The 56,244-nt window shown below is 52.4% G+C and carries 63 protein-coding genes, 3 rRNA genes and 2 pseudogenes (2 of these 68 only partly in view); 49 read left to right on the top strand and 19 right to left on the bottom strand.

Translation table 11 applies throughout. The annotated features are described in order from the left end of the window. The 5 genes from B8987_RS15825 to B8987_RS19740 form a co-directional block, all read left to right on the top strand. Nucleotides 1-641: the 3' portion of an NCS1 family nucleobase:cation symporter-1 gene (locus B8987_RS15825; RefSeq protein ID WP_084661696.1), read on the top strand. Its footprint begins 793 nt before the window's first position; only the last 641 of its 1,434 coding nucleotides appear in the window; its start codon lies beyond the left edge, outside the window; the stop codon is at nt 639-641. A 359-nt stretch (nt 642-1,000) separates the two neighbouring features. Continuing rightward, nucleotides 1,001-2,518 (top strand): 16S ribosomal RNA (locus tag B8987_RS15820). 86 nt (nt 2,519-2,604) lie between these two features. Further along, nucleotides 2,605-5,504 (top strand): 23S ribosomal RNA (locus B8987_RS15815). A gap of 37 nt (nt 5,505-5,541) precedes the next feature. Continuing rightward, nucleotides 5,542-5,656 (top strand): 5S ribosomal RNA (rrf, locus tag B8987_RS20275). Together the 16S, 23S and 5S rRNA genes form the textbook arrangement of a ribosomal RNA operon. Beyond that, the gene (locus tag B8987_RS19740) at nt 5,648-5,818 is read left to right on the top strand and encodes a hypothetical protein (protein ID WP_157782310.1); all 171 of its coding nucleotides are present in this window, start codon (nt 5,648-5,650) and stop codon (nt 5,816-5,818) included. Before rrf ends, B8987_RS19740 begins: the two co-directional genes overlap by 9 nt. Here the strand turns inward: B8987_RS19740 and B8987_RS15810 are convergent. The 3 genes from B8987_RS15810 to B8987_RS15805 all read right to left on the bottom strand — a co-directional run bounded on the left by B8987_RS15810 (nt 5,815) and on the right by B8987_RS15805 (nt 7,893). Continuing rightward, complete coding sequence (locus tag B8987_RS15810) at nt 5,815-6,615, bottom strand: helix-turn-helix domain-containing protein (RefSeq protein WP_020373539.1); 801 nt, start codon at nt 6,613-6,615, stop codon at nt 5,815-5,817. The genes B8987_RS19740 and B8987_RS15810 overlap by 4 nt on opposite strands. 113 nt (nt 6,616-6,728) lie before the next feature. Continuing rightward, complete coding sequence (locus B8987_RS19735) at nt 6,729-6,899, bottom strand: hypothetical protein (RefSeq protein WP_020373538.1); 171 nt, start codon at nt 6,897-6,899, stop codon at nt 6,729-6,731. A gap of 376 nt (nt 6,900-7,275) precedes the next feature. After that, nucleotides 7,276-7,893 (bottom strand): helix-turn-helix domain-containing protein, encoded by a 618-nt coding sequence (locus B8987_RS15805; protein WP_139793571.1) that lies wholly within the window; start codon nt 7,891-7,893, stop codon nt 7,276-7,278. Between the two features lie 131 nt (nt 7,894-8,024). Here B8987_RS15805 and B8987_RS15800 point away from each other — a divergent pair, with 131 nt between their 5' ends. From B8987_RS15800 to repC, 4 genes are all read left to right on the top strand, one after another. Continuing rightward, nucleotides 8,025-8,201: a helix-turn-helix domain-containing protein gene (locus B8987_RS15800; RefSeq protein ID WP_020373536.1), complete on the top strand. Its 177-nt coding sequence runs from the start codon at nt 8,025-8,027 to the stop codon at nt 8,199-8,201. Nucleotides 8,202-8,300: 99 nt separating this feature from the next. Beyond that, on the top strand, nt 8,301-8,528 hold the full coding sequence (locus B8987_RS15795) for a hypothetical protein (protein ID WP_020373534.1): 228 nt from the start codon (nt 8,301-8,303) through the stop codon (nt 8,526-8,528). A gap of 378 nt (nt 8,529-8,906) precedes the next feature. Next, on the top strand, nt 8,907-9,824 hold the full coding sequence (locus B8987_RS15785) for an AAA family ATPase (protein WP_020373532.1): 918 nt from the start codon (nt 8,907-8,909) through the stop codon (nt 9,822-9,824). Continuing rightward, on the top strand, nt 9,824-10,675 hold the full coding sequence (repC, locus tag B8987_RS15780; protein ID WP_020373531.1) for a replication protein C, IncQ-type: 852 nt from the start codon (nt 9,824-9,826) through the stop codon (nt 10,673-10,675). Before B8987_RS15785 ends, repC begins: the two co-directional genes overlap by 1 nt. A gap of 389 nt (nt 10,676-11,064) precedes the next feature. Here the strand turns inward: repC and B8987_RS15775 are convergent, their stop codons facing one another. Beyond that, nucleotides 11,065-11,331 carry a hypothetical protein gene (locus B8987_RS15775; RefSeq protein ID WP_020373530.1) on the bottom strand — a complete coding sequence of 89 codons (267 nt, stop codon included), beginning with the start codon at nt 11,329-11,331 and terminating at the stop codon, nt 11,065-11,067. Between the two features lie 304 nt (nt 11,332-11,635). On the opposite strand from B8987_RS15775, the gene B8987_RS15770 reads away from it, so the two are divergent. The 22 genes from B8987_RS15770 (at nt 11,636) to B8987_RS15670 (ending at nt 27,660) form a co-directional block, all read left to right on the top strand. Next, nucleotides 11,636-11,923, top strand: a complete 288-nt coding sequence (locus B8987_RS15770; protein WP_020373529.1) for a hypothetical protein — start codon at nt 11,636-11,638, stop codon at nt 11,921-11,923. 73 nt (nt 11,924-11,996) lie between these two features. After that, on the top strand, nt 11,997-12,179 hold the full coding sequence (locus B8987_RS15765; protein ID WP_020373528.1) for a hypothetical protein: 183 nt from the start codon (nt 11,997-11,999) through the stop codon (nt 12,177-12,179). Beyond that, on the top strand, nt 12,179-13,138 hold the full coding sequence (locus B8987_RS15760; protein WP_020373527.1) for a ParM/StbA family protein: 960 nt from the start codon (nt 12,179-12,181) through the stop codon (nt 13,136-13,138). Before B8987_RS15765 ends, B8987_RS15760 begins: the two co-directional genes overlap by 1 nt. 76 nt (nt 13,139-13,214) lie before the next feature. Further along, nucleotides 13,215-13,529, top strand: a complete 315-nt coding sequence (locus B8987_RS15755) for a hypothetical protein (RefSeq protein ID WP_020373526.1) — start codon at nt 13,215-13,217, stop codon at nt 13,527-13,529. A gap of 289 nt (nt 13,530-13,818) precedes the next feature. Continuing rightward, on the top strand, nt 13,819-14,100 hold the full coding sequence (locus B8987_RS15750) for a ribbon-helix-helix protein, CopG family (RefSeq protein WP_020373524.1): 282 nt from the start codon (nt 13,819-13,821) through the stop codon (nt 14,098-14,100). Next, nucleotides 14,097-14,225, top strand: a complete 129-nt coding sequence (locus tag B8987_RS20155) for a hypothetical protein (protein WP_020373523.1) — start codon at nt 14,097-14,099, stop codon at nt 14,223-14,225. Before B8987_RS15750 ends, B8987_RS20155 begins: the two co-directional genes overlap by 4 nt. Before the next feature lie 138 nt (nt 14,226-14,363). Further along, on the top strand, nt 14,364-17,006 hold the full coding sequence (mobF, locus tag B8987_RS15745; RefSeq protein ID WP_020373522.1) for a MobF family relaxase: 2,643 nt from the start codon (nt 14,364-14,366) through the stop codon (nt 17,004-17,006). A gap of 336 nt (nt 17,007-17,342) precedes the next feature. After that, entirely contained in the window at nt 17,343-17,948 is a 606-nt protein-coding gene (locus tag B8987_RS15740) for a hypothetical protein (RefSeq protein ID WP_020373521.1), read from the top strand. A gap of 15 nt (nt 17,949-17,963) precedes the next feature. Then, entirely contained in the window at nt 17,964-18,401 is a 438-nt protein-coding gene (locus tag B8987_RS15735) for a hypothetical protein (protein WP_020373520.1), read from the top strand. Nucleotides 18,402-18,412: 11 nt separating this feature from the next. Continuing rightward, nucleotides 18,413-18,862, top strand: a complete 450-nt coding sequence (locus tag B8987_RS15730) for a hypothetical protein (RefSeq protein WP_020373519.1) — start codon at nt 18,413-18,415, stop codon at nt 18,860-18,862. Beyond that, nucleotides 18,859-19,893: a toprim domain-containing protein gene (locus B8987_RS15725; protein ID WP_020373518.1), complete on the top strand. Its 1,035-nt coding sequence runs from the start codon at nt 18,859-18,861 to the stop codon at nt 19,891-19,893. The genes B8987_RS15730 and B8987_RS15725 overlap by 4 nt, the downstream gene beginning before the upstream one ends. Further along, entirely contained in the window at nt 19,874-20,143 is a 270-nt protein-coding gene (locus B8987_RS15720; RefSeq protein ID WP_020373517.1) for a hypothetical protein, read from the top strand. Before B8987_RS15725 ends, B8987_RS15720 begins: the two co-directional genes overlap by 20 nt. Nucleotides 20,144-20,145: 2 nt before the next feature. After that, nucleotides 20,146-20,325, top strand: coding sequence for a hypothetical protein (locus B8987_RS15715; RefSeq protein ID WP_020373516.1), 180 nt, complete (start codon nt 20,146-20,148; stop codon nt 20,323-20,325). Nucleotides 20,326-20,329: 4 nt separating this feature from the next. Beyond that, a complete protein-coding gene (locus B8987_RS15710) occupies nt 20,330-20,848 on the top strand; it encodes a hypothetical protein (RefSeq protein WP_020373515.1) in 519 nt (172 codons plus the stop codon). Next, nucleotides 20,838-22,511 carry a type IV secretory system conjugative DNA transfer family protein gene (locus tag B8987_RS15705; RefSeq protein WP_020373514.1) on the top strand — a complete coding sequence of 558 codons (1,674 nt, stop codon included), beginning with the start codon at nt 20,838-20,840 and terminating at the stop codon, nt 22,509-22,511. Before B8987_RS15710 ends, B8987_RS15705 begins: the two co-directional genes overlap by 11 nt. Further along, nucleotides 22,508-23,197 carry a sigma factor-like helix-turn-helix DNA-binding protein gene (locus B8987_RS15700; protein ID WP_020373513.1) on the top strand — a complete coding sequence of 230 codons (690 nt, stop codon included), beginning with the start codon at nt 22,508-22,510 and terminating at the stop codon, nt 23,195-23,197. Before B8987_RS15705 ends, B8987_RS15700 begins: the two co-directional genes overlap by 4 nt. 90 nt (nt 23,198-23,287) lie before the next feature. Continuing rightward, nucleotides 23,288-23,479, top strand: coding sequence for a hypothetical protein (locus tag B8987_RS15695; protein WP_020373511.1), 192 nt, complete (start codon nt 23,288-23,290; stop codon nt 23,477-23,479). Further along, nucleotides 23,463-24,239: a hypothetical protein gene (locus B8987_RS15690; protein WP_020373510.1), complete on the top strand. Its 777-nt coding sequence runs from the start codon at nt 23,463-23,465 to the stop codon at nt 24,237-24,239. The genes B8987_RS15695 and B8987_RS15690 overlap by 17 nt, the downstream gene beginning before the upstream one ends. Further along, entirely contained in the window at nt 24,232-24,873 is a 642-nt protein-coding gene (locus B8987_RS15685) for a hypothetical protein (RefSeq protein WP_020373509.1), read from the top strand. Before B8987_RS15690 ends, B8987_RS15685 begins: the two co-directional genes overlap by 8 nt. 177 nt (nt 24,874-25,050) lie before the next feature. Beyond that, nucleotides 25,051-25,242, top strand: coding sequence for a hypothetical protein (locus tag B8987_RS15680; protein ID WP_020373508.1), 192 nt, complete (start codon nt 25,051-25,053; stop codon nt 25,240-25,242). Nucleotides 25,243-25,309: 67 nt separating this feature from the next. Further along, nucleotides 25,310-25,579, top strand: coding sequence for a hypothetical protein (locus B8987_RS15675; RefSeq protein ID WP_020373507.1), 270 nt, complete (start codon nt 25,310-25,312; stop codon nt 25,577-25,579). A 26-nt stretch (nt 25,580-25,605) separates the two neighbouring features. Continuing rightward, nucleotides 25,606-27,660 carry a type IA DNA topoisomerase gene (locus B8987_RS15670; RefSeq protein WP_020373506.1) on the top strand — a complete coding sequence of 685 codons (2,055 nt, stop codon included), beginning with the start codon at nt 25,606-25,608 and terminating at the stop codon, nt 27,658-27,660. A 24-nt stretch (nt 27,661-27,684) separates the two neighbouring features. On the opposite strand, the gene B8987_RS15665 is transcribed toward B8987_RS15670, so the two are convergent. The 4 genes from B8987_RS15665 to B8987_RS15650 all read right to left on the bottom strand — a co-directional run bounded on the left by B8987_RS15665 (nt 27,685) and on the right by B8987_RS15650 (nt 29,588). Continuing rightward, entirely contained in the window at nt 27,685-27,972 is a 288-nt protein-coding gene (locus tag B8987_RS15665; RefSeq protein WP_020373505.1) for a hypothetical protein, read from the bottom strand. Nucleotides 27,973-28,206: 234 nt separating this feature from the next. Continuing rightward, on the bottom strand, nt 28,207-28,584 hold the full coding sequence (locus tag B8987_RS15660; RefSeq protein ID WP_040767011.1) for a hypothetical protein: 378 nt from the start codon (nt 28,582-28,584) through the stop codon (nt 28,207-28,209). Nucleotide 28,585: 1 nt separating this feature from the next. Next, complete coding sequence (locus tag B8987_RS15655; protein ID WP_020373503.1) at nt 28,586-29,263, bottom strand: hypothetical protein; 678 nt, start codon at nt 29,261-29,263, stop codon at nt 28,586-28,588. A gap of 145 nt (nt 29,264-29,408) precedes the next feature. Next, the gene (locus B8987_RS15650; protein ID WP_020373502.1) at nt 29,409-29,588 is read right to left on the bottom strand and encodes a hypothetical protein; all 180 of its coding nucleotides are present in this window, start codon (nt 29,586-29,588) and stop codon (nt 29,409-29,411) included. 83 nt (nt 29,589-29,671) lie between these two features. Here B8987_RS15650 and B8987_RS19730 point away from each other — a divergent pair, with 83 nt between their 5' ends. Together B8987_RS19730 and B8987_RS15645 are read left to right on the top strand one after the other, a co-directional pair. Then, nucleotides 29,672-29,836, top strand: a complete 165-nt coding sequence (locus B8987_RS19730) for a hypothetical protein (RefSeq protein ID WP_020373501.1) — start codon at nt 29,672-29,674, stop codon at nt 29,834-29,836. A 14-nt stretch (nt 29,837-29,850) separates the two neighbouring features. Continuing rightward, entirely contained in the window at nt 29,851-31,059 is a 1,209-nt protein-coding gene (locus tag B8987_RS15645; RefSeq protein ID WP_020373500.1) for a tyrosine-type recombinase/integrase, read from the top strand. Between the two features lie 142 nt (nt 31,060-31,201). Here the strand turns inward: B8987_RS15645 and B8987_RS15640 are convergent, their stop codons facing one another. Together B8987_RS15640 and B8987_RS15635 are read right to left on the bottom strand one after the other, a co-directional pair. After that, nucleotides 31,202-32,083: a DMT family transporter gene (locus B8987_RS15640; protein WP_020373499.1), complete on the bottom strand. Its 882-nt coding sequence runs from the start codon at nt 32,081-32,083 to the stop codon at nt 31,202-31,204. Between the two features lie 35 nt (nt 32,084-32,118). Further along, nucleotides 32,119-32,697, bottom strand: a complete 579-nt coding sequence (locus B8987_RS15635) for a CGNR zinc finger domain-containing protein (protein ID WP_020373498.1) — start codon at nt 32,695-32,697, stop codon at nt 32,119-32,121. Between the two features lie 193 nt (nt 32,698-32,890). Between B8987_RS15635 and B8987_RS15630 the strand changes: the two genes are divergently transcribed. After that, entirely contained in the window at nt 32,891-33,781 is an 891-nt protein-coding gene (locus B8987_RS15630) for a DMT family transporter (protein ID WP_084661695.1), read from the top strand. A gap of 581 nt (nt 33,782-34,362) precedes the next feature. Here B8987_RS15630 and B8987_RS15625 read toward each other — a convergent pair. After that, nucleotides 34,363-34,635: pseudogene (locus B8987_RS15625) on the bottom strand (transposase); the annotation flags it as partial. 114 nt (nt 34,636-34,749) lie between these two features. On the opposite strand from B8987_RS15625, the gene B8987_RS15620 reads away from it, so the two are divergent. The 3 genes from B8987_RS15620 (at nt 34,750) to B8987_RS20060 (ending at nt 36,163) form a co-directional block, all read left to right on the top strand. Then, entirely contained in the window at nt 34,750-35,058 is a 309-nt protein-coding gene (locus B8987_RS15620; RefSeq protein ID WP_084661694.1) for a transposase, read from the top strand. 152 nt (nt 35,059-35,210) lie between these two features. Then, on the top strand, nt 35,211-35,738 hold the full coding sequence (locus B8987_RS15615) for a DDE-type integrase/transposase/recombinase (protein ID WP_084661693.1): 528 nt from the start codon (nt 35,211-35,213) through the stop codon (nt 35,736-35,738). Beyond that, nucleotides 35,714-36,163: an integrase core domain-containing protein gene (locus tag B8987_RS20060; protein WP_242940677.1), complete on the top strand. Its 450-nt coding sequence runs from the start codon at nt 35,714-35,716 to the stop codon at nt 36,161-36,163. The genes B8987_RS15615 and B8987_RS20060 overlap by 25 nt, the downstream gene beginning before the upstream one ends. 88 nt (nt 36,164-36,251) lie before the next feature. Here B8987_RS20060 and B8987_RS15605 read toward each other — a convergent pair. Further along, nucleotides 36,252-37,211 (bottom strand): annotated as a pseudogene (locus B8987_RS15605) (IS256 family transposase); the annotation flags it as partial. Nucleotides 37,212-37,750: 539 nt separating this feature from the next. On the opposite strand from B8987_RS15605, the gene B8987_RS15595 reads away from it, so the two are divergent. From B8987_RS15595 to B8987_RS15575, 5 genes are all read left to right on the top strand, one after another. Beyond that, nucleotides 37,751-38,434 carry an ArsR/SmtB family transcription factor gene (locus B8987_RS15595; RefSeq protein WP_020374134.1) on the top strand — a complete coding sequence of 228 codons (684 nt, stop codon included), beginning with the start codon at nt 37,751-37,753 and terminating at the stop codon, nt 38,432-38,434. Nucleotides 38,435-38,452: 18 nt separating this feature from the next. Next, nucleotides 38,453-39,580: a cysteine desulfurase family protein gene (locus B8987_RS15590; protein WP_020374133.1), complete on the top strand. Its 1,128-nt coding sequence runs from the start codon at nt 38,453-38,455 to the stop codon at nt 39,578-39,580. 47 nt (nt 39,581-39,627) lie between these two features. Then, nucleotides 39,628-40,329: a class I SAM-dependent methyltransferase gene (locus B8987_RS15585; protein WP_020374132.1), complete on the top strand. Its 702-nt coding sequence runs from the start codon at nt 39,628-39,630 to the stop codon at nt 40,327-40,329. A gap of 525 nt (nt 40,330-40,854) precedes the next feature. Beyond that, on the top strand, nt 40,855-42,102 hold the full coding sequence (locus B8987_RS15580; protein WP_139793570.1) for an MFS transporter: 1,248 nt from the start codon (nt 40,855-40,857) through the stop codon (nt 42,100-42,102). 246 nt (nt 42,103-42,348) lie between these two features. Then, nucleotides 42,349-42,636 carry a transposase gene (locus B8987_RS15575; RefSeq protein ID WP_020374130.1) on the top strand — a complete coding sequence of 96 codons (288 nt, stop codon included), beginning with the start codon at nt 42,349-42,351 and terminating at the stop codon, nt 42,634-42,636. Nucleotides 42,637-43,010: 374 nt separating this feature from the next. Here B8987_RS15575 and B8987_RS19725 read toward each other — a convergent pair whose 3' ends face one another. Next, complete coding sequence (locus B8987_RS19725) at nt 43,011-43,184, bottom strand: IS3 family transposase (protein ID WP_020374129.1); 174 nt, start codon at nt 43,182-43,184, stop codon at nt 43,011-43,013. Between B8987_RS19725 and B8987_RS15570 the strand changes: the two genes are divergently transcribed. After that, complete coding sequence (locus tag B8987_RS15570; RefSeq protein WP_020374128.1) at nt 43,184-44,455, top strand: MFS transporter; 1,272 nt, start codon at nt 43,184-43,186, stop codon at nt 44,453-44,455. The genes B8987_RS19725 and B8987_RS15570 overlap by 1 nt on opposite strands. A 315-nt stretch (nt 44,456-44,770) precedes the next feature. Here the strand turns inward: B8987_RS15570 and B8987_RS15565 are convergent, their stop codons facing one another. Then, entirely contained in the window at nt 44,771-45,385 is a 615-nt protein-coding gene (locus B8987_RS15565) for a hypothetical protein (RefSeq protein ID WP_020374126.1), read from the bottom strand. A 535-nt stretch (nt 45,386-45,920) separates the two neighbouring features. Here B8987_RS15565 and B8987_RS15560 point away from each other — a divergent pair. From B8987_RS15560 to B8987_RS15540, 4 genes are all read left to right on the top strand, one after another. Continuing rightward, a complete protein-coding gene (locus B8987_RS15560; protein ID WP_084661691.1) occupies nt 45,921-46,322 on the top strand; it encodes a hypothetical protein in 402 nt (133 codons plus the stop codon). A 507-nt stretch (nt 46,323-46,829) separates the two neighbouring features. Then, nucleotides 46,830-47,099, top strand: a complete 270-nt coding sequence (locus B8987_RS15550) for a hypothetical protein (RefSeq protein ID WP_139793569.1) — start codon at nt 46,830-46,832, stop codon at nt 47,097-47,099. A gap of 101 nt (nt 47,100-47,200) precedes the next feature. Continuing rightward, nucleotides 47,201-48,391 (top strand): transposase, encoded by a 1,191-nt coding sequence (locus B8987_RS15545; protein ID WP_020375712.1) that lies wholly within the window; start codon nt 47,201-47,203, stop codon nt 48,389-48,391. Nucleotides 48,392-48,544: 153 nt separating this feature from the next. After that, nucleotides 48,545-49,801 (top strand): APC family permease, encoded by a 1,257-nt coding sequence (locus B8987_RS15540; protein WP_139793568.1) that lies wholly within the window; start codon nt 48,545-48,547, stop codon nt 49,799-49,801. Nucleotides 49,802-49,827: 26 nt separating this feature from the next. On the opposite strand, the gene B8987_RS15535 is transcribed toward B8987_RS15540, so the two are convergent. The 3 genes from B8987_RS15535 to B8987_RS15525 all read right to left on the bottom strand — a co-directional run bounded on the left by B8987_RS15535 (nt 49,828) and on the right by B8987_RS15525 (nt 53,689). After that, the gene (locus tag B8987_RS15535) at nt 49,828-51,126 is read right to left on the bottom strand and encodes an MFS transporter (protein WP_084661687.1); all 1,299 of its coding nucleotides are present in this window, start codon (nt 51,124-51,126) and stop codon (nt 49,828-49,830) included. A gap of 166 nt (nt 51,127-51,292) precedes the next feature. Next, on the bottom strand, nt 51,293-52,042 hold the full coding sequence (locus B8987_RS15530) for an HAD-IA family hydrolase (protein WP_020374093.1): 750 nt from the start codon (nt 52,040-52,042) through the stop codon (nt 51,293-51,295). Nucleotides 52,043-52,048: 6 nt separating this feature from the next. Next, complete coding sequence (locus tag B8987_RS15525; RefSeq protein WP_139793567.1) at nt 52,049-53,689, bottom strand: formate--tetrahydrofolate ligase; 1,641 nt, start codon at nt 53,687-53,689, stop codon at nt 52,049-52,051. Between the two features lie 201 nt (nt 53,690-53,890). Here B8987_RS15525 and B8987_RS19445 point away from each other — a divergent pair, with 201 nt between their 5' ends. Continuing rightward, on the top strand, nt 53,891-54,274 hold the full coding sequence (locus B8987_RS19445) for a hypothetical protein (RefSeq protein WP_028963589.1): 384 nt from the start codon (nt 53,891-53,893) through the stop codon (nt 54,272-54,274). Here the strand turns inward: B8987_RS19445 and B8987_RS15520 are convergent. Both B8987_RS15520 and B8987_RS19720 read right to left on the bottom strand, forming a co-directional pair. Then, entirely contained in the window at nt 54,192-55,268 is a 1,077-nt protein-coding gene (locus B8987_RS15520) for a 2-hydroxyacid dehydrogenase (protein WP_020374091.1), read from the bottom strand. The two genes, B8987_RS19445 and B8987_RS15520, sit on opposite strands and share 83 nt — an antisense overlap. Before the next feature lie 76 nt (nt 55,269-55,344). Beyond that, nucleotides 55,345-55,575: a hypothetical protein gene (locus B8987_RS19720; RefSeq protein WP_020374090.1), complete on the bottom strand. Its 231-nt coding sequence runs from the start codon at nt 55,573-55,575 to the stop codon at nt 55,345-55,347. Nucleotides 55,576-55,623: 48 nt separating this feature from the next. On the opposite strand from B8987_RS19720, the gene B8987_RS15510 reads away from it, so the two are divergent. Next, a protein-coding gene (locus B8987_RS15510) for a helix-turn-helix domain-containing protein (RefSeq protein ID WP_157782343.1) crosses the window boundary here: on the top strand, nt 55,624-56,244 show its 5' portion. It continues 243 nt past the right edge of the window; only the first 621 of its 864 coding nucleotides appear in the window; its start codon is at nt 55,624-55,626; its stop codon lies beyond the right edge, outside the window.

The raw sequence follows: 56,244 nt of genomic DNA, 5'->3' as shown, positions 1-56,244 counted from the left end.
TCCCGTTAACCATGACCATATTTTCGGGCATTGGTGTTCTTGTCACCTCGGCGACGATTGTGGTGTTTCATCATGCCATTTCCGATCCCATTACCCTTTTAGGACATTTTCACAATGTAGTGATTTTGCTCATTTCATTGGGTGCTGTGGTCGTGGCAACGTTATCCGTGAATGTTGCGGCAAACATCGTATCACCTGCTTATGATTTCATTCAATTATTTCCTCGGCATTTGACATTTGCACGGGGCGGTCTTATCACCGGCATTTTGGGAATACTTATGGCTCCATGGCTACTCATCTCGAACCCGCATATTTATATTTTCACGTGGTTAAATGTGTATTCGGGATTTCTTGGACCGATTGCCGCTATTCTTATTGCAGATTATTGGGTGTTCCGCCACAGAAAACTTGATGTGAAGGAGCTTTATGAGAAGCGCAGTCAATATTTTTATGAAAGAGGATATAATCCTCGAGCGATTTGGGCTTTAGTTGCAGGCATTGTCGTTTCTCTGATTGGTAAGGTCGTACCGTCGTTGAGTTGGCTTTTTAATTATTCATGGTTTGTCGGATTTATCGTGGCCTTTATCGTTTACTTAATATTGATGTATAGTCATTATGGTTCGTCTATGACATCGAATTAAGCAGTTATCATGTGCGTGATCCCGCGACCATTGGTCGTGGGATTTTTATGTGAAATCCTTACTGATAGGTATGAAGACAAGCAAATTTGGACATGTTGAAAAGCGAGTATCACCTATAAATTTTGAGCAATTTGGCGCATGTGCTTAACATGTGCATATAAATAGCTCTATCCATCAGAATCGGCTTGTTTTGGTGATTTTTTAGGTATAGACAGTATGGCTGATGCGGTGTTATTATATCAAAGCTGTCCGACAGGGCAGCACGGCCACGAGGTCAAGACCTCGGGCAGTCGGTCCTTGAAAACTATATCGTCATGTTGAAGTGAAAGTTATCGAATCACGTCAGAAGACAGAAATGAGTCATGGAGAGTTTGATCCTGGCTCAGGACGAACGCTGGCGGCGTGCGTAATACATGCAAGTCGAGCGGACCTTCGGGTCAGCGGCGGACGGGTGAGGAACACGTGAGTGATCGGGCTGTGAGTGGGGGATATCGGGCCGAAAGGCGCGGCAATCCCGCATACGTTCCGGGGAACCGGAAGAAAGCTTGGCAACAGGCGCTCACAGGGGAGCTCGCGGCCCATTAGCTAGTTGGGGGGGTAATGGCCTCCCAAGGCGACGATGGGTAGCCGGCCTGAGAGGGTGAACGGCCACACTGGGACTGAGACACGGCCCAGACTCCTACGGGAGGCAGCAGTAGGGAATCTTCCACAATGGGCGCAAGCCTGATGGAGCAACGCCGCGTGAGTGAAGACGGCCTTCGGGTTGTAAAGCTCTGTCTGTCGGGACGAAGACCGGCCCGGAAGGGCCGGGGAGCCGGTACCGACGGAGGAAGCCCCTGCAAACTACGTGCCAGCAGCCGCGGTAAGACGTAGGGGGCAAGCGTTGTCCGGAATTACTGGGCGTAAAGGGCGTGTAGGCGGTGCGATACGTAGCGGTTTTAAGCCTCCGGCTCACCCGGAGGAGGGCGGCTAAACGGTCGCGCTAGAGGGCAGGAGAGGTGCGTGGAATTCCTGGTGGAGCGGTGAAATGCGTAGAGATCAGGAAGAACACCCGTGGCGAAGGCGGCGCACTGGCCTGGCCCTGACGCTGAGGCGCGACAGCGTGGGGAGCGAACGGGATTAGATACCCCGGTAGTCCACGCCGTAAACGATGGGTACTAGGTGTCGCCCGGGTCCACCGGGCGGTGCCGGAGCTAACGCACTAAGTACCCCGCCTGGGGAGTACGGCCGCAAGGTTGAAACTCAAAGGAATTGACGGGGGCCCGCACAAGCAGTGGAGCATGTGGTTTAATTCGACGCAACGCGCAGAACCTTACCAGGACTGGACACGCTCGTGAGCGCCGCGAAAGCGGCGGGCCCTTCGGGGAGCGAGCGCAGGTGCTGCATGGTTGTCGTCAGCTCGTGTCGTGAGATGTTGGGTTAAGTCCCGCAACGAGCGCAACCCTTGTCGTGTGTTGCCAGCGGTGCGGCCGGGCACTCACACGAGACTGCCGGTGACAAACCGGAGGAAGGTGGGGATGACGTCAAATCCGCATGGCCTTGATGTTCTGGGCTACACACGTGCTACAATGGTCCCGACAACGGGATGCGACGGCGCGAGCCGGAGCCAATCCTTCAAACGGGATCTCAGTTCGGATTGCAGGCTGCAACTCGCCTGCATGAAGCCGGAATTGCTAGTAATCGCCCATCAGCATGGGGCGGTGAATTCGTTCCCGGGCCTTGTACACACCGCCCGTCACACCACGAGAGTCGGCCACACCCGAAGCCGGGCGATCCAACCGCAGATGCGGAGGGTCCCGTCGACGGTGGGGTCGGTGATTGGGGTGAAGTCGTAACAAGGTAGCCGTATCGGAAGGTGCGGCTGGATCACCTCCTTTCTAGGGAGCTTCACATGACGATATGGTTTCCGAGGACCGACGGCGGCGCAGAGCGCCGCGGCCGGCGGACCTTGACAACTTTACAGGAGAAAGAGACAACCAGCACACGGGGGATGCCTCGGGTGCGGATGGGGCGAAGAAGGTCGTGGCACGCCACGAAAGGCCTCGGGGAGCGGCGTCGCACGCAACGATCCGAGGGTCACCGAATGGGGAAACCCCCAGACCGGCAGGTCTGGACGGTTCGCCACAGGGCGAAACCGAGTCCAAAGCGGGGAACTGAAACATCTCAGTACCTGCGTCGAGAAAGCGTCAGCGAATCCCGTAGTAGCGGCGAGCGAACCGGGACGAGTCCAAACGTTCGAGGCGTGACCGGACATACCGGCGCCTCGGGCGGGTTGCGGGCCTGTCTTGTCGGCGTATGTCGACCGACACCGGCTCTGCGCCGTCGATCCGAAGCTGTTGGAATGCAGCGCCCTAGCGGGTGAGAGCCCCGTCGGAGCAGACGCGCGCAGACCGGGACAGGTTCCAGAGTACCACGGTCCTCGTGGAAGACCGTGGGAAGCCGGGCGGCCCACCGCCCAAGACTCCCGACCATCCGTCACCGATAGCGCAGAGTACCGTGAGGGAACGGTGAAAAGCCCCCCGGGAGGGGAGTGAAAGAGATCCTGAAACCGTGTGCTGTCAAGCCGTCAGAGTGGGGTTCGCCTCATGATGGCGTGCCTATTGAAGAATGAACCGGCGAGTGACCGGCAGGCCGCGAGGTTAACGACCGGGAGGTCGGGAGCCGGAGCGCAAGCGAGTCTGAAGAGGGCGGCCAGTGGCCGCCGGTCGACCCGAAACCGTGTGATCTAGCCGGCGCCAGGCTGCAATCCCCTTAAGCCGGGATGAAGGGCCGCACCCGTGTCCGTTGAAAAGGGCTGGGACGAGCGGCGGCTAGGGGTGAAATGCCAATCGAACACGGAGATAGCTGGTTCTCCCCGAAATCGCTTGAGGGCGAGCCTCCCCGACCAATACCGACGGGGTAGCGCTCTGTGAATGGAAGGGGTCCGTGAAGGATTACTGCCTGTTCGCAAACGACAAAGTCGTCGGTAGGCGGGAGAGAGTCAGACGTTGGGGGATAAGCTCCAAGGTCAAAAGGGTAAGAGCCCAGATCGTCCGCTAAGGTCCCCAAATGACCACTGAGTGGCAAAGGTCGTCGCGTGATCGAGACAGCCAGGAGGTTGGCTTAGAAGCAGCCATCCTTGAAAGAGTGCGTAATAGCTCACTGGTCGCAGTCGCGCGGCGCCGAGAATGTGCGGGGCTAAGTGGTCTACCGAAGCGGCGAATCGGCCTCCTTAGGAGGCCGGTGGTAGGGGAGCGTCCGCCGGGGGCGAAGCGTGCGGGGAACCGTGCGTGGACCGCGGCGGAGTGCGAATGCCGGTATGAGTAGCGAAAAGGCCCGTGAGAATCGGGCCCGCCGAAAGCCGCAGGGTTCCGGAGGCAGGATCGTCCGCTCCGGGTTAGTCGGGCCTAAGGCGAGGCCGTTGAGGCGTAGTCGATGGAGACACGGTGGAGATTCCGTGACCAGCCGATCACGGCGAAGGGAGCAGGACGTGGTCCGCGGGGGTCTGCGCCCCGTTGGTCGTGGGCGTCCCGCAAGGGGGACGGAACCGCAAGTACGGAAGAGAGCTCGGCGGACCACCGAGAAAAGTGCAACTGGAGTGATCGGGTGTCCGTACCCGAAACCGACACAGGTAGGCGAGGCGAGGAGCCTCAGGCGCGCGAGTGACCTCTCGTTAAGGAACTCGGCAAATTACCCCCGTAACTTCGGGAGAAGGGGGCCCGGCCGCAGCCGCGGCCGGGGGCACTACAGCGGCCCAAGCGACTGTTTACCAAAAACACAGGTCCCTGCGAAGTCGTAAGACGCCGTATAGGGGCTGACGCCTGCCCGGTGCTGGAAGGTTAAGGTGAGGGGTGCAAGCTCCGACCCGAAGCCCCAGTCAACGGCGGCCGTAACTATAACGGTCCTAAGGTAGCGAAATTCCTTGTCGGGTAAGTTCCGACCCGCACGAAAGGCGTAACGACTTGGGCACTGTCTCAACGAGAGACTCGGTGAAATTGCAAGTCCTGTGAAGATGCAGGATACTTACGACTGGACAGAAAGACCCCGTGGAGCTTTACTGTAGCCTGCCATGGAACGCGCGCGACGTGTGTACAGGATAGGTGGGAGGCGGAGAAGCCGCCGCGTTAGCGGCGGGGGAGCCATCCTTGGGATACCACCCTCACGGCGTGCACGATCTAACCGCCGCCGGCACCCGGCGCGGGACAGTGGCAGGGGGGCAGTTTGACTGGGGCGGTCGCCTCCTAAAGCGTAACGGAGGCGCCCCATGGTTCCCTCAGCACGGTTGGACAGCGTGCAGGGCGTGCAAAGGCACAAGGGAGCTTGACTGCGAGCGTGACAACGCGAGCAGAGCCGAAAGGCGGGCTTAGTGATCCGGTGGCACCGCGTGGCAGGGCCATCGCGCAACGGATAAAAGCTACCCCGGGGATAACAGGCTGATCTTCCCCAAGAGTCCATATCGACGGGAAGGTTTGGCACCTCGATGTCGGCTCATCGCATCCTGGGGCTGAAGTCGGTCCCAAGGGTTTGGCTGTTCGCCAATTAAAGCGGTACGTGAGCTGGGTTCAGAACGTCGTGAGACAGTTCGGTCCCTCTCCGTCGTAAGCGGTGGATACTTGAGGGGCGCGACTCCTAGTACGAGAGGACCGGAGTGGACGAACCGCTGGTGTGCCCAGTTGTGTTGCCCAATGCAGCGCTGGGAAGCTAGGTTCGGAGCGGAGAAGCGCTGACCGCATCTAAGCGCGAAACCGACCCCAAGATGAGGTATCCGAGGCGGCCTATGGGCCGCCACGAGACCCCCACACGACCAGTGGGTAGATAGGTGGTCCGTGGACACCCGGTAACGGGCGGAGCGAGACCATACTAATCGGTCGAGATCTTTCTCCTGTGAAGTTGTGAGGGTCTGGTGAGTCCTCCTTAGTTTGTCGGTGCTTAGGTCGCGTGTGTTGACCCGTTCCCATCTCGCACACGGTCGTCCCCCACGCGGCCGCTGGTGGTACTGGATCCGTCGGGATCTGGGAGGCCCAGTGGTGCCGACAGTTGATTTAAACCCGCTGAATACAAATCAGCGGGTTTTTGTGTTGAATGCTCGTCATTCGTTGCTTGAAACCCGCATGGTATCAGGGATAGCAGATTTTCTCAAGGCCACCTCACCTGACAAAATAGCCCACGGGCCGCAGAACGGGCCGCAGGAAATTTAGGTGTGAACGGCGAGACGCATGCAGTACTCTAACGCGGCAGCGGCATACTGATCATAATCCAGACAATCCGCTCGTAAGGCCATCAGGTGGCCGAACAGCGCATTGGTTGTCGGATCTTGCGATTGTGCTATATCAGGAATTTCGCCAACGGCCACGAGGAAAGGGGCTAGAAACAATGCCGTGGCCCGGGCCACAAGGCGTCCCGTTGCGGCCCGTAAAATGGCCCATTGGACCGGTGCCGGCACGTCATCGAGAAATTCCCATGGGTTCTTGTCGGCATCAACGGCTCCATACGGCCCAAATGTGAAAAACAGCAAGTCCGTCACCCGTCCTTCGTCTTCGACAAGGCTCCAGGCATCGCGCCACGCGGCCATTCCGTTCGCATTATCCAGGGATTTGTACTGCGCTCCCCATAGGTTTGTCCACTGTTGGATCGCCTCGGTTAGACTGGTGTCACTATAGTGTCGGCATTTGCGGATCACCGCTCCCATCGCTTTCCGGTTATAACTTAGGTCTATGCCTCGGCGTAACTGGTGCTTGGATTGAGAGCACTGCACCCAGGGCCGTTCGCAAAACACGAGTGTGTCGGAACCCGCGATGTACTGAATAACCCACACTGGCACATGGAGAACGCGGGCAGCTACTGTGATGTTATCCTCTGTCATGGCCCGCCCCTGTTCAAAGGCGTTCCAGCGGGGGATAGACCAGCCCAGGGCTTGCGCGGCCTGCTTGGGGGTCATGTCCATAGATTCCCGGCTCACCCGAATAAAATCGGAGAAGTGGGGGAGTTGGGGCATGTCATCCACTCCTTTTGTCATGAAAAGAATATTCAAGGCTACAAAAAAATAGCGTCGTGCTGACGCTATTTTGACGTGTCGTGTTCAAACTGGGCAAGACATTCTGTACTGGTCTATTGAGCCTTATGACGTAGCTTGGCTAACACATCCTGCAAGCGTTGGGCGTCGTGTCCGTCGTGTTGCGGGATAAATCGGGCGCTAATCGCCATAGAAACCTGACTCAAATCCGGAACCTCGCTGTAGTCGATAGCTAGATGCGTCAAACCCCTAACGGTTTTTTTCATAGCGATTCCCCCTTGCGAGAAAGAGGAATAGCGCCACAAGACGCTATTCCTACTTTGTCTTATATGAAGTGTTAAGGATTGTCACGCCATCTGCAATGGTCAAACAGATTTTGCGCGCTGTGCTCAAACCGACAAAGAAGACATATCACCATAGGACGACGCTATTTCTCGTAACGGTTTAACCTGTGGGGTCTTCAGGCTCTAAAGGTTCGCGGCCCGAAAGCCTGAAAATCCAAAGCCCCCGATTCGTCAAGCTGAACCGGTCCCGTCCGAGTGTATCCCACTCGGACGGTTTGATGGTCAAATCTCAAGCCCTTTTTATTCTATCGGATGACACGTCGTGTGGCAAGACTGGGGTTTTCGGCTTGGGGATAGACTATGGTTGATTCAATAGCTGCTCGGGTGTTAAGAAAACCGAAACCTCATTCTCCGTACGACTCAGACCGGACAACACTCCCACTATCTTATCTCCTTCATTTTCTTCCGCTAGCAACAAATCGTTATATTCGTGTAATTGTTTAATCGAAGGAAAATCAATCCGAATGCCGTGTGTGATATAAATCAGCCAATCAACAATTTCTCCATCATTGGCTTCATCCCACAACCACCATGCAGCTTTAATGGCGCTGTCTATCCCCGGTTTTTCTGACCAAAATTTTTTGCATTCTGGCTTTTCCCAAAAAGTATTGACGATCTTTAGTGCGAGATCTTTCATGGGTGATCGGTACAGGTAAAATAAATCCCAATACACGTGTTCCTGCTCACTCGGTGTTTCTCCGACAAACTTTCTAAGCTCCTGACCAATGTTTTTGGGGGGCCGCCGATGACCGTTTTCAATGGACCATAGAGAACTACTGGGTATATAGACCTTTCGTGCAAGATCTGGGGCAGATATTCCTGCGTTTTTTCGGGCTTGGCGCAATTTATAGCCCCAAAGCCTATTTTTGAGGTCTGACATTGGCAGCACTCTCCTTTCTATCTCTGTAACTTTCACAGCATTATCTTATCACGAATCTATACACACAAAAGAAAAATAGAAGTGATGTTGAAAAAAGTACTTGCACACCTGAAGTTACGTGGTAATATAAATACATACAAATGATGTATAGTAAAGGAGGATAATACATGGCCAAACAATTTTATACTCCTGAAGAAGTTTCAAAGATTTTGAAGGTAAGTCGCAACTTTATTTACAAACTCATACGACGGGGGGAAATCCCTACAATCCGCATTGGCGACTTGCATCGTATTCCTTCGGATTTCATTGATCAACTGGTGGGGGGAATTACCAATGAACATTGATTTGAAAGCTTTGGTTGATCAAACCGTGGAAAAATATGGGAGAAATTTTTTATCGATGACCGGGCAAACGTATCACCACAGATGGATGTTTGCCTAATTTTGGATCGCGATTCAGAAGAATTTTTCTTTGATGTGATAAGAAAAGATGAATTTTACGCAAATTTACCCGAAAACCTGAAAATTTTTGGACGAGGAGATGTCGCTCCGCACGATTTGCTCACGTGGACCGAAGATCCCGATGACCTAGAACCCACCGAGGAAGAGCAAGATTGGCTGTGGAATCAGTGGGTAGATGAATTTATCGAAAATTTTGAGTGGTTGTATTAACGTGTCAAACCCCCAGCGGTTGTGTCCCCAACCGCTGGGCTCCAGCTCTACCCCCATTCCGTCAAAAGACAAGGAGGCATTAACATGATACCCGCATTGCAGCTGCTAAAGCAACCTCAAGAAGTTCCCTGGAACCCTCAAATTGCAGATGAAATGCTCCATCTTACCCTTCTGAGTATTGGAACAAAATGCCAGCCGTGGCCTCGCGGATTGATATCCACAACCAAAATTTGCTATCCAAACCTCGCCCAAAAGTTGGAATATGCCCAAAACAATGTTGATTCCGCTTATCGGAACCAAAACCTCAAAGAGCTTGCAATCGCTTGCGGAGATTGGTTTCGTGCATGTCAACAGATACAGAAGGGGGTGAGGTAGCCAATGGAAAAGGAAAAATGGACGCTACCTCCTCACGATGATTGGGATTATTTTGCAAAAACTTCACCACCACCAATCGATTGGGTAATCAAGGGATTGAAACCAGGAAACGTTGGCATAATCAGCGCACCGGGCGGCACGGGGAAAAGTATGTTCTGCTTATCAATTGCCCAAGCTGTAAACTCTGGTAAGGAACTGTTTGGCGTTTGGCCCGTGGGCGGCCCTGGGGATGTTGTTTACCTTTATGGCGACGACGATCCACAGGATATGCACAACAGAGTGTACCACTTACATCAATTATCTAATTGTTCGTCAACGCTATCGCACCACCACACTTACTCGTTTTGCGTAAAAGACAACCCCCCGCGGTTTATGGTATCCCATAAACTTGATTCGGATTCTTTCCTGCTTTCACCAAACTCCGACGCAGTACAATCGATCAAAAACCGTATTTTGTTGGAACTCAATTTGCATCCTCGCTTGCTGATTTTTGATCCCCTCAACAAGTTCCACGCACTAGAAGAAAATTCCAATAATGAAATGGAACAGTTGCTTACATTTTTTGGTAGGTTTGCTTCAGAACTCGGTGCAGCCATCATTCTATTGCACCACACCGGAAAATCTGCGGTGCTCAACGGGCAGCATAGTCAACAGAGCGCAAGAGGAGCCAGTGCGATCATTGATCAAGCCAGGTGGCATATCACCTTGAGGAAATTTTCGGATGACGATGCAGCGCGTTACAACGTGCCGTCAAACGACGCATGGAAATATCTGGTAGCTCACAACGCAAAAATCAACGGAGCCGAACCACTTCCTGATTTGGTGTTGGAGAGGGGGCCAGGTGGTGTGCTGGTGAGAGCTAACTTGACCCCTGCCTTAAAAGTGGTGCATAGAAAGGGGACGAAACGGGGTGAAATTTGATGAAGTCTTATAGGTTGACACACGCACGACACGATCCAGTACATTGTTTAGCCCCCGGACTCTTTCGCAGTCTGAGGCGAGGGGAACGCAAGAAAGCTAAGCTTGACGTTATCTATAAGTTTGGGGACGAACGACTAATTGAGTTTAGTGGACCTGAACCGTTGGGAGCAGACGATTTGCGCGTTTTACAAGGTCTGGTGGCCCTTGGAGGTCCAAATGGCGTACTACTGCATCCCGAACCCAAAACAGAATCCGGTAAACAACTTCGCTTATCTCTCGAACCAAAATGGGATGCCATAGAACAAGATGCCATCGTCGTTAAAAGCAGTTACTACACTCTTGCCAAAGAAATTGGTTACGCGAATCCCAGAGACACTCGACCAATTCGGGAATGCATCGAGAGACTTTGGAAAATATCCATAATCGTCAAAAACGGCTCCAACCGGCAAGGATTCCGACTCCTGTCAGACTACGCAAGTGACGAACAGGAGGGGCGATTGTTCGTTGCCCTCAATCCATTGATAGCCCAAGCGATTATCGGGGGAAAAAATCGGCAATTTGTTCGGATCGAAATGGATGAGGTTCGGTCACTTCATACTGACCCCGCGAGGTTGATTCATCAGAGGCTCTGCGCATGGATTGATCCGGGCAAGCAGGGAAAGACGGAGATCGACACGCTTTGCGAGTACGTAAGGCCACGGCGAGACGATGACTCCTCAGAGGCCATCAAAAAGCGGCGGCAGACCGTCCGCAGGGCGTTGACTGAACTCGTCGCCGTCGGATGGGCAGTGCATGAATACGCACGCGGGAAGTTTGAAATACGCCGTCCGAAAGCTAAAATTTCGCAGTAAAGTTCACGTTTTCATTCCCGATCCTTCACGTTTTCTTTCCCGATCCTTCACGTTTTCTTTCCCCTGCTAAAACTCCGAAATCCAGATGCGTCGAGGGTTCTAGGGCCGTCTCAGATTCCCGTCCAAGAATATCCAAGAATCTCCATGAAAGCCACAGACCGTCTTAAAAGCGGTCTGTGGCTTTCAATTTACCAACACAGCAGGGGAAGAAAAAATTTTTTCCTTCCCTGCTGATAGTTTGTTCATCTTTTGTTTAATAATCGGCATTGGCCCAATAATTGATCCCGTCGTGTCGCCTCGCCAGGCTGGCGTGTTTTGATTTGATTATCCTTCCAATGCCGCTTCGACCTAAAAAATCCCAATATATGTCTCCCTGCTGTTTTAACATTTTATGAGCATGTTATGGTTACGGCGTTTGGAAACTGGCTTTCGTTAATAGATGTTGGAATATTACTGATATCGTTAGGAAAGTTTTGTTGAATAGCTTGCATTAAGATCTGGTCAGCTGCTGTAATCCAACACCATTCATTAGACCACGGCCGAGGATTTAATGTTATTTCGACGGTATGGCTTCCAGCACTGCCTTCGAAGGTCCATGCGACTTTTTGATTGCCTAAATATTTGCCCGTTAGTTTGCCTGTTGCTCCGACAGTCATATTTTTTGCCCCCTCTCTTCTTCAATGTTTCATTTTTCTGTATCTCTTTCTCCTAATATCGTCCTTTTGAGCCATTTTTGCAAACTCTGTGTGCTAGGTGTGATTGTATGCGCTACGTGATATTAAACGATATTATATGCAAACAAAAGCTATCTTGCGAAATGATTTTGTAGCGTTTTATAATCAGGTTAGAACATTGAAAATCGAACTTGACAAAGTCACAAATTAAAAAATAAATCCCTGGCGGCCAGCCCCTCCCTCATTGGGGTTGCAGTCGCGGGTAGCAAAGTAAGGGGGGAGTATCATGAAAACTTCGTCATTAGTCTCTTTCCGACGCTTGAATTATTTAGAACAAGTGCGTCTCATCCAAAAAGCGTGGTCGTCAGACGGCGCGGATGGAATAGAAGGTTTGGGCCTGCTCCTCGGCATATCGCCGCACAATTTGGCAGCGATGGCCGGCTTGACCGCGAATTATGCACGCGCTGTCAACCGACGTTTGGTTCGCGAGAAAAGGCGACGCAGGCAACCCATCCCCAAAGGGTTTCGGAGCGAATTGCGCAAACTCGCACATCGGGAAGCTCGGGGATGGTAACTGATTCGCGAACTGTGTTAGTTAAAAGCCGTCTTTTGACGGCTTTTGTTTTTCATTGTTCGAGGAGGTCGTTATGGACGACAAAACAGAAAGACAAGGCCGCAAAGCCGGCAAAAAGCGGGTGTTCCGGTTTGCGCTGTATTTAACTGCGCCCGAGGAGGATTTGGTTCGGCAAACCGCCGAACGCGAGCACGTTTCGGTTAGCGCGTTCGTCCGGACCGTCGTCCTGCAGTATTGCGAAGGGAGTGAAAAATAATGTCCTATATCGCTATCGACGTTGGCCACGGATACACCAAAACGCTATCGGATACCAATCGCACCATGTTCCCGTCCCTCATTGCTCCCGCTCCCGCTATGGTGGAGCTAGGAAGCAACGACCGGCTACCCATTACCCGTATTAACGACACCGATTATCTGGTCGGCAATGCCGCTCGGTTGTACGCGGTCCCCCGGTGGAGCCGCGACAAAGCCTCGGATCCGGAAACCCTCGCGATGCTTTTGGTGGCAGCCGCCGACCATGGTGCGTCCGGCCCAGTCCATTTGGCCACCGGGCTTCCCCTAAGTTGGTACGGCCCGGGCCGTGAAAAGTTCCAGCGGGCTTTAGAAGGCTTTGGTGGCACTGTTACGCTGCCCAATGGCACAACACACCGGCTCTGGTTTGAAAGTGTGCTGGTGCTGCCTCAAGGGGCCGCCGCTGCCATCCCGATTTTTGCCAAGATGCCCATGCCCGCCGATGAACAATGGCTGATTACGGATGTTGGTTATCGTACGACAGATTATTTGGTCGTAAATCGGCTACCCAGTGGGAGCATCCAGCCCCGGCCAGATTTGGCCGGGAGCCTAGAAATTGGGATGCACGATGTAGCTGTTGCCATTGCTCAGCATTTGCGCGGCGCGGAGGGAATTGACGTGGAAGAATCCGAAATTGAGGGCCGTGCGGAACTGATAATAGGCGGACAGCGTATGGATCTGGTGCCCACACGCCAAACAGCGCAAGCGCGGTTAGCTGGGCAGTTGGCTGAGTCCATTAAGGCCCGGCTGGGGCGGGCTTTTGATCGCTTAGCCGGCATTGTGGTCTGTGGTGGGGGGGCCGAGCCCGTGGGCAATCATTTCAGGGAACGGGTTGCCCCGATGACTGTAGTAATCCCTGATGAGCCGCAATGGGCCAATGCACAAGGTTTTCTCGCGGCGTTACACGCGAGTTTGCATACATAATGCAAAAGGCTATGGCCTGCAAAAAGCATTATGTATGAAAGGCTGTGGGTCTAAAGGGTTGAAAGGGGTGCGGTATATGCTATTTCAGTTTCATACAGGAAAAGCCGACAAAGATTTAGAAACCGCTTTGAAAGCCGTGCCCCCCCGCTGCCGATCTGCCTTCATTCGCCAAGCCCTCCGGTGGTATCTGCTGCCAGGCGGCGGGCAAGAGGTGCTCCAGAAGTTGGAGGCCATTGAGAGCCTATTACAGAATCACCGCCCTGCCTCCCCTGCTGATTTCTCTAAGCCGTCCCGAACTCCCGCTGCTCAGCAAGAGCAAGAGAAGGCCAACGCCGCCGCGATTTTGGCAGCCTTTGGGGGCGAAGGCGGCCCCAAAGACAGCATGGCCTAACGGCCCCAATAAATGGTAACGCGGGGCAAGTCCCCGCATTACCGCGCACACTATGCACCTTTGGTGCAAAAAAAGGCATTGCAGCAGGATGCGACAATCCTTGCGCCGCAAGGCTTGCCCTGCATCACATATCGCATTACAGATCCGCTTATTTTTGTCTCGAATCCGTAGGTTTTGCACTGCAAATTTTTCTGGACGTTATGAGGGATTTGTGGCTTGGCGGCGAATAATGAAAGTCAAGTGACACAAAGATCCGATTCTTTTGGGATATACAGAAGGGAGGAAAAAAATGGATGAGCAGGTAACTTTGCGACTCCCGCGCTTGCTCGCGGATCGCATTGATCGATATGCCGAGGAGCGCAAGCTCACACGATCCGATGCTATGCGTGCGCTCCTGGTTAGTGGATTAGATCGGGAAGGCCTCCATGAGATGATTCAATCCCTCCTCAATGAGGCCATCCAGAAGTTGACGCATAAGGTGAGCGATCAGGTGGCGCAAACCGTGCTGGTGGCCGCGGGCCGCTCGCCGGAGGATGCCGCCGCCGTCGTGAGAAAGGTGGTGCAACCATGATCAGAGCGTTAGCAGTCCGGCTAGCGATCACATTACTCGTGGGACGCTTGGTGGATATCTGGGCATTGCATGTGCTGGCGGAGAACGGTGCCCCGGCCGCGTGGATTCAGGCGGTGATTCGCTGATGGTGGGGTCGCAGTTGGCTTAGCGGTTGTGGTGATCTGGGATTTTATCTTGATCGTCTTACTTGTTGCTAGATCTACCAGATCCGGAAAATCCGTTTCTGGTGACAGTCATCGCAAACACAGGAAGGGGATAGGCACATGTTAACCATATCCAAAATCAAAAATGGCGGCGCCGCTGCCAAATATTTTGAAGGTCAAACGAAGCGGGATCGCGAGATTGATCCCGCCACCGGCGCGGTCCGGTATTTTGCGGACAGCGGTGAACCGCCCGGGCAATGGATCGGGGCGAGAGCAAAGGCACTGGGGCGGCAAGCTGGCGATATTGTGAAGGCTGGTGAGTTGCAAGATCTTCTCGCGGGCCAGTGGCACGGAAAACCCCTAGGCCAAGCGCAAAAGCAAAAGCCGCATGCAGCGGGCTGGGATCTCACATTCTCAGCACCGAAAAGTGTTTCTGTAGTTTGGGCGACGGCCGATGCGGAATTGCGGCAGGCCCTAGAAGAGGCCCACAAACAAGCGGTTGCCAAAGCCTTTGAATATTTATCGCACAATGCGGGTTTCACGCGGCGCGGGAAAGGCGGCACCCGCAAAGAGCGGGTTGAGCTGATAGCGGCCGAATACGAGCACGCGACCAGCCGCGCCGGTGATCCTCACTTGCATTCCCATGTGCTCGTAGCGAACATGGCCCAACGCGACGACGGCACGTGGGGCACCATTGAGTCTCACCCGCTCTATGAGCAGCGATTGGTTGCGGGCATGTTATACCAATCAGAATTCGCACGTCAATTGGCGGAGTTAGGCTTTCACGTGGTCCGCGGGCGGGGGCGGGGGGACACCTTTCGGATTGAGGGCGTGCCCAAGGCTTTGCAGGAAGAATGGAGTAAGCGGCATCAGCAGATGGAGCAACACGGGGCGACGGGCCAATCCAAGGCGGCGGAAAAGGCATGGCGCAAGGACCGGCCGGACAAAGGGCGCATAAATCGGGATGAATTATTCCAGCGCTGGCAGTACGAGGCGCAAACCCACGGATGGGATGCTGATCACAATTATGATCTGATGAATCATCATCCCACGCGGCCGGAAAAGGCTGCACGGCAGTTATGGAATGAATGGCCGCGCTTGCGTGAAAAGTTGACTCGCAAGGAGGCTACCTTTCAGACCCAAGATCTCATCCTATCTCTGGGGCAGGCGGCTTATGGCAAATTGGGCGCGGATCAGGTGTTGCAGATGGCCGAAGCTATTGTGAGCGATCCGAATGCCCACGGCATTGTCCGGTTGGCGGCTGACGGCGCGTGGACAACGGCCGAACACCTCCAGCGGGAGCGCCAAATGATGGCCCACATCACCCAGATGGCGCAGGCGAAAGATGGAGCCGCGGACGCGGATCACGTCGCGCTAGCTATAGCCGAGACCGAGCAAAAGCACGGCTTTACCCTGAGCGGCGAGCAACGAGCGGCGATAGCCGCGTTAACGGGCGCGTCAAACGTTGCCACATTGCGCGGCGCAGCGGGGACCGGTAAAACCACGATTCTGCAAGCGGTGCGGATGGCTTACGAATCATCGGGGTATCGCGTGATGGGGGCGGCGATAGCCAACGAGGCCGCCGAGAATATGCAGCAGGAAGCGGGAATCGAGAGTGTGAGCGTCGCCAAGATATTGTATCAGTTAGGCGGCCCCAAGGAAAAAGGCGAAGCCTTGGGAAGAATGGCCTATGACGCATATCGGGAGCAAACGCCAGATGGCGAAAATGTACCAGAGTGGGATGAATTATCAGCAGGGGAGAAAGCCCGATGGTTACAAGCCCCGCTTCGCTCCCCTGCTGAATCTCCCTTGCTTGATTCTCGCACGGTGCTTGTGATCGATGAGGCGGCAATGGTCGACACGGATCAGATGGCCCGCTTGGTCGCTCATGCTGCCCAAGCGGGGACAAAGATTATTTTTACCGGCGATGAAAAGCAAATCCAAAGTATAGGCGCAGGCGGGGGCTTTGCGGCTGCCCGGCAGATGACCCAAACGGTGGGAGCGGACGCCCAGCTCACACAGGTTTTTCGCCAAAAGCAAGATTGGCAGCGGGAGGCGGGGATCGCGGTATCCGAAGGAAAAGCGGCTCAAGCGCTCGAAGAGTATGCGCGGCACGGACAGCTCTCGTGGCACGCGGATGAAGCGGCCACGGCCCGGGCGATTATCGATCAATGGTGGATGGATCGCGTGCAGCACGGCGGATCGCAGCTGATGATCACAGCCACCAACAAGCATACGGCCATGTTGGCGCGAACAGCACAACAACGGTTACGGGATGAGGGGGTTTTAGGTCCCTTGGTGCTGGCGCATTATCGCAATAAACGGGGTGTGAAAGAGCTGTATCAAGGCGATCAGATTCGCTTTCGGAAGGGCGATAAGCAGATTGGCGTGATTAACGGGAATATCGGGGAAGTGATTGGCATGGATGATCGGGGCCGGTTGCGGGTGCGTCTTGTCAACGCAGATAAAGTCGTGACGTTTAATCCGCAAAAATACCGCACTTTTGAACTGGCTTATGCTTCCACGGCTCACAAAGGACAGGGTAAGACGGTGGATCGAGCGTATTACTGGATTTCTCCACGTGACAAGCGGGGGATTGGGTATGTCTCGTTTAGCCGCCAACGTGAGGACATGCACGCTTATGCCTCAATATCTGAGTTTGCTGGCGCGGAGTTAGGCGATTTGGCACGAAGATTGCAAATATCCGATCAGAAAGCGTTGGCTCTGGATAAGCTGAACAATGAACTGAACCCCGAGCATTAACCTGTTCATCAGTGGATAGTCCATTCGAGCCATTTTTAGAAATTTTTGATACTAGGTGTGCTAGGGGTAATACAAGATATTGTATGTGATAGGTGAACATGTCATATATGTTGTGTTTACCGCCTGCAAGATTTAATATCTTGGTGTAGCGTAAATCCTTGGCGGCCAGCCGGTGCGGTTGCAGTCGCGGGTAGCAAAGAAAGGGGGGGCGTATGCTCAATTTTGGCTATTCCTTTATGTAATGGAGGATTTGTCTCTTTTCTGCAACGTTGTGTCATAACGCCCGCTCGAAAAAGCGGGCGTTTTTATTGATCAAGACAACGAGGAGTGATTTTTGTGAAATTGCGTACCGCAGGATTCTTGATGGGTGCTATAGGGGTACTATTGGCTGGTGGTAGCGCGTTGGCAGCGAGTCTCCCGCCCGGTCAAACCCTCCAGGAACAATTGTCATATCAAAATCCGTGGTGGGGTGGCCTGCCGCCGACGGCCGCGGTGCAAGCGGTGCCCACGACCATTTGGAAGCAATTGCCGCTCGTGGATCGGCAAGCCATCACGAACTTTGGCGGCGGCACCCCTTGGCAGCCCGTGCAAAATGCCCAGGGGATTTGGAATCCATTCGACATGGGGGCCGATCCCGGGGTGATTGTGCCCACCGTGAACCAGCACCAGCCTTTGGGCTTCCTGTTTGAGAATGCCAACGGGCACATGATTTTCGGGGAAGTGCCCTACAAAGATGTTGAGGTGATGAACCTCGGATCACGTGGATATTACGAATTCATGAGTCCCTGGGCGGTGCGACACATTTTTGGGGAGCACTATACCACCACGCCCATGTTCACCAATGTGCTCGTGTTCACGATACCGCCCACAGGCCACATTGGCAGTGGGCCACAGCTCTACGCTTATTCGCAGCTTGGTTTTCCATTTAGCAATCCTCAATAAGGAAGGGATAAACCTATGAATCAAGTGAAAGTTAGCCCCCGCCTGCAAAAGGCGGGGCTAATTGGCATTATCGCGCTGGGGGCCGCATGGCTCGGAACGGCGGGGTGGTTTGGGCATCGTGCGATCACACAGCCTAAGACCGTGGCCGCGCCTGTGTTGCCGGCAAAACCCGCTGATATTTCGTATAATTTTGGCCCAGGCACATCTGTAGCCAAGGTACCGCTGATCGTCATGTGGCAATCGAATGCCCGCCTCCCCATGATTCGCTTTATTCCTGCTCACGATACCCGCATGTTGGCCGATCCCTGCGGTATTGGGCACACGGCCACCACGTGCAGCCTGGAATATGTACCCAACACGAATCCCATTTATCAACTGCTATCAGCTCCCAAGGGCAAGGCCGTGGTGGTTTCGGTGATTCCCATTGCCCCGATGCGCGAATTGGTCAGGTAGGAGGGATAACAATGTTTGATGCACTGTACGCTGCCTTGGGGGTGGATTACTTTTCCAGTCCGCCCAAAGCGATTGACCACGGGGTTTATTCGGTCTCTCGAAGTCCTTTGGGCGAGGCAATCGATCACCTCATAGATCAAGCCTCACGGCGGCTCTACGATGCCGGATGGGTGCTGCTTTTCGGAAAAGATCCCGGCCTGCGGCTATGGCATCACGAAGCCTCCCACGAAATCGTGGGATTTGATGCCAAATCGGGTTCCGTGCGGGGATGGGACTTTCACGAGGTGCCCCAGCACGAAATCACGTTTTTTAAGGCCAACCAGCTCCAGCGGTTTGAGCGGAAACCGGGGGAATCGTTTGATGACTATTGGGCGCGTTTTAAGCAAGAGCATCTCTTCAATCGCGAAAACCCGTATGAGTACCCCGTCAAAAAACAAAAACAGCAGGGGCGAGAGCGATGACAAACGTGGACACCATCACCGAATTGCGGCGCGTGCCGCTGAGCGACGTGATCAAGGCATTATGGCCCGATGCGGAAATCACAGAAAAAAGCGCACGGTATATGCAATATCGCACACCTTTGGGTAAAGTGAACATTATCAAAAATCCCGGTCAATCCGATGGCTTTTCGTGGAAAACCGGACCGTCGGCGGATTGGCCGGGGCAAAAGGTCGGAGCGATCAATTTTTTGCTATCAGCCGGAGTAGTCCACGATATTCGAGAAGCTACCGCATGGTTGCAATCCCAATCTCTTTCCGCTACGGCCCTTAATCCTTCTGAACCACAACCCACCAATGAGGCGAAGCGGTTCAAGCCGCCACCTCGAATCCGCGATCATTTGGTGGAACGCCGCAACGTAACCGAATATTTGCACCATCACCGAGGGATAAGCCCCTCGGTGATTGATTTTGCGATGCGGCACGGAGATTTGTACGCAGGCTTTGGCGATTGGTATGGCGGCTATGTGGTATTCCCTATGCGTGATGCTAACGGCCATATGACTGGTGCGATCATGCGCTGGATGCGGGATGAGCCGCCCACAAAGTTTGGGGGTCAAAATGGCCCGATGGTGCCAGGTACGCAAACCGATAAAGGGTGGTGGTCTCTCGGCTCCGGCCCGCTCGGGGTGGTGGTGGAAGCTCCGATTGATGCCTTATCTATCGCCTCCGTGCTTCCCGATCAGTGGGATCACCTCATCACGCTATTAGCCAGCGGCGGATCGGCCGATATTCCGCTGGTAGCTTTTGAGCGCATTACCCATGTGCTGGGAGCTCAGGATGCGGATGGGGCAGGCGAACGACAGTTCAACCGATTAGCCGGGCGCCTAAAAGATAAACCAACAGGCCGCCTGAAACCTCCTCAGGGCAAGGATTGGAACGAGTGCTGGCAAACAGATCCCGACCGTATGCGGGATTTGTGGCAGCACGTGCTGAATCGCTGGCAGCATCATCAAACAGAAGGGAGGACAAAAGATGTTGATCGTGAACGATAAGCCGATCATTCGCAGCAAGCGGTTTGACCGGATGTATCAACGGTTGCCTGCCGTCGCGCAAGCTGCTATCGACCGCGCGATTCATTTGCATTTTTGCCGACGGATTCCCACTCGGGCCGCCCCGCTGCAAACGCATGCGGGCCTCTGGGAGTTACGGGCTGGACCGTGGCGTGTAACCTTTAAGCCCATGCCGGACGGCATTATCTTACGGGCATGCGGCCCGCATGACCGCACGTTGGCGAGGCCCTAGTCATGCAGTGGCCAACGGAACAGGAATTGGCGAATGCGGCCCGCGATTACGGCATTCAAAATCGGTTTCTTGCGCGGAAGATTGCGCGGGAGGCGTTGGAAGAGGCCACACGCATTGCCACACTGGCCGCCTTTAACATTTTGCGTCAGCTGATTAACAGTCAACAAGATAAAGGGGGATGAGAACGTGAACCGCAAAGAGATTGATGAGGTATTAAGTTGGCTAAACGCGGAACAAGAGGCCACTGAGAAGCAGTGGCTCCATGATCGCCTGGGGCTGCGGCTGTGGGTGATGAATCGGGTGCTGCTGGTCCTGATCGGCTTTGCGTGGTTTTGGCTCTGGGTCTTCAGTGCACTCCCGCCCGCCCTCATTGCGCATATTGTTGTCCCGATGCCAGCCGCGGGCTGGTATGGGCTGATCGCCTCCGCGACCTTTTGGGTGGTCTTCCCACGCCGGTGGCCGCCCTTGCGTCGTGTGGTGTGCAGCGCGGGCGGCTGGCTCAAGCAGCTCGGGCTGTTTTGGGCGGCCGGTCCGTTGGGTCTGTCTGTTCCTGATCGCTGGCGCTTTGCTCGCGAGGCCGTGCGGATAGAGCCGTATAAGCCGTATTGCCGCCCAAAGCCTCAACGGCCCCGGCAACAAGAGGCCGAAACATTGAACACGCTTTATACCCGTGATAACCAAGGGGGGCCGCCCCATGCCCGCTGATTCGCACGGGAGCGCCGAGTGGGGCAATCCCGCCGAATGGGCGGAAGTGCTGCGGCAGCCGCCCACGGCCCTCTTGTGTGGGGCTTTCGCGTTTGCGGACGTGGGCTGGCGGCCCGTGCGAATGCCCACCTGGCCCACGGGCCACAATGTCTTGGTGCTGGGTCCGCCCCGGAGCGGCAAAGGCGCCCGCTTCTTTATGCCGAATTTATTGGCGGCTCCCGCCAATCCGTACCCGCCGAACATTATCGTGATGGATCCGAAGAGTGAATTCCTCGCCACCACGTGGTGGTATTTTCAGCAACACGGTTACGACGTGTTCAATATTGATTTCACCAATCCCGCCCAAAGTACCGCGTTTGAACCCTTATTTTTTAGCGGCGGGCGGGAAGCGCTGACCGACGCGGACATTGAAACGCTGTCTTTGGCGATGGTGCCGCGGACCCCCGAAAAAGAGCCCTTTTGGCAAAACATGACGCGAACGATTTGTCAAGTGGCGATTGGCGCGGCTGCGCAGGCTCCCGATGCGGATGAATTCTCGAGTCGCGGACCGAGTTTACTGGATGTCATGGCGATTGTGGGGCATCTGTTGCGGGATCGGGCCATTCAGCAGGCCGTCGCGAAGCGGCTGGCCGACAATGGCTGGCTGGCGGCGTCTTGGGCCATGATTGCGAATATTGCCAAGTCCGAAGGAAATTTAGCCAACAATGTGTCCGCAGATCTGTTAGCCCGTCTGGCCCCGCTGATGCGCCGCGAGATTCTGCAAGTGGCGGCGGGCTACCACGAAACCATTCCCGCCCCGGAGTGGGATCTGCTCTTGCGTCACGCCAGGCGGCCGTGGATCATCTATATCGCCGCGTCTCCGGCCGCGTACCCGCCCATTCGCCTCGCCCTCTCGTCCCTGCTGTTAGTGTTACGCCGCATTCAAGCGTCGGAAAATCATTTGCAACGCCCCTTGTGGCTATTGCTAGATGAATTCGCGAACATCGGCCAGATGCCCGAGATGGTGGAGGCCGCGACGATTTTGCCGGGCTTAGGCGTATCCCTGGTCATGGGGTTACAAGCCGTAGGGCAATTGGAGCATCTCTATGGCAAAGGGGATGCGGACGCCTTATTGGATGCCGCGCATTTATGGCTCGCTTTTCCGGGCTTAGGGCCAGAATCCGCTAAGCGGGTATCCGACCGCGCCGGCCAAACCACGGTGTACACGCAGTCGTTTGGGACCTCATCGAGCGGCGGTCAAGGCGGTAGCGGTTCCTCCCACAATCTCTCAGCGTCAGGCCGCAGCTTGATCCTGCCGGATGAAGTCTCGCGGCTCGGCAAGGATCAAGTGCTGGCGCATAAGAGCGGCTATAATGCGGTGATCCTCCGCAGCGTCGCCTATTACGAGCAGATTGATCCGGCGTGGCAGCATGCGGCGCGGATCGCCCATCCTGATGATCCGTTGATTGCGCTGTCGCTAGCCGATTGGCGGGATGCTCTCCAGCAGGCGGGCTGTACTTTGCGCCCGCCGCCTGCGAATCTGAAGGCCCACGCCTTGCGGGTGTTGGGGGCGGCGGAACCGGACAAGCCAGCAAACCCAGACCAAGACCAAGGGCAAGCATCCCCATCCATCGATGATCTCGATAAATTATTTCAGCAGGGAAGAAAGGAGGCATCACAATGATTCCCATACAGGCCACTGTGATCCGGCGGCGCACCTGTCCCCGGGTGCGAGGGTGGCGGGCCCGGGTGGTTCCGATGACTTGGTGGCGGATTCATGCCGTTGTGGAACGCGCCCGGACCGATCCGGACAGTGCCACGTGGTTGTGGCACCACGACCGGGACGGCGTGATGTTCGAGGCCCGACGGGTCTGGGATGCCAGCATGAGCCACACGGATTGGATGCAAGAAGCGGCCATGGCGTGGTGGATTGCGGTGCAAGCCTTTCGCCCCGGCCGGGGCGCCCCCTGGTTCAGTTTTTGGCGCACGACGGTGCGCCGCCGATTGGCCTCCCGTCTTAAAGCCGTCCATCGGCACAAACATCTCGTCCTCTCCCAAGCCTGGTCCTTGCAGGCTCCGATCACGCCGGATGCGGATGATCGGACCACGTGGGAAGACTGGGCGGCGGACCCGCGCGCGACGGATCCGGTGGCATGGCTCGTCGAGCAGGAAACCTGGCAGGAACGGTGGATGCAATGGGCGGATGCGTTGACGCCGCGTGAGTGGACGGTTTGGCTCGGCTGGGTGCATCGCCGCTCTTATGCGGCGATCGCCGCGGACATGGGATTATCTGTCAAATCCGTCGATAATGCGTTGCAACGGGCTTTGCGCAAAATTCGGGCGGTCGAACGAGGCCGGGACATTGGATAAGGCAGACCCAGACCAAGACCAAGAGCAAGCATCCCCATCCATCAATGATCTCGATAAATTATTTCAGCAGGGAAGAAAGGAGCCATCAGAATGATTCCCATACATGCCACTGTGTGTCAGACGGCCACGGTCTGTTGTGTGCCGTCTATCCACCTCCCGACATGGCTTATCGGACTTCTCTGGGTCCTGGCCGTGCTGGGCCTTATCGCGGATTTGCTTTTAGCCGATATTGATCGCCGTGTGGCTCGGAAGGAGGCGCACCCCGATGATCCCCGCGATTAGCCTCACTCCGGCTATCATTATGCCCGGCAAGGCACCCGTGCCGCTGGCCATCACGGAGCACGGGTTTTCCCAACCGGTGCGGTATACCGTCCAATGGGATCTGATTGTCCAGGGCCGTTGGCAGCCGGTGGCGCACGTGGGCTATCGGGTGGTGCCCTCTACGTTCCAGCTCGGTCCCCAGCATCCCACCGAGAGGGTGGTGTTGCAGACGCAATCGCCACGTTTCGCGTCCGTTGAACTCCGGTTTGTGCCCACTCCCAGTCATGGGCAGGCGCCCCTGGCGACACAATTAGCGATTGCGGCCCCGGTGCTTGCTCCGAATGGGGCTGATCCGGCGCAAGGCACTTGCACCTGGGCCAAGGCGCCCCCGTGGATTGTGTGGGGTTTTGGCCCACCCCCTCCGATCACGGTTCGGCTAAAGGCGGCCCGACGAGGCTGGTGGTTGCCTACCGTCCATCTTGCTGTCAACGGACACCCGCAGCATGCCATCGCGTTGAATGCGCCCATCTTGCCCGGGCAAACGTATGCCCTCCATTTGACGTTACCCGCTGTGCTCCCACCCGGTTGGGATACCGTGACCATTCAGGCGGGGACTCATACGATCACCCGCCATGTCCTCTCGGTGCCCGGGCCGGCGTTGGTGACCTTTGCGGGCCTCTATGCCACGTTAGACCTCTTGCGTCGGCTGGTGACCAGGCGGCGCAAGACACCCCAGAAACCTCAAATGCCACAAATCCGAAGGGGGAGACACCATGTCTAAATTTGCATTGATTCCCGCCCTTTTGGCAGCTGGTCTGATGACCGGTGCCCAAGCCGCCCAAGCGGCCAGCATTCCGCTCACGGCTACCGTGAACTCTCCAACCCTCACGCTGAGCATCGCGTATGGCTCTGGCGTGATTTCGCAAACCAGCACGCCGCCCACCACCGACAGTAGTTTGTCGGGGCTGACCTTTCCGGCCGTCAATCCGAGTTCCAGCACCCAAACGGTCACAGCGTCGGACTACGTGGTGCAGCATGCCACCGCGACCAATCTCACGGGTCCCACGGCTTGGACGCTCGCCTGGTCATCGGCCGGCCTCGTCAATACGGCCAATACGGCCGACACCATCGCCCCAAGTGATATTTCGGTGGATACGGCCTTTGGGGGACACAACGCCGAATGGACAGGCAATTCCACAAGTGGGACATCCACTTACATGATGGGATTGGGGAGTCAGACGAACGGGAGCGTTAGCAGCACGGCAACAAACTGGGACACCGGCGGCACGATGGAGCTGGATGACGGCAGCGGGACGACCAGCATTATTGCCGATCAGCCCACCCTGACCATTCCCGCCAATACGCCCCCCGGCACGTATTCCGGCGCCATAACCGCCACCGCCAGCCTGCAATAGGGATCGGCGTCAATCATCAAAACGAGGCTATTATGTCTGATTGCTCCGAGGGGTTTGACGCCCATTGGCTTGTTGTGACCCCGCAAATCCTGTATTCATAAGGTTTTGCGGGGTTTTGCTGTATCGGACAAAATTCCATTGAGTCCGATTCAAATACATCGAAAGGACGACTAGATCATGATGAAAATACGATGGAAAAAGGCCGAAGAAATCCAGCAGGGAGAGAAAATTATTCTTGGCGTGGCGATCATGAGTGGCTTTACCATAGGGGTTGTCGCGTGTGCGATAGCTCCTCATGCTTGGTTGCCCCATGCCGTGATTATTGCCGTGGGGTGGAGTATTTTAGTGGGGAGCCTCATCACATCTTAATAATGAGGTGACGCATGAAGCCTATCACACGTGCGTATTTGCGAAAGTTAGCGAAGAGAACCTATCGGTGCCGAACCATTTCTCGCGATTTGACCACCGCGAGTTGTTGCGCGTTAACGGCAATGCTGAAAAATATTTGGCCGAACACGCGGAGCTGCAGCTGCCGATTGAGGTGGAGATTACGCCCGTCGAAATCGCTGCCGCGTGTAATTGGTCTGTTCCGACCTGTCAGCGGGGCATTCAACGGTTGCTCATGGTGGGAATCATTAGTCGTGCCAGCGGCCGGCATCGGTACATCGTGCATGTGAGCCAATTGGCTGATCTCATGCGCAGATAAAAAGCAAACAAGGAGGCTACTGCAAGATGATTTGCATCGTTGCCGAAAAACCGAGTGTCGCTCGTGACATTGCGGGCGTGCTGGGCCATCCCGAAAAGCACGATGGGTATCTGATCGTCGGCCACTATACCATCACATGGGCCTTCGGCCATCTTGTCACGTTAGCTGATCCCGAAGTTTACGATCCCGCGTGGGCACGTTGGACCTGGGCGACATTGCCCATGCTCCCGGAGCGGTTTCAGCTGGTGCCCATCGCCAAAAGCCAAACGCAGCTAAAGGTGATTCATCGGCTCATGCAAAAAGCCGACCGGATTATTTGTGCCACGGACGCCGACCGCGAAGGGGAACTCATCTTTCGCTATATCTATCGTTTAGCGGGCCTCCACAAGCCCGTAGAGCGCCTGTGGCTGTCCGAAAATACGCCCCAGGCCATTCAGTCCGCCCTGGCCGCAATGAAGCCGCTGAGCGCCTTTAATGCCTTAGCGCAGGCCGCCGAAGCGCGGGCGCAAGCGGATTGGTTGGTCGGACTCAATGCGACGCGTGCCGTTACCTTGCGGCATGGCGTTCCGGGCCAAGGCGCCTTATCCGTGGGCCGCGTGCAGACGCCGACACTGGCCCTGATTGCCGCCCGCGACGCGGAGATTGCGGCCTTTATGCCAACACCCTATTGGCAAGTGGCCGTCACGTTTCAGGCTCCGCAAGGGGAATATGTCGGGTTGTGGACAGATCAAGACACCGACCGCGTCACCGATAAGACGCACGCGCAGCGAGTTGTGGAGCGTGTACCACCTGGCACACCGGGCACCATTCTCTCGGTCGAACGCCAGCGTGTGACTGTTCATCCTCCCCTGCTGTTCTCCCTCAATGATTTGCAAAAAGAAGCTCATAGACGATTCGGCATGACAGCGCAACAAACCTTGGACGCGGCGCAAGCCCTCTATGAAAAGCGCCTGACGAGTTACCCCCGGACTGATGCCCGGGTTCTCACCCACGCCATTGCCGAGACGGTTCCCGACCGTCTGCACACGTTACCCGAAACGTATCAGGCATGGACGGCCGCGTGTCGCGTGCCCACCCGCCTCATTAACGACCAAAAAGTCGCTGAGGCCGGACACTACGCGATTATTCCCACGGCTCATGGTGGTCCCATCCCGCCTCTGTCCGATGCGGAGCAGCACCTCTATGACCTCATTATTCGGCGGTTTATCGCAGCCCTGATGCCCACCGGCGAAGACGAACGGATCACTATACGGACGCAGGCGGGCGGGGAACACTTTATCACGAAGGGCACGGTCATCATCACCGAGGGCTGGCGTGCCGTACTAAAAGACGTAAACCGCCAAGAAGCAGTAGGGGAAGAACAGGAAGAGATCGAGGAACGTGGCCCGATTCCGGCCGGACTGCACGACGGTGAATCGGTTGAGGTGCATCGGGCTGACGTGCAGGAAAAGACCACCAAAGCCCCGCCGCGGCTGAATGATGCCACCTTGCTCGGTCTCATGGAAAAGCACGGGCTCGGCACGCCCGCCACCCGTGCTCGCATTGTGGAAGTCCTCTTGGCGCGGGGCTACGTGCAGCGGCAGAAAAAAGCCCTCGTGAGCACCGCCAAAGGGCAAGCACTGTTGCAAGTCTTGCCGGCTGCCATTCAAAGCCCGGAGCTAACGGGCCAATGGGAAGCCCAACTGGAAACGATAGCGGCTGGTACAGGCTCGGTGGTGGAGTTCATGACGAAGATTCGGGCTTACACGCAAGAACTGGTCACGGCAGCCCAGATACACGCGGCCCAGGCCATTGGCACGGATTTGGGTGCCTGTCCGGTCTGTCACCAAGGCCGCATTGTAGCAGGCAAGAAGGCATGGGGATGCAGTCGGTGGCGGGAGGGATGTACATTCACGATCTGGAAGACCGTAGCGGGCAAAACGCTAACCGAAAGTCAGGTTAAAACCTTGCTGGTCGGCAAGACGACGAGTGAACTCAAAGGGTTCACGTCCAAAACGGGCAAGCCCTTTAGCGCCAAGCTCCGATTGGTTGATGGTAAGATACAATTTGTGTTTGAGTCGCCTAAAAAACACCGGGCCTAGTCTCTCGGTGCCGCTATATAAATATTAGGGGCAGTGAACGACGGGAGACTTTTTCTCACACACTTGTTGCCCTAGCGGTGTCAGGCGAATCTCGCTCACATGGGCTTCGGTAGAAGACCCGAAAAACGTAACTTTTGCCGTCAGCAACCCCGAGGAACAACCTAACACCGGATCGATTAACCCGCGTGTAATCAGACTAACCATTTGCGGTTTCCAATTTAACTGCTGTGCTAAGGACTGTTCGTCATGCAATCCCTGACAAACCGCTAATAAGAGTTTCAATTGATTCTTATTCAATGTCCAATACGCCATTTCTCCCTAGGAGATAGGATGAGACGCATGACATCGCCATGATATCCGGAACAGGATTTGGCCGGTGGCATTTGCGCGGTAATGACAAAGACCAAAACCCGAAAACGCAGTTGCTCCCGTTGCGCGAGTAGGTGCAGCGGACGGGCGATACGGCAGTCGAGTACGTGGATTTAGCCACCGCTACAGATTTGCCCCCAGCGCACCGCCTAACGGAAAGTGCTGGAGGATGCCCGGCTACGCAAAATATCGCCGAGAAGTGGACCATGACCCTTTGGGATATACCCGGAAATGCAAAGGCCATATATAGGTTTGCCTGCCTGTGTTCATGTGCCAATAGACCGTTTCGACAGAATCCCCTGGCCAGAAGGCGACCAAGGCTACTTGGGTCGTCGCGGGATTATCACAGCGCATCCGCATTTTTTCTAAAAACTGCACATGACGCTGCGAGGTCCACCGTCCTCTCAAAGACACGACACGATGCAACTCATCGACGGTGCGGGTTTCAACATACACCTGTAGAGGCAGCGGTCCTTGTTGATGGATAATGATCCAATCAGTCGATGCAATGGAACACAGCCACCGGGTCGTCGATAAATGTATCGTATATTCCATTTTATGATTCACAGGGAACAAAATACGACTGCGAATCATCGACTTGCCAAGAGTTTCCTGCCAAATCCGATTTGATTTCGGCATATCCGTCCTGCACGACATATCCACCACAGCCCACATTGAGATTTGACGTTTCAACAGTGAGGGGATTGTTGCTCCACGGAAAGAGAGTTTCTTCTTTTTGTTCATCAAAGGCTATGGTGCCATTCGGACGAAACACCTGACCCTGGACGACCAGTTTAGCATCGAGCGTGTCATTAGACGTACCCGTCCAGGCAAAGTCTCCATCAAGTGCATCACCGTACATCGTAATTGCCACCCAAAGCAACCCACTATATGCCTTGGGGTCGCTTATGAATCCTGAAATGGGCTTCCCGACTGCCTGGTTTTTGGCATTAAAAAATTTAGTGACCATGTGGAAGGTGGTTATGTTGTGGTTTTTTTGTTGAAAACGGAGTAAGGCTTGTTGCAAGCCACGGGGTAAGCTCTGCCATTGTTGGGTATTGGCATGAATTTCTTGCATAACTTGTTGTTGAATGGGAATATTTGCGGGTGTCGTTGGGGTTTTTGGAGCTACCAAGACAATCGGAGGTGCGGAAGCGGCAAATGTTGATGGTCCCAGTAAACTGCTAATTGCTGCAATAGACACCACGCTGAAACTTTTAGTAATCCACGACAACGTAAGAATCCCTCCTGAATGAGTTCTTATATACTTAAAACTTCCAGAACAAAGGAGAATCTCCTGCTAAACAAACCATAAAACATTCGAGACATTCGATCAAGTCTTAACTGTGGTGTAAATTTGTCCCCCGGTAGCGGTAGAATTATGTCCACTGTTCTTCAAGGTTATCATTGAATCCGTTTTTATAGTCCTTCCCTAAATTGAAAGGAGGATCCGCAAAGATCGTATCAATAACGTTGGATTGGATTGCCGACATGACATCAATTGCATCATCTTGATAGAGAACTCCGTGGCGTGTGGTTAGAAACGGTTTTTCAGGCATGATCTCCGTCCTGTTGGGGTTATTATACCATTCACTGGACAGTGGATGTTCCATTTATTATCCTATGAAAGGAGGCGCACCCAATGGATCGCCACAAAGCCGATAATATCATGATTGGTATTCGTGCCCGCAAGGCGTGGGTCGCCCGTGTAGACGCTCACGCGAAACAACGCGGGGAAAGTCGCATGGCCTTCATTCGGAAGGCCGTCGAAGAACGCATGCAGCGTGAGCAGCGCGAAAGCGACTAGAAAGGGCGGCGCGTGTGCCCAAACGTCCCAAAGATTCCTATGCCGTGGAACCCCGGAAACTGCCGTCCGGCCGCTGGAAAGGCCGGGTGGTACGCTATGACGAGACCGGCAAACGGCGCGAAATGACGCAAACCTTTGATACGAAGCGTGAGGCGAAACAATGGGCGGAACATGAGGCCGCGCTTTACCGGGCCGATCCCAACCGCAAACCGCCCAGTGACGAGACCTTAGCCCAATTTTGTACCCAATGGGTGGAACGCCTGATTACCGTGGCGGAGACAACCCGGGCGGACTATCGGCTCATGTGCCGTCATGTGTCGCCGGCGTTAGGGCAAAAACCTCTGAAAAATGTCACCGCATGGGACTTACAAACCTTGTACACCGAATTAGCTCAACGGCTCGCCCCGCGTACGGTCCGGTATGTGCACGCCGTCTTACACCGGGCCTTAAAGGATGCCGTGGCGTGGGGGCTGATTCCGCAAAACCCCGCCGATAAAGCGCGGCCCCCCCAAGACCGGCCACAGCCTATTTCTCCGCCCCCGCTGGACGATGTTCAAGCCTTTTTGGCCGTTGCCGATCACCACCCACTCAAAGCCTTGTGGTATGTGATGGCCCTCACGGGCTTACGACGCGGGGAAGCCTTGGGGTTACAGTGGCGCGATATTGACTGGGATCGGCGCACCCTCACCATTGCCCGGACGATTGTGGAAAAATCGGGGATCGGCCGTGCGATTCACCAACCCAAAACCGCCGCGGGCCGACGAACCGTCGCCATGTCATCTTTTCTTTATCAGATTTTACGGGAACATGAAGGACAGCAACGACTCGAAAGCCAAGCGTTCACGGGGTGGCAGAATGACGCGGGATGGGTCTTCACCACCCGCACCGGCCAGATCCTCAGCCCACGCAATGTTTATCGGTCCTTCCAACGGCTGCTGACGCACGCCGGCATCACGCGCCGGGTACGGATTCACGATTTGCGTCATGCAATGGCGAGTTACTGGTTGGCAAATGGCGTGCCCGTGAAGGTCGTGAGTGAGCGACTCGGTCATGCCGATATTCGGATCACTCTGCAAGTGTATGGGCACCTCTTACCCCATATGCAAGCGGAAGCCGCGGAACAGATGGACGCTCTGATCATCAAGCCAGCAGGGGAGACAGAAACCGAGGCCGGGCCGCAGACGGGCCGCAGGAACTCCAGCATATCAGAGGATACTCCGTGATACTCAGTGTGATAGATAAACACGTTAAAAGGCCCAATCCATTGATACACAACGAATTGGGCAATAACCACGTGCGTTAGAACATGTCAAACAATGTTACATACACACGCAATGGTCTAAATACAAATCAGCGGGTTATTTTTTAGGTATTAGGCACGGCATCAGCCAATAACATACTGGCGACAATAAGGGCACCGCCCAGAAGTGCCGATAGGCCCATCGTCTCGTGATAAGCGATGAAGGCAATTACCGCGGCAAAGACCGGCTCCATGGTAAAAATCACCGCCACATAGGAAGCCGAGGTTAAACGTTGAAAACGTAGTTGGGCCCAATAAGCAAATGCAGTGCCTAAGAGTCCATTGACGATAACTGCGATGAGTACGATCCCTGATGCGCCTTGACGAAAGCCAGAAAGACCATCATGGACGGACATGACGAAGCTTAATAAGGTCACAATCAAAAGCTCAATGGTGGTAAGACTTATCGAATCGTAGCCAATGGCCCATTTATCGACTGCGACAATCTGCATGGCTAAGAAGACCGCGCAAGCTAAAGTTTCAACCGTTCCTATGGAAAAGTGGCCTAGCTGATGGATCCCATTTAAAAAGCCTAAACCTACGGCCGCGATCACAGCAGCAATCCATGTTCGCCATTGTGATTGTTGGCGTAAAACAAAAATCGCCATAATAGGTACCAAAATGACACTTAGTCCTGTCAAGAACGCCGAAACCGCCGGATCAATTGTTTGTAATCCCAAGGTTTGTAATGCATATCCCAAAAACAGCAGAACCCCCAAAGACGTTCCCGTCATCCACAATTTAAAATTATGCAGACTTTTCATACGGTCCCGATCCCAAAAAACCAACACACTCATGACCAAAGTCGCTAACAAGAATCGCATTGTCAGATAGGGGAAGACAGGGATCTTGGTTAACGCCGATTTCGTTAGAGTAAAGGTAGCACCCCAAATTAACGTCACAAACAACAAGATACCATTAGCCCAAAATCGCGATGAAATCAACACTCAAGCGCTCCTTATGTTACCCACGGATAATGAAATCAATGTGAGTCACGATGCCGTCTATAATGCCGCGAACTCTTTTGTCGGTTTCCACACGTCTCCATCGAGCACCATTTGCGTTTGCCACTTCGATTGACAAAGTATGCGATACACCGCGGATTTTCACATTGTTTTGTACGAGAAAGCATATCATTCGTTATCAATCCCATAAAGTCATAAGATAATAGCGATAATAAGCCCGCAGTACCGCCGTTATCAGGAATAGGCACGCGGGCAAAATTTGTACCATATTCTATAAGCGAAAAGGTTAACGGACATTGTTTCGATACATCACTTAGATAATTAAAAAATAATAGACTCGACGCCTTTCCGCCAAGAAATGCTCGGCCATACTGCCGAAACTCCCGCACTTGGGTCAGGTCCCATGTGGCTTGAGTTATCAGCCGCTCGCGTTGATAAGACGATAACCACTGGTTCTGTTCCATATAGAGAATCCATTGGACGAGACGGGACGGTGAATCAATCAGATCTATTTCCTGTCCCCGGTGATGTTGCAACGTGTTGAGAAAGTTCAGAACCAAACGATCTCCGAGATTAGTAAATGCCGGTGGTTTCATGAAGCATCCTTATTTCCATCATGGATTTTTATTCAATTGCAACGCTTTCATTATCTCTTTTATTATAAGGCGAAATGTGGCCGGATTGACCGTTTACATTCTAACCATGTAACATCATTTAAGAGGTTATATAAATAAAGCGGAGAATTATTAGGATCAAGAAATCAATGGTAAGAAAAGGAGCGTAACCTCAGTGGAAACAGTTCTTGCTCTGATTTATACGTTTTTATGGTCCTCAGCTTCCGTTGCAACGAAGTTTGGTCTCAAATCCGGACCACCGCTCATGTTGGCTGCGATACGCTTTAGTCTAGCAGGAATTATCCTTCTCGGCGTCAATGGACTGTTACACCAAGAAATTTGGCCCAGGCACCAACAGATGGGTGCATTAGCTGTGATTGGCTTTCTGAATACTACACTGTATTTAGGCGCATCGTTCATGGCCCTTGAGGTTGTGTCTGCAGGACTATTTAATTTGTTTGTCGCAGTTAATCCGTTTTTTGTGTTAATTCTGGAGTACACATGGCTTAAAACGTCAATTAGGCCTACACAATGGTGGGGATTCATAGTTGCTGTCCTAGGGCTTGGTATAGGATCATGGCAAGCCATAATCCACCTGCACACTCCATTATGGGGTCTAATGTTAGTGGTTGGGGGTCAAATGGCGATGGCGCTAGGAAGTATTTATTTTCACCATGTGGGAATTTCAAGCCCGGCTATCACCATCAATATCTGGCAATTGATTTGGGGAGCCATATTTCTTTGGCCGTTTGCCTTTTTGATGAGTTTTTCGAAGCCCATCATATGGAATTGGGACTGGTGGGGATCGCTGTTGTGGTTAGTAGGGGCCGTTTCTATTGGTGCAATGTTGTTGTGGTTTCGCCTTTTACGGCAAGGTGCAGCTAAAGCCAGTATGTGGCTTCTGCTCACGCCTGTGATCGGCTATGTTCTGGGGTTTCTCGTCCTCCACGAACCTTTCACTTTCTACGACATGATTGCCAGTATTTTGGTCATGGTTGGACTCTTTTTAGCCAACCGAATGTCCTTCCGTCAGTTTGCATCGGCAAAAACATCAACCGGGAAGTAGTCTACAAAAGACGCGCAATGATGGGCTTGTCAATAAACTTTGCCGTGGATGTCAGGGATGATTTCATCTATTTCTTAAATATCTAAAATAAATAGATTGCACTCTCAAACTGGGGTTCAAAATGTCGAAAAGACGTAAATGATCGGGAAAAACAGAGAATAACGCATCTACTTTTTTCACTCGCAGTAGTCTGGCGAGTGAAAATCGTCCTAAGCAGAGATTGTGCATGTGTGACTGCCTAAATGATTGGTGACTTAATCGGGGAATAGCAACAAAATCATTGTGCATAAAACGGGAAGCAAACCAGCAGTAATCAATTGGTCGATTTATGACGATTTACATATCATGGGGTTAAAAGAATTTTCATGTTATCATTATCCATGACATAGATAGACAATAGATAAAAATCGTATCATACCAGCACCTTATAATGATTCTTTCATTTCTTCAGCTGTACATGAAGTCACTACAAAGGGAAAACAAGAATCACATCACCATAAGGTTTCAGTCTAGCGATCTCTGTAGGAATGCCGGTCAAGTCCTAATTTGTGTGTAAAAGCGTTCCCTTGGTTTGCGAGGCGTTAGGCGACGACCGCGGGTCCCGCATGAGGCGGCTCATCCGTCGCCGCTTGAGACCGTTTCGCTTGCCAGTAAGGCTCGAGATTCAGATACCGCTTACCCGTGGTCCACACCTCATGCTGCTCGAGCAACAGCGCGCCCACCAGGCGGATCGCCGACTCCCGGTTCGGAAAAATCCGAATCACCCGTTCTCGGCGCCGGATCTCAGCATTGAGCCGCTCGACGCCATTCGTGGTGCGTAATCGCTGGCGCAGCGACTCGGGGAGTTGCAACACCTATTAAGCCCCCAAATGCTTCTAGACATCTCCTACGCAAAGCGATACGATCCCATACAGTTATCGCTGCGGAAAATTCTGACATCATTTTCATCATGAAAGGATGTGAACCCCATGGGAGAGTCGAAAACCATCACCCCAGAATTGAAAGCCCAGTGCATCCAAGAAGCGCTGGATATCCGGAATGCGGCGGCTGTCGCCCGCCGGCATGGATTATCGGTTCGTCTCGTACAAAAATGGGTGCACACGGCCACAAAACACGGGACACCCGAAGAAGCGCGTGCCTTAAAGAAAGCTTTACAGCAAGCCACCACGGAAAATCATCAGTTGAAACAATTATTAGGGGAGAAAGATTTAGAGATTGCGATATTGCATGATCTCCTAAAAAAAGCCCCCCGGGCCTCTCTGACCGATGTGAAGTAGCCCATCGGTGGATCCAGCAGGGATACCCGCCTACCCGCGTTTGTCAGTTGGCGGGAGTGGCCCGGGCCACGTATTACGCATAGCGCGCTCGAAGACAGCGTCCGGCGTCCTGGACGCCGAAACGCGGGGGAGGTCGACCCCGGCGAGGCTATGTGTGGACGGCAAACGACACCAAAGTGGCGGAAGGGCAGGTCCTGGAATGGCTCAGCGAGTTTATCATGGCGGGAGACGGTCAGGCTTATGGATATCGGAAGTTGACGACATGGCTCCGACGAGAACACGGATTGATCATCAACAAAAAGACGGTCTATCGTCTCTTGCGATCGGCCGATCTCTTACAAGGACAACCCTTGCGGCCCTCCGGCAACCGACCGCCCCGTGTTCTGGCCGCCAATCGGGTGGTGACGGGCCCCAATCAACTCTGGGAAATGGATCTGAAATACGGATACATTGCGGGAGAAGATCGGTTTTTTTATCTCTGCAGTGTCATCGATGTCTTTGATCGATGCATTCTGGCGTATCATCTCGGATCTCACTGTACCGCTGTTCAAGCCTTAGGCGCCTTGGAAGGCGCCGTGCGAGCTCGCCAAGCCGACTGGGGTAACCACGTTCCGGTGATTCGCACCGACAACGGGCCCCAATTTGTGGCTCAGCGATGGGCCACGGGTGTCAGGTCTTAGGGATAACTCACGAACGCATTCCGGTGGCGACTCCTAACAAGAATGCCCACATCGAATCCTGGCACAGTCTGCTCGAAGGAGAATGTTGGCGGAATCAGGTCTTTCAGACTTTGGCAGAGGCGTATACGGTGACTGCCGAGTGGATCCGTTTTTACAATGAACGCCGCATGCATGGGAGTTTGCACGATTGGGCTCCTGCCGTGTACTATGCGCAGTGCCAAACCGGCACGCGCCCACGATTCACCCGGTGCGGTGTTAAGAAGCCAGCCCGAGACGGGCTCGTCGCTTCGCTCTTGACCGCGGTTTTTGCCCGGGGGCCGAGGGGGTCCAGAGCGCTGCGGAGCAGCGGCCTCGCGGACTCTGGACGTCCGGCCCGCCGGGCGGTATCCTCGACGCGGCGAGCGAAGCGGAGGAATGTCCCCTGACTGGATTGGTATTTTTCACCATAGCATCGATATCCCGTGAAATATCATGCGAACAGGACTAGTGTCTAGAAATTGGGGGTTAAACCGACACCGCTAGCGCGTCCTCGAGCCCGTTCTCCAGAATCGCCACGGCGCGGGGAGCCCGCTCGGCAAAGTCCTCGAGCAGTTTGGCCCACAAGGTGTCGACGGTGGCCCGGTCGGGGGCTTCGAAGAGCGCGCGGAGGCGGCCGTGCAGCTCCTCCTGCACCGCTTTGGGCGCGGCATCGAGGATATTCCGCGTGAGGTGCGTTTGGCAGCGCTGCCAACTCGCCCCTTGGAATTGCTGTTCGATAGCCTGCCGCAGCCCGCGGTGGTCATCCGACACCACCAGGTCGACGCCCGTTAAGCCTCGATCCTTGAGGTCGGTAAACACGGCCGTCCACGTCTGCTTCGATTCGCTATCCCCGATCCAAAACCCGAGAATTTCTCGGTACCCCGCCGCATTAATGCCGGTCACCACACACCCGCTCCGGGACCGGACGGCCCCGTTCTCGCGGATTTTCAAGACCAAGGCATCGACAATCAGGAACGGGTACGGCGTCTCCGCGAGGGATCGGGTTCGCCATTGCTGGACGGCCGCCTCTAAGCCTTTCGCGAGGTCCGACACCGTGGACTTCGAAAATTCGGTGCCACAGAGTTCTTCGGTCACGCGCCGAATTTTGCGGGTTGACACCCCATTCACCACCATTTCCATCAACGTGAGGACGAGGGCTTTTTCATGCCGCTGGTACCGCTCAAAGAGTGTCGGACTGAACTCCCCGTCCCGCGTCCGCGGGACCTCCAGCGTCAACGTGCCGACGCGCGTCGTGAGCTGCCGGCTCCGTGAGCCGTTGCGATATCCGCGCCGGTCTTCGGTCCGCTCGTACCGGTCGGCTTGAAGATGTTCCGTCACTTCGGCTTCTAACACCTGATTTAAGACCTGTTGCAACAAGAGCGCGAAGGCCTGATCCTTTTGTCCGACCAGGGCTTGGATTGTTTGATCATCCAGTGTAATCTGATAATGAGCCATTGCGTGATCCTCCTAAGATTTGTCAGTTGTGTCGCTTTCAAATCTACCAAGGAAACGCAATGGCTTTGAAATTTTTAAGCCCCTTTTACACACAATATCGGACTCTACTGGAATGCCCATGTCGGATCGAGTGAAGACAGGCCAGTTCGCGAACCCCCTTATTAAATCTTTGAGAAAGAAAGTGGATAAATGACTTTTGTCGGACCATCAATATTCAGCCCTTTCTCTATTGGTATCGCAGGTTTAATTATGCTTGCGGTATTAACTTTTGGTATACCAGCGTTGTTAATGTGGGTTTGGAATATGACCCTGCCCGAATTGTTTGGATGGCCACGCCTACATTATTGGCAAGCTTTTCGCTTGGAACTAATTTCAGCCCTACTCTTTGGCACATTTCGATTGTGGTAGAGCAGCAATTCTGTATCAATGACATTCTTACGATTTATTGAACTTTTCAATTTAGTGACATCACGAAGGCCATTCATTATGTTTTTCTGATATTATTCAATTAATTAATAGAATAGTAGAGGATGTGCCAAATGGGTGATGCCGATCGTGCGTTTAAAAATGCGGTTTATGAACAAATAGCTCGGGTCGGTAAAGCTTTAGCCCATCCGCGTCGGATTGAATTACTGGACCTTTTATGCCAAGGACCGATGAGCGTGGAACAACTAGCAAACAAAAGTTCTATGTCCATGGGTAGTACTTCACAGCACCTGCAACAACTTAAGGAATCGCTGCTTGTACGAGCGGAACGGCGAGGCACTTATGTGGTGTATAGACTTCGTGATGATTTGACTTGTTCGTTATTTCATACCTTACAAACCGTAGCCGAACACTATTATGCTGAGCTGCGTGCCATTACCGAAGCTTTTTTCTCCGAACATCAAGCTCTGGAAAGTCTGGATTTGTCTACATTCCAAGAACGGGCAGACAAGGATGCGTTTGTACTGCTTGACGTACGCCCATCTGATGAGTATGAGGCAGGGCACTGGCCGGGAGCCTTATCTATTCCCTTAAATCACCTCATCGATCGTCTCGCTGAGTTACCCCAAGATCGTACGATTGTAGCGTATTGTCGTGGACCTTATTGCATTTTGGCTCCGCATGCCGTTGAGCTTCTACAGCAAAAGGGCTACCGGGCTATTCGCCTTGCAGACGGAGTAAGCTCGTGGAGAGCCCAGGGAATTCCTTATTTTCGCCGATCGGAAGATACCATTTAAAAGAGAGGAACATATTTCATGATTTATTTAGATTACAACGCCACAACTCCGGTTGCCTCTGAGGTACTTACGGCCATGCTCCCTTATTTCACCGACAAATTTTATAATCCGTCCTCTTCTTATCCGGAGGCTCAAGAAATTAGAGTAGCCCTCTCTAAAGCACGGTCCGATGTGGCAACACTACTCGGAACGGTCAGTGAGTCAATTATTTGGACGAGTGGCGGAACAGAAAGCAATAATTGGGCTCTCACGCGTAGCCTCTGGTATTGGGGAGGACAGCGCCGTCGGATATTGATTTCAGCCATCGAGCATCCGTCGGTAATGGAAACGGCATTAGCTCTTCAAAAAGACGGTGCGGAAATATGCCTCATTCCTGTCAATGGAGACGGAATGATTCGCTTGGAAGAATTAGATGCGTTATTGGATGAACGAACAGCCTTAGTCAGTGTGATGTTGGCTAACAACGAAATTGGTACAATTCAACCCATCGCAGAAGTGGCCCAACGTGCACACAGGGTAGGCGCTCTGGTCCATACTGATGCTTCTCAAGCCATTGGCAAAATTCCCGTGAACGTGTCGTCTTTGGATGTCGATATGCTCACTGTCGCAGGCCATAAAGTCTATGCGCCTAAGGGAATAGGAGCTTTATTTATACGCCCTGGACTAGATATTTCTCCATGGGTATGGGGTGGAGGTCAAGAACACGGTAAACGAAGCGGAACCGAGAACGTACCAGGAATCATCGGTCTTGGAGTCGCCGCGCAATTAGCTAATGAATGGCTTAATCACGGCGGCCCGTCACAACAGACCATGCTCCGTGATCAACTGCAAAATGACTTAATGTCGTCAATCTCACATTGCCATGTTTTTGGACATCCTACGATGCGGTTGCCCAATACTCTCGCATTCGCCATCGAAGGATGGACTGGAGCAGAGGTATTAGCGGCATGTCCTGAATTACGAGCTGGGACAGGTTCGGCCTGTCACTCGTTAACCGATGAGGGGGCTCCAACTTTACGAGCAATGGGATTTCCAGCCGATTTGGCCCGCGGTTTAGTGCGCATTAGTTTGGGGAGACAAACGACTGCCGCTGAAATTTCTCGAGCGGCATATCTTCTCGTTCAAGCTATAAAATCTCGGAATTGATGACCCAGCTCCGGTAAAATCCGTATGGTGTTGAGGTGACAATATTTATGAGTCTCTTTGATGACGTCGCACCGCGTTATGAAGCTTTTTGTCATACACCGCTAGGGCAATTTATCAACCAGGTAGAACAGAAGATTATTATTGATTTAAGCTCACCTCAACCCAAAGAGTCTTGGATTGACCTCGGCTGTGGCACCGGAGAATATAGTGTAGTCTTGGCGTCATTTGGTTGTCATGTAATTGGGCTCGATGAATCTGAATCCATGCTGGAGCGAGCTCGAACCAAACCGGTCACTTCAGGATCCGTTAAATATGAATCCGCAGATATCCGTCACATTCCTTATCCCAACGGATTTTTTGATGGCGCTTTGATTCAAGTGACGTTAGAATTCGTAAAAGATGCACCCCAGGTCTTAAAAGAAGCGCTCCGGGTATTAAAGCACTCAGGCCGATTGGTGGTAGGTCTCATTCACGAATTAGGACCGTGGGCACAATATTACCAAGAACGAGCTAAAACGGATCCGCTAACCGTTTATCGCCATGCCCATTTTTGGACTGTACAAAAACTTTATGAATTGTTACATTGTTTCCCTGTTCGCATCGAGAGCGGGCTGTATGTTGGTCCCAACGAATTTACGACTCAAGATGCTGCATGGCATTTAGAATCGCAACGGCGAAATACATGGCCATTAGAGAAAGCAGGTTTCATCGGATTACGGTTTAATCGAAAGGATTGTGGTACCTTGTGAAAGAATAAGTTCACGGGGTTAGAATACGGTTTTCTACGTATGACATAACTTAGATAAGGAGGGCGTGCATAACTGCGGCGGGAAATGCCCCATGGAAAACTGCCGTGCTGTATTTAAAACAGAGAAAATTTGACGTTTGATTTCCGCTCAATTATCTATTGAGGTCAATTCATTGATAAAATCGACGATGTGATGGGGAAATATGGAACGGAAATGCTCTGTTTTTCGTGGAAATTGTCCGTCGTTAAGACCAACTACCTTGGGGAATTTACAGACGCCCAAGTATCCAGCCATTTGAGTTCGCTGCCGTCATTAAAGAAAACTTTGATACCGCTTACCAAAGTTTATGTTATTGCGTTTTCTCATTCGAATTCCGTGTATCTATCGCTGCTGTCGTCACCACCCCTGGTAGCCACCATTTTGGGTGAATTAAACTTGGAGCTAGTCCCAATTACGTGATAAAGTGTGGTATTGTCCTGGCGAACGGGTGGTCATTTGGCGGCGCGTGGGAAGAAAGGAACCGTGATGCCTATCTCGAAATTGACCATCAAGCCGGTGGATTACATGTATGGCGCCATACTGGTGCGAAATATCGGAATCGGCATTCAAAATTTGGTGATAGCCCGGTTATTGTATGATGCTACCCATTCTGCGGTAGATTTTGGGTTGGTACTCGTGTTGGAGAACCTCATTGTGACGAGCCTGCAACTCTTCGCGGGACCCCTTGTCGATGGGGGACGCCAGAAACGCATTATGGCCACAGCGGATGTCTTAACGGGCGCGATCATTTGCGTGGCGAGTATGAGTTTAACTCAGCAAACGGTTTTTCAGTGGATCGTTGCGGCCGTTGTGGTGATGAGCATCACGAAGCCGTTTTTTAGTTCTGCCGCTTTTGCTATTGGGCCAGCCATTGCCCCAGGTGAGACGTTGATACGGTATAACTCTTTTTCTGTCGTGATGATTCAAGTCGGACAAATCATTGGAGTCGTTTGTGCGGGGATCTTCCTTGGACACTTTGGTTCCACACCCACGTTCTTCTTGAACGGATTAGCCTATATCATGTCGGCTGGATTAATCGGTATGACTCGGATACCAGTAATCGAAGCCGCCCCAGATAGCGGAGAAAAACAACGCCTGAAATTTTTTCAGGGATGGGGTGAGTTTGTCGAACACCTCCAAATTGACCGCGGATTGATGTGGCAGCTGATCCTCGTCAATGTGAATTTTCTTTTAGTTTTATTTGTCAATGTCGCATTGGTTCCGATAGTGGCTGTTGATTTTCATGGAAACCCGTATTGGTTATCCATTTTAGATGGGAGTTTTGCTGTGGGGGCGTTTTTTTCCTCCAGTCTGATAGCGTCCTTCATAACCCGATGGGCTACGAGAAGGACGGTATTAGGAGGACTCATTGTCCAGGTTATGGCTTTCGTCGGCTTGGCGTTAGGTGACGGCCGACTGCAAATGGGGATTTTCTTACTTAGCATGCTGAGCATGGGGATGGGCAACACGATATCCCTGTCAGCGTTTATGACCAGTCTTCAAACACGTACGCCGCCGGTAATGAGGGGCAGAACAGCGGCTGCAAGTAAAACGGTCCTGGCGATTTTATCCATGATCCTGATTCCGCTGGTGACTCAAGTTCAAACTCTATCGCTTCAGTATGGAATCCTTCTGTCTGCGGGCATTGGCCTACTGTTCATCGTAATTATTCTGGTATTAGAACATCCGAAGTTAGTAGGCAATCACCTCTTTAACGAGCCGATGAGTCGATAACGGTTTGAGCGAAGGTATTCGTTGAGTGGAGTGGACGATGGTTCGATTTTCAATTAGACTGGCCACGAGATAGGATAGTTTTCTACGGGGAATGTGGGGTCGAGCCAGCATGAAGCCGAAAAGTATCCACAGGGATCGGCAATGAGTCCGCTGAGCGGTGGAATAGTTGACTGGATGTTAGTCTAAATTGTGGACACCTCGAATTGAGACAAGATGATACAATAATTCTCAATTGAGGTGAATCCGATGGCCAATCAATATGATCGAGCGTTTAAAGAACAAGCGGTTCAACTCGTGTTGACCCAACAAAAAAGTGGCGCGCAAGTGGCGCGCGAACTGGGCATTCCCAGCAAAACCTTGTATGCCTGGGTCGCTGCCTACAAAGCCGACCCGGTCGAACCCTTTGTGGGTCGTGGGCATCTGAAAGCGGAAGACCAAGCCCTGCACGATTTGCAGCGACGCATTCGGGATCTCGAAGAGGAGAATGCGATCCTAAAAAAAGCGATGCGCATCTTCACCAACGATCGGAAGTAATCTATTCAGAAACTCCTGTCCGGAGAACCGCTTACGACATCGCGTAAAACGACGCGGATTTTTCGGACACTAGGGCCGGAACGGTCCGAAGTCACGCCTGGGGAGACTCACATAAGACGTGCTCCGTCAAAGACGGACATGCACAGGTCGCAGAACCAGGAACTTCGCGGAGTGATCCGGGAAACCCCCACCTCAACCCGATAGGGTTAGGTGGCGGGAGAGTTCATAGAACCCGATATGTTTCGTATCAGATGCGGCCCGATCGGCAACGATTCTTAGTGGGGTGTGCACTAAGTAAGGCCGTGGTGTCTTCATTTCACGGATGTAAGCCAACTGGACCTATGTCAATAAAATGGACACCCAAAATGGAGACATTAGCCGTGTCGCGCATGATACGCCGCATCGGCCTCGGCCGGAGTCTGATAATCCAGAGCACCATGGATCCGCTGCCGATTATAGAAAATCTCGATAGAGGCAAAGATCGCCTGTTCGGCTTCCTCTCGACTTCGACATGTCGTCAGGTAAAACGGAAAGCGAGGATGCGTCATTGTCACACGCTCAGCGCAATATCCGCCGGATTCCGCGTTCGTTTTGGGCGCTAGTTGCTGGCGATATGCTTTCGACTTTAGGAGTTAGTATCTATACCCTGGTTATCTTATATATTGTCCAGCAATATTCGTCCAATATCCTGCTCAATGGCTTCGTGGGGGCGCTCAGTCACATTCCCCCGGTTATTGCCGGTTTCGGACTCGGGATGTTAGTAGATCGCATGTCCCGAAAGCGAGCCATGGTGATGGCGAATTTTTTCGTGGCGATGCTGGCGTGGATTCCTCTATGGGCCAACTTGCACACAGTGTGGGGGTATACCCTTGTGGTTTTGACGGATTTTTTTATCCAAACCGCGATGTATTGGGAGCAGTTGGGGCACAACGCCTATGTGAAGTTTCTCGTGCCTCCGGAACACCTGGCCCGAAGCGAAGGGATTTTGCAATCCCTCGCATCCCTTGGCTTTCCTGTCGGCATGATTTGGGTATTTTTGATCGTGGGACATGGTCCTATCCGTTGGCTTCTAGGCATCAGCGCGGGCGTGGCAGGAATTGTGGGGCTTATTACTTGGATATTTTTGCCCGCGGATCCTTTGCCTTTGCAGGATGATTCCGGAGGCACGCCGTGGGAATTATTTGAGGAAGGTCTGCGGTGGATTAAAGAAGTTCCCTCGCTTTTATGGTATGTCTATCAGACTGTGTTCGCGAATGGGGCCATTAACATTCTCATGGCGTTAATCATCTACGATATGGGACATCAAGGCTTATTTCACCATGTGCCCATTATCGCCGTGTTAGGGGCGGGTTTGGGAATGGGGCTCGGTGGATTAACTGTATCCACTTTATCGTCTCGAATCCGTCTATTATGGCTCATCATATTCGGACGTTTGGTGTTTGCGCTAGGGTTGATAGGAATCGCGCAAAAGTTTTCCATATTCGCTGTCGCGGCAAGTCTGACTCTCATTTTTTGGGGCCAAAATGTTTCGGGAACAGCCTTAGTGACATGGCGCACTCAATCCACGCCGTTAGCGTACCAAGGGCGAATCAGCAGCACGGTGGCTCAGATTTCTTCGCTGACATCATGGACACTAATCATCGGGGTGAGTGCCTTAGATCAGGTGACCCACCATGTCGCATTGGGGTTTTATGTGGCGGCAAGTCTGGTGTTGGTCAGCTTGGCGGTCATCGGAGTCGGCATGAGGACGGGTCATTTTCGATTGCCTCGATATCTGGGCGACGAGACCAGTAGACGGCCGATAAACGAGTCATGGTAGTAGAGGAGTGGTGCCACAACGGCACGGCTGGATGGCGGAATTCCAAAGCCTACTCATATAGCAGATAATTATAGCAGATAATGAAGCGCTCGAACGATTTGACAAAAGCCAAGATACGGTCAAGACGCTGCTGCCGTTCTTCGGGCCTCAGAAGCTCTAATCGAAAAAACCACGTTAAGTAGTTGAGTAGGACCCATGCCATGTCGCATCTTCCCACAATCGCTTCAGTGGTGCGCCTAGTGGTCGAGAATTCGTGACAACGTAAGATGAAACGCACCGCTTTTTCGGTACAACGTAACGTAGGGAAGGTTCAGATTAAGATGGGGATAAGATTTGTCTCAAGCGTGACCATAAACTAATTTTCCATGAAACGGGAGGAGGAGCGATATGGGTGGGACATGCTCCGCGTTGATGACTCCCCGCGCATAATACAAATTGATCGGGCAAATACACAGTGTAAGTATGGTGATTCCAACGATAACGAACCAGCAAGCCATCAATGACGTATACACCCGGTCGTGTCGCTTCGACCCCGAGAGTCGGTGCCCAGCCGTGCGCTCCGAATTGGCTGCTAAACGAACGGGGTACTGCCATCCAATGAGTCGTTTTCCATCCCAAAGCGACACCTTGGGCGGGGGGCACTTGAGTGACCCCGCTTTTCAGAGTGACATGAGGAGGGACGTTGGTGGGAATGACGGATACCACTGTTTCTGGTCGGCCTGTACGATTGAGAATCTGAAATCCTTCAAATGTTACGGGCCGTCCGACCCACCCTTCGTAGCCCTCTGTGAAAGATCCAGCCTGATCAGCCCGGAGTTCCGCACCGACGGGCCCGGAACCCATAGGTCGAGAAACTATCCAGAGTATCATGAGTCCGAGACCCATGACGCTCAGCACGATAGCTATGGCCCATCGTCTTCCCGTGAACACATGTCTGCCCTCCTTGAATTGTTCAACCTTATCCACCTGCATAGATTATATCTGAGCGCGTTGAATAAAGTCCGGTACTATGTAAAAAGGGCTAAAGATATAGGAATTATTGAGTTGTCTTGGTTGATTGAAAGCGGATATGCGGTCAATTCAAATGGCAATAAGTGTAGGTTGGTCTTTTCTCCGCTTTAGTTTACATAATCTCTCTTATCGGACACATTTCCTAAAATGATTAGGCTGTCTATCAAAACAAATGTATTTGTTTTAGTATCTAAGTGTTTATATTTAATGCCCTTTAATCATAACTACTCGTTATAAGAATTTTTCTATTGACTTTTGGGACTTTCAAGATTTAATAGAGCTCGAAAAGATTTTTTGAGGGGGATCGTATGAACTCTGGTGTTGCGGTCTCAGTTGTCGTAGGTGCTTTTATCCTTGAAGTTTTTTAGGCATCGCGTCCCAGTTTCAACATTCTTCTCCTCGTAAATGTTTTGGCTTCTCTTTCGTAATGTTTTATCTTGGGAGGTGATTTTCGATGTCACGCTCTCTCGTAGTTACCTTGTTTGGTGTTGTAATCGCGGTTGTCATCTACGTATTCCCGTTTTTTTCTGGGTCTCCGCAACCGCATATTTCTCGCTCGACGCCCTACAACCCTTATGGTCCTCACCCGATTTCTGGTTTGTTTCCGCGTCATGGAAATGCTCTTGTTGACCAAGAAGCTACATTACTATCGTATTGTCCAGTCGGTCAACAAGAGGCTTGGCTAGATAGTGGACGTCCTCCTGTTTATTGGTCTCCTCAAAACCAATATTATTATTTTGAGGAATTTGGCGCGTCTCGGACTAGCATTGCGGACTCCGTGGTTTTAACGCCGGACTTCGTCAACATGTTCAATCCCTCGCCTTTTCCCTCTTGGTATGGTCATCCCTTTCATTAGTGTTTAGGTTGATTAGCGTTATATAGGGTCTTATTGACAGCTGTACCCGCAACATCCATTACATAGCCCGATAGTTTCGTCGAGTCGGCCTGTGTAATAGTTTGGCATTGTGCCGGTATCCCTCCACATTGCAGTAGTAGGTGCCCGCTCCGCTGAGGGATCTGAGTAACCAAATCCATACTCCTACGTATGGCATCTCATCGGTGGATCGCCGCGAACGGATCTAGACCTGTCGGATGCCCGACTTTTTGCCATATTCTCCTCCTATGGTCTCTTAGTATGACCAATCATTATCTAACAAGTAATAGGTAACCGATGTATGGCATTTAAAGAAAAAGTTAGGCCATTAAGTGAAGACTAGCCAAAAGGGGAATAATTTTAAGGGCATGATATGATTCGATGGTTATGCGTCACTTTTCTTGGCAATTTTATTTTAAAAGACTATACTTAGCTTGTGCATATTTTTTGCATTTAATTAAGCAATCTTATCTGGGAGGCTTGCACATTTTGAACCGGAGTAACCGGAGCGTTGGGGACAATGACTTACACGAAAACGTCGTAGGATTTTGGGGCCTGGTAAGTCAAAGCTTAGCGGGCATGGCACCGAGTTGTGATGTTGTAGCATTTATGACAGCTGGCGCGGCGTTTGCGTTAGTGGCACTGCCATTGTCCTATTTGCTGGCCTTTGGCCTTATGTTTATTGAAGTGAACACCCTCTATCATTTGAGGGTTTTTCATAACTCAAAACCCGCGACTCCCAAGGGGTCTGTAGCCTGAGAGAAAATATTTCCCCCTGAATCGGACGCAAAAAGGAGTTCCTACCATCCCTGGCGAAGTTTTAGTTACCCAACCAAACAAGCCAAGAGGAGGAACTCACCATGTACTCTATTCGCCAAGCATCGTTCTTTTCCCTGCAGGATTGGATAAAAGATACCGAATGGGATGACCAGTTGCAGCGAATTTTAGATCAGGTACCCCTCAGCCCCGCATTGGCGGCATTACCACCACCGGCCCGCACGGGCCGCCCGGAACAGCATGATCGACCGACCATGATCCGCGCTTATATAGCGAAAGCGGTGGAGCAAATTCCCACCACCGAAGCCTTACGGGCTCGCCTGCGCCGCGATCCCGTGTTCCGCTGGATTGTCGGCTATCGCGGGAAATCCGATGTCCCCTCGGCGGCGACCTTCTCGCGTCTGTTTAACCAATTGAGTCGCTGTACGAGCCTTCAAGTCATCCATGCCCAACTCGTTGAGACGGCACGGGAACGCCATCTCGTACCGGATGACGTGGCGGCGTATGATGCGTCCGACATCCCCGCCTATGAGAAAACGCGTCGGCATGCCGACGCGCAAGATCTCGAGCGGGCTAGTTGGGGGATGAAGACCGGGCCCAAGGGCCAGAAATATCGGTGGTTCGGCTACAAGTTGCATCTGTCGGTGGCGGCCGGGAGCCTCTTTCCGTTGGCTGCGCTGACCACGACAGCCATGGTGCATGACGTGAACATGGCCCGACCGCTGGTCCAGATCACCACCGACCGGAACATGGGGCAGCAGGTGGCGATTTTCGATGCCGGGTACGATCAGGCGACCCTGTATCAGGATCTCCATGCGCAAGGACTGATTCCCATTATCCCGCTCAATCGCCACGGGGGTGAGGCACCCGAGGGTCGCAACACCCTGGGGCGTCCAACCTGTTCCATGGGTTACCCGCTGACGTTAGCGGGCTATGATGCGACCACGGAGACCCAAAAGTTTCGATGTCCCCATGCGACAGGACATGTCGAGTGTCCCATGGGCATGGCATGGTGTTCCCCCTCGAACTATGGCTATGTCCAGAAAATGGCGATTGCTGACAATCCCCGCGAAGTGGGGCGCATCGTGCGCGGAACGGCGACATGGGATGCCCTCTATAACTTGCGGACGAGCGTGGAACGGGCCTTCAGCTACCTGAAGGAACAACTGAATCTCCGCACCGTCCGCGTGCGCGGACGACGAAAGGTGCATACCCATCATCTCTTCGCAGTCATTGCCTTGGCCGCGACGGTGCTGGCTTCCACCGTTTCATAGCATTCCGCTCCTATCACGCCTCGGCGGTGAGGCGAGCGATCCGGGGTCGTTCGCCGGGCATCGTATTGCCATGGCGCGAGAATCATCCTTTCCGAACCCGTGTCAGAACGTTGAGAAGGGTGTCATCATTGGAAGGGACAGTTATCCACAGTCGTGCTTCGTCGAGTTATGAAAAATCCTCATTTGTCTAAGGACCGGGCATCCGCTGGGGGCTATTATAGTTATGTGTCAGCGGGATTAGGTCCTAAGGCATCATTACTTACAGGTTTTATGGTAATTTTTTATCAAACCCTCAGCGTTGCGGGGATTCCTGTCTATATTGGTGGAGTCTTCTTACCTGGTCTTGCTGCACGTTTGCATATTAATTTTCCGCACGAATTTTGGCTATTTGCCATCTTGTTTTTTATTGGCGTCCCTTGGCTCTTAGCCGTCATGGGTATTCGCCCCAGTATCAAAGTCCTCGCCACCACCAGTCTTATCGAGATTAGTTTTTTGATCGTTGCGTCTATTATCATAATGATTAAGGCAGCACCATCAACTCCTCTACGGCCCTTCGAAATTGGTTCTGTGGGGATTCGAGGCGTATCATTAGGAATGGTCTTTGCTATTACAAGTTTTATTGGCATTGGTAGTCATAGTTCCCTGGGTGAAGAAACTAAGGCCGTTCAAACCCAACGAGGACGCTTAATTGGTAAAGCAGCATTAGTCTCCTTAACCTTGACGGGTGCCGCATTAACATTGTCAGCATATGCTTTAACCGTAGGCTGGGGCATGTTTCGCATGAATTCCTTTTCGACCGCCAATGCACCGGGAGTGACCGTTTTTCTCCGGTATTTGGGACCAATTGGTGCCGCTTCCTTAGTCATTTTGGCTCTTAACAGCGCCTTAGCAGATAGTATTGCGCTATTAACAAGTTCCTCCCGAGTTCTTTACGCAATTGGACGCGATGAACTCATCCACACTGGCTTTGCGCAAGTCAATGGCCGCCGAGCCCCTGCGCGCAGCGTGAGCGCCCTCGCTGCATTCGCGGTAATAACGGGAATTGGTATTGCCTCATGGCTTGGGCCAAGTACTGCCTTCAATGTGATGACGACGGCCGTATTATTTGGTTTAGTCTCTGCCCATACCCTTATGAACATTTCGTTAATGAGACTGTTTCGCAAAGAACATCAACAGTCCCACTTTCTTCAACATGTCGTGCTTCCCATTTTGGCTATTGTTTTGTTCTGGTGGGTGCTTTATGAATCGGTTTGGCCCATCGCCTATCCTTTAAGCCTTTCCGCCCTGATTTGGCTCTTAGTCCTGATTCCATCTCTGATATATATTGCCAAAGTCAGTGGACGGGTGAGTTCTGCACAAAAACATCGTTTGGGGTTGCCCGCTCCGGCAGCGCCTAAGAAACCAAAGTGATGGCTAATTGTATTCCCTACAGCTTCTTAGGGTCTCTTTGCGCTCTTTTTGACACGTACGCGTTGCCCTTCCCGGCACCTCGAATTCTCTTGATATGCATAGATGGCGATATGCTGGGTTTCTGGCAAAAAGCTCCACGTCAAGATCGTGCCGATAGCCGCCATAGCGCCAAAGAAAATCAACCCGGCTCCTGGCCCCCATAACGCTGATAGAAAACTATAGCCCAACACACCGACGATTCCTCCAAGTCTGCCGCTAGACTCTGCAATCGCTTGTGCAGACGCACGGATCTCTGTAGGCATTCGCTCCGCTGTCGTAATGACTGTCGTCTTGTCAGGACCCACCGCCCCCGCCGCATATGCCAAAACCAGCAACACCCAAGCCACTCCGACTAAATTCTGATGATGTCCTATATTCCCGTGAATCGCTAGTAACAACGTGCCCAGAAGAAGTAACGCAGCCGCCCGACCCCAAAATCCCCATAGTTGAAGAGGCCGCCTACCTACTCGGTCAATCATCCACACCGTGATGAGCGCGGCAGGAATGGTTACAGCCTTGACTATGACACTATGCCATGCGGCTAAAGAGATGCTCGTACCAAAAATGCTTACAAACATCCACGGCAGAAAGATGGTAAGACCTTGATCACTGACTTGATAGCTCAACCAAGTCAGGGCTGATACACTTACAATATTGCGATATTGAGGCACGCTGAGAATATGAATTACATCACGCCACGAACTAGCCCGGTGCGACGCCCATTCCAATGATTCTGGCAAGAATCGACGCCACCACAATATGGGGACAACCAAAAGAGCGCCAAATGCTAAAGGTATACGCCAACCACCGGGATAATTGATCGTTAAAGCACCAAGACCATAGGCAAAAAGCATCCCAAAGTTTGCAGCCCACAATGCCCACGCCATGATTCTTCCCCGGTCCCTTTGCCCAATATATTCGACCAAATAGGGAAAAACGACAGCATATTCAGCACCCACAGCGAATCCCACAATCATTCGACTGAGAATAAGCCACATCAAGTTGGGACTCACGGCACTGAGCACGGAGGCGATACCGTATGCTAAAAAATCAACCAGCAAAATTAATCGACGTCCCACATAGTCGGCGGCAAATCCCGCTACCATACTGCCAAGCATCATACCGATAAAGGCTGACGAACCCAACAATGCCATATCAGCAGGGGATACATGCCAAATTTGAACGACTTTCGGCAAAGCGACAGAGATAGCAGCCACATCATACGTACCAATAAAGACCCCAGCACTGACCGCGACAATAACACGACGGTGACTCCCCACGTTCATCCCTCACCTTCCTACTCCTTGTATTATAAATGATAATGCTTCTCATTATCACCAAAATAAGATGCCGACCTTTTCTTATTGAAGACAAAGTCGGCGTGTTATTCAGCGTATTTGTCCGCTGGGTTTTAACTAGGGAATCATCTCAAATCCTTCTCGTGTATCGCAGTCATTGAGTCAACCACTCCTCAAGGAGTTTAGGAGTAACGCAATAACGTCCCCAATGGCGAGGACCTCGTCCGAAGGCCGGGTCTTTGTGGGTTCCAAGACCAGTCAAGACGCCTAACGCCCCCGTGAAACGTTGATGGTAGGTCCAAATATTCATCGTCACGACGGTTGGAATACCCGCTTGTTGTGCAGCCGTTAAGCCAACGGCGGAGTCTTCTAAGGCCACGGCCTCATCTGGAGCGACTCCTAACTGTTGTAAACATTGATGATAAACGCATGGGTGCGGCTTTTTCTTTGCCACATGATCGCCAGCCACGACAACCGGAAAAATCTTTCGCCATTGCGGGCCAAAATGTGTCAGCAGTAATGCCTCGACATTGGCATATTGCGTCGTCGTCGCTATCGCCACCGGAATATGCCGTTCGTAACACTCCGAAACCAGAGACCGAACCCCAACACGTAATGGAATAGCACCAGCCCAGACCCGTTGAATAAAAAGCGATGTCTTCATCTGGTGAATTTCAGCAATTTGCGCAGCGGATAGCGAAACCCGTTCGGGATGCTGCGTTTGATAATAGGTTAAGCGTTCTTGTCCTCCAGGTATTTTTAACAAATCGCGATACAGGGAAATCGACCACCGGAATGGCAAATTCCATTGTTGGAACACATGATTAAAGGCCCAAAGATGCCCATCTTTTTCGGTATCTGCTAAAGTTCCGTCAACATCAAATATCACACTTTTTAGCACCATAAGGCATCATTCAATTCCTGTGACCATGCCGTCATCATCTACATGCACCCGGTACGCAGCGGGGTCTTTAGGTAATCCGGGCATACGAATCATATCTCCTGCTAAGGGCACAATATACCCCGCCCCACGAGCAATATCGATATCGCGAATCGTCACACGAAATCCTTCAGGGCGCCCCAGAAGTTTGGGGTTGTCACTTAACGAGTATTGGGTTTTAGCAATGCATACCCGCAAAGCGTCTTCTCCCCAAGTATGAAGGCGAGCCAATGTTTTCAACGCGGCGGGGGCGTAATCCACGCCACTTCCCCCATAAATTGAGGTGACAATTTTTTCTATTTTCTGTTCTAATGATTCGGTCTTCTCGTAAAGGGGAGCGTAGTGACTACTCGTTTCATCCAACTGCTGCATAACCAAATGAGCCAGCCGTTCTCCTCCGAATCCTCCCTGGCCAAAAACATCGGCCAAGGCCGCAGGAACACCATGATCGGCCAATTCTTTCAGTAACCACTCGATTTCTTCTTCGGTATCCGCAGGAAATTGATTAATAGCCACCACGATCGGTAACCCAAAGCGACGCAGGTTCTCAAGGTGCTTATTCAAATTGGCCATACCCGAATGCAACGCGTCCAAATTAGGTCGATTAATCTCCCGTAATGATTGACCTCCGTGGTAGCGGAGAGCACGCAAGGTCACGACAACGACAGCCAAATCTGGCGCCAAGTTCGCTTCTGGAGCTTTAATGTCAAGAAATTTCTCTGCCCCCAAATCGGCTCCGAACCCGGCCTCTGTGATAACCACATCCGACAATCGCAAACCCGCTTCAGTGGCCACAATACTATTACAACCGTGCGCAATATTAGCAAAAGGACCGCCATGCATAATGACGGGTGTCTGTTCACGCGTTTGAACCAAATTAGGCATCATGGCCTCATCCAAAATAGCGGTCAATGCATCCTCAGCCCCCAGGTCGGCCACCGTAATCATGTCATGGCCTTGACTGGCAATAACCATTTTACTTAACCGTGTCTTAAGGTCTGGTAAGTCACGGGCCAATGTCAGAACCGCCATTACTTCGGATGCTGCGGTAATATCAAAACCGGTTTCGCGCACCACACCTTGTCCCGGTCCACCAAGTCCGACAATTATATGGCGTAAAGCACGGTCATTTACATCTAGTACACGTTTCCATAACACGCGTTTGGGATCAAGGTGCAGACGGCTCCCGTGAAATAATTCATTGTCAATGAGGGCCGCTAACAGATTATGGGCAGCCGTAATCGCATGAAAATCCCCGGTAAAATGCAAATTGATGGCGGTCGATGGTTCCACCCGAGATGCACCCCCACCCGTTGCACCGCCTTTCATACCAAAAGTGGGTCCCATAGACGGTTCACGCAGCACAGCCGTAGCGTTGACGCCGATCCGGTGAAGCGCTTGGGATAACCCCACAGACATGGTTGTTTTGCCTTCCCCAGCGGGTGTGGGATTAATCGAGGTGACCAAAACTAATTTGGCACGACGGGGTTGTTGATAAACGATGTCCAAGGGAATTTTGGCTTTAAACGTACCATATTGCACAATATCGGATCGGGATAATCCGATTTGCGTAGCAATCTCAGTAATCGGCTTTAAATCTTGACTCATCATCACTAATCGGTCCCCTATATGCTGTATTTAACACCACCGTTACTATACCCTAAGATGGCAATCGTTGACGAATTCTTGTAAAAGTGAACGCCGAAATTTGGGCCATCTTGGCTTGTCCGGTTAGATGTTCCTAAAATGGGAATAATGACGCATGATCCCATAATGAAGAGGTTCATGAGATGGTAAAGGAGGTCTTAGCGCATGCTAGCCCTAGATATTTCCGTCCTTATTGCCGCCATTGTGAATGCCTTGGCTCATGAAAGTGCACATGGCATCGTCGCTCGTCATCTGGGCGGTCATTGGCTAGGGCTTCGTTGGCGTTCTGGCCGCTTATCTACGGCGATTGATATGACGGGTCTCAATGTTAAGGCCCATCGCCAAATTGCCATGGCAGGAGTTCTAGTAGACTTGGCGATGGCCCTTGTATCCAGCTTATTGTGGTTCCGCTATGGTTTGTCATGGGCCAAAGGACCGGTTATTTGGACCAGTGTCAGCCTATTAATTAATGGATGTCCACTGATTCCCCACTCGGATGGCTGGCAGATAGTCTTTGGAGGACGCCGTCTCGCCAATCCCAAGGGTTAATATGTTCTTCAGGGAGTAACTGATGCAATAAGGGCTCGTGGTTTACGAATCGTTGCACATTATCTAAGGCTCCCTTGATCATTTTCTGTAATGCTTGACGGGTTACACCGGACACATGAGGTGAAAAGAGAACCCGATGGCGAATAGGCTCGGGCAGGTGTAATAAGGGACTATTGGGATCAATAGGTTCGGATTCAAACACATCTAACGCGGCACCGGCAATTTTTTGGTCAATAAGAGCCTGCGCCAAGGCCTTTTCATCCACCACGGGCCCCCGCCCAACATTAATCACAATAGCCGTTGACTTCATCATATCGAATTGCAAATTCGAGACTAAGTGATACGTCGCTTCCGTTAACGGCACAGTCAACACAACAATATCCGATGATCGCCAAATATCATCAGCCGATACATATTGAACGCCATATTGACGTTCCCAATCCGGCACAGGATGTCGTTGATGATAGAGAATGTGTACATCAAAGGGCAGTGACAACCGGGCTAAGGCTTTCCCAATGTAGCCAAAACCATAAATACCCAGAGTCAACCCGTTGAGATCCTGAATTTGTCCTGCCAGACGCTGGCGATCCGAAAACCGAGCTTGTGTAACCATCTGATGGGCGGCTGCCATGTTTCTTAATAAATACATGGCTGACATTAATACATGTTCCGCCACAGCATGGGCGTTATGACCCGGATTATGAGCCGCCACAATTCCCCGTCTTCGTAATTCCACCATGTCAAGATTGTTATATCCTGATCCAAGTGTCTGGACAAACTGAAGATGATGCCAGGGTGTTAAGGTATGGCTATTAACTGGGTTGCCCGCAGCGATCATGCACACGGCCTGATCATAAATTCCCAGTCTTTGCGACGCCGCAATATCATCCACAAACCGGACATCCAATAACGGAAAATGGCTCACCATTTGCCGGATGAGAGGTTGTTGGGCGAAAGAGATGACCAAGGGTCGGTTTTGTTCGCGATAAGTCATTAACTACTCGCCTCACAATCATATATCATGGCTCGATTGTAGCATCTTTTCCCTTGGTCTCTTGCACAATCTCAAGTTATAGAGATTTTCCGATAAGCTGATGCATGGCTTCCGTCAACTTGGGTTCTTGATGCGCCTTGAACGTCTCATGAATCAATTCTTTGAGTTGTTTTTCGTCTAAAGTGCCAACATATTCGAGATTACCTAGCTCCAGGTCATAATCCTTATTGTCATTATCCACTAAAATACTATGGACTTCGAAGTTTGGAAATTTTCCCGTAAACCGGAACTCTTTAATTTTCATCACACACTATGCCTCCTTTTTACTTTTAGCTTGGCTCCTGGGACAGCGATTATGCAAAAGCTGGCCGTGACCTATCCGCGAATGATACACTATCGATATCTTAAGGAGGGCCGCAAACTCACGAGAATGGCTGAACCTTATTCCGTTGGGCATCGGATACGATTTTACCGCGAACACTTGGGATGGTCACAAACGCAATTAGCACGCAAAGTTGCCCTATCACAAAAACAGCTTTCGCGGATTGAACAATCGCAAGTCATGGACTTATCCCGTGATTTGGTCATCCTTATTGGACGGGCGTTAAAACAGCCGGTTATCAACGGCGAACTGAATCAGTGGCTGTATCATTTCGGTTATCGCGGTTATGTTGAACCGTTGTTGGATTTACCAGACGAATACCGTTTATGGCTATCCCGTTTTGATCCCTTTCCGGCTGCCCTTTTAGATATCGGGTGGTTTCTTCGAGATTGGAATGTGACCATGGCACGTCTTTTTCAGGTATCTCAGGGAGCCTTACAGGGGCTGGAACGCAATTTAATCGTGCAATTATTTGCTCCCGATGCACTGTTGGCTGAACAGTGGCCAAAAGAACTGTTGACACGTATGCTGCATCGTCTCATCGTTCAATGGCAACCCTACGAAAACGAACCCTGGCTTAACCGCTTAAAAAAT

Origin of the sequence: Sulfobacillus thermosulfidooxidans DSM 9293, from assembly GCF_900176145.1 — a bacterium.
Lineage (GTDB): Bacteria > Bacillota > Sulfobacillia > Sulfobacillales > Sulfobacillaceae > Sulfobacillus > Sulfobacillus thermosulfidooxidans.
The sequence above is the reverse complement of the archived record's forward strand: the minus strand, read 5'-3'. Positions and strand labels throughout refer to the sequence as shown.

What these genes read in the sequence shown, in the direction of transcription:
- B8987_RS15700 (WP_020373513.1), top strand. Translation starts at nt 22,508, where the DNA reads ATGATTCCCATACAGGCCACTGTGATCCGGCGGCGCACCTGTCCCCGG.
- mobF (WP_020373522.1), top strand. Translation starts at nt 14,364, where the DNA reads ATGTTAACCATATCCAAAATCAAAAATGGCGGCGCCGCTGCCAAATAT.
- B8987_RS15785 (WP_020373532.1), top strand. Translation starts at nt 8,907, where the DNA reads ATGGAAAAGGAAAAATGGACGCTACCTCCTCACGATGATTGGGATTAT.
- B8987_RS15575 (WP_020374130.1), top strand. Translation starts at nt 42,349, where the DNA reads ATGGCCAATCAATATGATCGAGCGTTTAAAGAACAAGCGGTTCAACTC.
- B8987_RS15585 (WP_020374132.1), top strand. Translation starts at nt 39,628, where the DNA reads ATGAGTCTCTTTGATGACGTCGCACCGCGTTATGAAGCTTTTTGTCAT.
- repC (WP_020373531.1), top strand. Translation starts at nt 9,824, where the DNA reads ATGAAGTCTTATAGGTTGACACACGCACGACACGATCCAGTACATTGT.
- B8987_RS15695 (WP_020373511.1), top strand. Translation starts at nt 23,288, where the DNA reads ATGATTCCCATACATGCCACTGTGTGTCAGACGGCCACGGTCTGTTGT.
- B8987_RS15775 (WP_020373530.1), bottom strand. Translation starts at nt 11,331, where the DNA reads ATGACTGTCGGAGCAACAGGCAAACTAACGGGCAAATATTTAGGCAAT.
- B8987_RS15560 (WP_084661691.1), top strand. Translation starts at nt 45,921, where the DNA reads ATGTCACGCTCTCTCGTAGTTACCTTGTTTGGTGTTGTAATCGCGGTT.
- B8987_RS15680 (WP_020373508.1), top strand. Translation starts at nt 25,051, where the DNA reads ATGATGAAAATACGATGGAAAAAGGCCGAAGAAATCCAGCAGGGAGAG.
- B8987_RS15755 (WP_020373526.1), top strand. Translation starts at nt 13,215, where the DNA reads ATGCTATTTCAGTTTCATACAGGAAAAGCCGACAAAGATTTAGAAACC.
- B8987_RS15520 (WP_020374091.1), bottom strand. Translation starts at nt 55,268, where the DNA reads ATGACTTATCGCGAACAAAACCGACCCTTGGTCATCTCTTTCGCCCAA.
- B8987_RS15620 (WP_084661694.1), top strand. Translation starts at nt 34,750, where the DNA reads ATGGGAGAGTCGAAAACCATCACCCCAGAATTGAAAGCCCAGTGCATC.
- B8987_RS15590 (WP_020374133.1), top strand. Translation starts at nt 38,453, where the DNA reads ATGATTTATTTAGATTACAACGCCACAACTCCGGTTGCCTCTGAGGTA.
- B8987_RS15770 (WP_020373529.1), top strand. Translation starts at nt 11,636, where the DNA reads ATGAAAACTTCGTCATTAGTCTCTTTCCGACGCTTGAATTATTTAGAA.
- B8987_RS15800 (WP_020373536.1), top strand. Translation starts at nt 8,025, where the DNA reads ATGGCCAAACAATTTTATACTCCTGAAGAAGTTTCAAAGATTTTGAAG.
- B8987_RS15670 (WP_020373506.1), top strand. Translation starts at nt 25,606, where the DNA reads ATGATTTGCATCGTTGCCGAAAAACCGAGTGTCGCTCGTGACATTGCG.
- B8987_RS15730 (WP_020373519.1), top strand. Translation starts at nt 18,413, where the DNA reads ATGTTTGATGCACTGTACGCTGCCTTGGGGGTGGATTACTTTTCCAGT.
- B8987_RS20060 (WP_242940677.1), top strand. Translation starts at nt 35,714, where the DNA reads ATGGGCCACGGGTGTCAGGTCTTAGGGATAACTCACGAACGCATTCCG.
- B8987_RS15705 (WP_020373514.1), top strand. Translation starts at nt 20,838, where the DNA reads ATGCCCGCTGATTCGCACGGGAGCGCCGAGTGGGGCAATCCCGCCGAA.
- B8987_RS19445 (WP_028963589.1), top strand. Translation starts at nt 53,891, where the DNA reads ATGCTAGCCCTAGATATTTCCGTCCTTATTGCCGCCATTGTGAATGCC.
- B8987_RS15535 (WP_084661687.1), bottom strand. Translation starts at nt 51,126, where the DNA reads ATGAACGTGGGGAGTCACCGTCGTGTTATTGTCGCGGTCAGTGCTGGG.
- B8987_RS15725 (WP_020373518.1), top strand. Translation starts at nt 18,859, where the DNA reads ATGACAAACGTGGACACCATCACCGAATTGCGGCGCGTGCCGCTGAGC.
- B8987_RS15580 (WP_139793570.1), top strand. Translation starts at nt 40,855, where the DNA reads ATGCCTATCTCGAAATTGACCATCAAGCCGGTGGATTACATGTATGGC.
- B8987_RS15545 (WP_020375712.1), top strand. Translation starts at nt 47,201, where the DNA reads ATGTACTCTATTCGCCAAGCATCGTTCTTTTCCCTGCAGGATTGGATA.
- B8987_RS15750 (WP_020373524.1), top strand. Translation starts at nt 13,819, where the DNA reads ATGGATGAGCAGGTAACTTTGCGACTCCCGCGCTTGCTCGCGGATCGC.
- B8987_RS15760 (WP_020373527.1), top strand. Translation starts at nt 12,179, where the DNA reads ATGTCCTATATCGCTATCGACGTTGGCCACGGATACACCAAAACGCTA.
- B8987_RS15660 (WP_040767011.1), bottom strand. Translation starts at nt 28,584, where the DNA reads ATGGAATATACGATACATTTATCGACGACCCGGTGGCTGTGTTCCATT.
- B8987_RS15595 (WP_020374134.1), top strand. Translation starts at nt 37,751, where the DNA reads ATGGGTGATGCCGATCGTGCGTTTAAAAATGCGGTTTATGAACAAATA.
- B8987_RS15765 (WP_020373528.1), top strand. Translation starts at nt 11,997, where the DNA reads ATGGACGACAAAACAGAAAGACAAGGCCGCAAAGCCGGCAAAAAGCGG.
- B8987_RS15810 (WP_020373539.1), bottom strand. Translation starts at nt 6,615, where the DNA reads ATGCCCCAACTCCCCCACTTCTCCGATTTTATTCGGGTGAGCCGGGAA.
- B8987_RS15530 (WP_020374093.1), bottom strand. Translation starts at nt 52,042, where the DNA reads ATGGTGCTAAAAAGTGTGATATTTGATGTTGACGGAACTTTAGCAGAT.
- B8987_RS15665 (WP_020373505.1), bottom strand. Translation starts at nt 27,972, where the DNA reads ATGGCGTATTGGACATTGAATAAGAATCAATTGAAACTCTTATTAGCG.
- B8987_RS15690 (WP_020373510.1), top strand. Translation starts at nt 23,463, where the DNA reads ATGATCCCCGCGATTAGCCTCACTCCGGCTATCATTATGCCCGGCAAG.
- B8987_RS15735 (WP_020373520.1), top strand. Translation starts at nt 17,964, where the DNA reads ATGAATCAAGTGAAAGTTAGCCCCCGCCTGCAAAAGGCGGGGCTAATT.
- B8987_RS15525 (WP_139793567.1), bottom strand. Translation starts at nt 53,689, where the DNA reads ATGATGAGTCAAGATTTAAAGCCGATTACTGAGATTGCTACGCAAATC.
- B8987_RS15650 (WP_020373502.1), bottom strand. Translation starts at nt 29,588, where the DNA reads ATGCCTGAAAAACCGTTTCTAACCACACGCCACGGAGTTCTCTATCAA.
- B8987_RS19725 (WP_020374129.1), bottom strand. Translation starts at nt 43,184, where the DNA reads ATGACGCATCCTCGCTTTCCGTTTTACCTGACGACATGTCGAAGTCGA.
- B8987_RS15715 (WP_020373516.1), top strand. Translation starts at nt 20,146, where the DNA reads ATGCAGTGGCCAACGGAACAGGAATTGGCGAATGCGGCCCGCGATTAC.
- B8987_RS19735 (WP_020373538.1), bottom strand. Translation starts at nt 6,899, where the DNA reads ATGAAAAAAACCGTTAGGGGTTTGACGCATCTAGCTATCGACTACAGC.
- B8987_RS15720 (WP_020373517.1), top strand. Translation starts at nt 19,874, where the DNA reads ATGTTGATCGTGAACGATAAGCCGATCATTCGCAGCAAGCGGTTTGAC.
- B8987_RS20155 (WP_020373523.1), top strand. Translation starts at nt 14,097, where the DNA reads ATGATCAGAGCGTTAGCAGTCCGGCTAGCGATCACATTACTCGTGGGA.
- B8987_RS15685 (WP_020373509.1), top strand. Translation starts at nt 24,232, where the DNA reads ATGTCTAAATTTGCATTGATTCCCGCCCTTTTGGCAGCTGGTCTGATG.
- B8987_RS19730 (WP_020373501.1), top strand. Translation starts at nt 29,672, where the DNA reads ATGGATCGCCACAAAGCCGATAATATCATGATTGGTATTCGTGCCCGC.
- B8987_RS15635 (WP_020373498.1), bottom strand. Translation starts at nt 32,697, where the DNA reads ATGAAACCACCGGCATTTACTAATCTCGGAGATCGTTTGGTTCTGAAC.